This is a genomic window from Sporolactobacillus sp. BBK16-2, assembly GCF_059878335.1.
This window is the reverse complement of sequence record NZ_CM187611.1, coordinates 862,751-920,421: the sequence shown is the minus strand read 5'-3', so window position 1 is coordinate 920,421 and position 57,671 is coordinate 862,751. Positions and strand designations below refer to the sequence as shown.

At 44.9% G+C, this 57,671-nt stretch carries 51 protein-coding genes and 1 other annotated feature (2 of these 52 running past the window's edge); of the genes, 11 read left to right on the top strand and 40 right to left on the bottom strand.

Annotated elements, in window-relative coordinates; genetic code table 11:
• Positions 1-287, top strand: the final stretch of a protein-coding gene (locus AC6F33_RS04595) for an IS1182 family transposase (protein ID WP_500778137.1). 1,267 nt of this gene lie to the left of the window's left edge; 287 of the gene's 1,554 nt are visible here — the last part of the coding sequence; its start codon lies beyond the left edge, outside the window; it ends in the stop codon at positions 285-287.
• 137 nt (positions 288-424) lie between these two features.
• Here AC6F33_RS04595 and AC6F33_RS04590 read toward each other — a convergent pair whose 3' ends face one another.
• The 3 genes from AC6F33_RS04590 to AC6F33_RS04580 form a co-directional block, all read right to left on the bottom strand.
• On the bottom strand, positions 425-2,527 hold the full coding sequence (locus AC6F33_RS04590) for a methyl-accepting chemotaxis protein (RefSeq protein ID WP_500777826.1): 2,103 nt from the start codon (positions 2,525-2,527) through the stop codon (positions 425-427).
• 67 nt (positions 2,528-2,594) lie between these two features.
• On the bottom strand, positions 2,595-3,875 hold the full coding sequence (locus tag AC6F33_RS04585; RefSeq protein ID WP_480947635.1) for a methyl-accepting chemotaxis protein: 1,281 nt from the start codon (positions 3,873-3,875) through the stop codon (positions 2,595-2,597).
• Between the two features lie 115 nt (positions 3,876-3,990).
• Entirely contained in the window at positions 3,991-4,527 is a 537-nt protein-coding gene (locus tag AC6F33_RS04580) for a VanZ family protein (protein ID WP_480947636.1), read from the bottom strand.
• 283 nt (positions 4,528-4,810) lie between these two features.
• Here AC6F33_RS04580 and AC6F33_RS04575 point away from each other — a divergent pair, with 283 nt between their 5' ends.
• A complete protein-coding gene (locus AC6F33_RS04575; protein WP_500777825.1) occupies positions 4,811-4,963 on the top strand; it encodes a hypothetical protein in 153 nt (50 codons plus the stop codon).
• An 11-nt stretch (positions 4,964-4,974) separates the two neighbouring features.
• Here the strand turns inward: AC6F33_RS04575 and dsdA are convergent, their stop codons facing one another.
• From dsdA to AC6F33_RS04520, 11 genes are all read right to left on the bottom strand, one after another.
• Positions 4,975-6,312: a D-serine ammonia-lyase gene (gene dsdA / locus AC6F33_RS04570; RefSeq protein WP_500777824.1), complete on the bottom strand. Its 1,338-nt coding sequence runs from the start codon at positions 6,310-6,312 to the stop codon at positions 4,975-4,977.
• An 11-nt stretch (positions 6,313-6,323) separates the two neighbouring features.
• Positions 6,324-7,061, bottom strand: coding sequence for a hypothetical protein (locus tag AC6F33_RS04565; protein ID WP_255747530.1), 738 nt, complete (start codon positions 7,059-7,061; stop codon positions 6,324-6,326).
• Positions 7,054-8,469 carry an ATP-binding protein gene (locus AC6F33_RS04560; RefSeq protein ID WP_255747532.1) on the bottom strand — a complete coding sequence of 472 codons (1,416 nt, stop codon included), beginning with the start codon at positions 8,467-8,469 and terminating at the stop codon, positions 7,054-7,056. Before AC6F33_RS04560 ends, AC6F33_RS04565 begins: the two co-directional genes overlap by 8 nt.
• Positions 8,470-8,647: 178 nt before the next feature.
• A complete protein-coding gene (locus tag AC6F33_RS04555) occupies positions 8,648-9,295 on the bottom strand; it encodes a hypothetical protein (protein WP_255747534.1) in 648 nt (215 codons plus the stop codon).
• Positions 9,296-9,547: 252 nt separating this feature from the next.
• Entirely contained in the window at positions 9,548-10,783 is a 1,236-nt protein-coding gene (locus tag AC6F33_RS04550) for an MFS transporter (RefSeq protein ID WP_255747696.1), read from the bottom strand.
• Between the two features lie 559 nt (positions 10,784-11,342).
• Positions 11,343-12,527 carry a trans-sulfuration enzyme family protein gene (locus tag AC6F33_RS04545; RefSeq protein ID WP_500777823.1) on the bottom strand — a complete coding sequence of 395 codons (1,185 nt, stop codon included), beginning with the start codon at positions 12,525-12,527 and terminating at the stop codon, positions 11,343-11,345.
• Positions 12,528-12,735: 208 nt separating this feature from the next.
• The gene (locus AC6F33_RS04540; RefSeq protein ID WP_255747698.1) at positions 12,736-14,058 is read right to left on the bottom strand and encodes an Nramp family divalent metal transporter; all 1,323 of its coding nucleotides are present in this window, start codon (positions 14,056-14,058) and stop codon (positions 12,736-12,738) included.
• A 242-nt stretch (positions 14,059-14,300) separates the two neighbouring features.
• Complete coding sequence (locus AC6F33_RS04535) at positions 14,301-15,431, bottom strand: glycosyltransferase (protein ID WP_255747536.1); 1,131 nt, start codon at positions 15,429-15,431, stop codon at positions 14,301-14,303.
• A complete protein-coding gene (locus AC6F33_RS04530) occupies positions 15,412-16,599 on the bottom strand; it encodes a glycosyltransferase family 4 protein (RefSeq protein WP_255747537.1) in 1,188 nt (395 codons plus the stop codon). Before AC6F33_RS04530 ends, AC6F33_RS04535 begins: the two co-directional genes overlap by 20 nt.
• 258 nt (positions 16,600-16,857) lie before the next feature.
• Entirely contained in the window at positions 16,858-18,087 is a 1,230-nt protein-coding gene (locus tag AC6F33_RS04525) for a peptidase U32 family protein (protein ID WP_255747538.1), read from the bottom strand.
• A 44-nt stretch (positions 18,088-18,131) separates the two neighbouring features.
• The gene (locus AC6F33_RS04520; protein ID WP_255747699.1) at positions 18,132-19,034 is read right to left on the bottom strand and encodes a peptidase U32 family protein; all 903 of its coding nucleotides are present in this window, start codon (positions 19,032-19,034) and stop codon (positions 18,132-18,134) included.
• 249 nt (positions 19,035-19,283) lie between these two features.
• Here AC6F33_RS04520 and AC6F33_RS04515 point away from each other — a divergent pair, with 249 nt between their 5' ends.
• Complete coding sequence (locus AC6F33_RS04515) at positions 19,284-20,147, top strand: NAD(P)-dependent oxidoreductase (RefSeq protein WP_500777822.1); 864 nt, start codon at positions 19,284-19,286, stop codon at positions 20,145-20,147.
• 46 nt (positions 20,148-20,193) lie between these two features.
• Here AC6F33_RS04515 and AC6F33_RS04510 read toward each other — a convergent pair whose 3' ends face one another.
• The 3 genes from AC6F33_RS04510 to AC6F33_RS04500 all read right to left on the bottom strand — a co-directional run bounded on the left by AC6F33_RS04510 (position 20,194) and on the right by AC6F33_RS04500 (position 21,998).
• Positions 20,194-20,592 carry a hypothetical protein gene (locus AC6F33_RS04510; protein ID WP_500777821.1) on the bottom strand — a complete coding sequence of 133 codons (399 nt, stop codon included), beginning with the start codon at positions 20,590-20,592 and terminating at the stop codon, positions 20,194-20,196.
• Between the two features lie 9 nt (positions 20,593-20,601).
• The gene (gene manA, locus AC6F33_RS04505; RefSeq protein WP_500777820.1) at positions 20,602-21,558 is read right to left on the bottom strand and encodes a mannose-6-phosphate isomerase, class I; all 957 of its coding nucleotides are present in this window, start codon (positions 21,556-21,558) and stop codon (positions 20,602-20,604) included.
• 89 nt (positions 21,559-21,647) lie between these two features.
• On the bottom strand, positions 21,648-21,998 hold the full coding sequence (locus AC6F33_RS04500; RefSeq protein ID WP_500778136.1) for a YjdF family protein: 351 nt from the start codon (positions 21,996-21,998) through the stop codon (positions 21,648-21,650).
• 146 nt (positions 21,999-22,144) lie between these two features.
• On the opposite strand from AC6F33_RS04500, the gene AC6F33_RS04495 reads away from it, so the two are divergent.
• The 4 genes from AC6F33_RS04495 to AC6F33_RS04480 are packed head-to-tail and all read left to right on the top strand — an operon-like array spanning position 22,145 to position 23,505.
• Positions 22,145-22,735 (top strand): TetR/AcrR family transcriptional regulator, encoded by a 591-nt coding sequence (locus AC6F33_RS04495; RefSeq protein ID WP_255747547.1) that lies wholly within the window; start codon positions 22,145-22,147, stop codon positions 22,733-22,735.
• Positions 22,732-23,046, top strand: coding sequence for a carboxymuconolactone decarboxylase family protein (locus AC6F33_RS04490; RefSeq protein WP_255747548.1), 315 nt, complete (start codon positions 22,732-22,734; stop codon positions 23,044-23,046). The genes AC6F33_RS04495 and AC6F33_RS04490 overlap by 4 nt, the downstream gene beginning before the upstream one ends.
• A complete protein-coding gene (locus AC6F33_RS04485; protein WP_500777819.1) occupies positions 23,043-23,294 on the top strand; it encodes a zinc ribbon domain-containing protein in 252 nt (83 codons plus the stop codon). The genes AC6F33_RS04490 and AC6F33_RS04485 overlap by 4 nt, the downstream gene beginning before the upstream one ends.
• A complete protein-coding gene (locus tag AC6F33_RS04480; protein WP_500777818.1) occupies positions 23,287-23,505 on the top strand; it encodes a TfoX/Sxy family protein in 219 nt (72 codons plus the stop codon). Before AC6F33_RS04485 ends, AC6F33_RS04480 begins: the two co-directional genes overlap by 8 nt.
• A gap of 125 nt (positions 23,506-23,630) precedes the next feature.
• On the opposite strand, the gene AC6F33_RS04475 is transcribed toward AC6F33_RS04480, so the two are convergent.
• From AC6F33_RS04475 to AC6F33_RS04425, 11 genes are all read right to left on the bottom strand, one after another.
• Positions 23,631-25,088 carry an NCS1 family nucleobase:cation symporter-1 gene (locus AC6F33_RS04475; protein ID WP_480947656.1) on the bottom strand — a complete coding sequence of 486 codons (1,458 nt, stop codon included), beginning with the start codon at positions 25,086-25,088 and terminating at the stop codon, positions 23,631-23,633.
• 345 nt (positions 25,089-25,433) lie between these two features.
• Positions 25,434-26,786, bottom strand: a complete 1,353-nt coding sequence (locus AC6F33_RS04470) for an allantoinase (protein WP_500777817.1) — start codon at positions 26,784-26,786, stop codon at positions 25,434-25,436.
• A 42-nt stretch (positions 26,787-26,828) separates the two neighbouring features.
• Positions 26,829-28,073: a pyridoxal-phosphate-dependent aminotransferase family protein gene (locus AC6F33_RS04465; protein ID WP_177184672.1), complete on the bottom strand. Its 1,245-nt coding sequence runs from the start codon at positions 28,071-28,073 to the stop codon at positions 26,829-26,831.
• 29 nt (positions 28,074-28,102) lie between these two features.
• The gene (allC, locus tag AC6F33_RS04460; protein WP_093671279.1) at positions 28,103-29,344 is read right to left on the bottom strand and encodes an allantoate deiminase; all 1,242 of its coding nucleotides are present in this window, start codon (positions 29,342-29,344) and stop codon (positions 28,103-28,105) included.
• 132 nt (positions 29,345-29,476) lie between these two features.
• Entirely contained in the window at positions 29,477-31,132 is a 1,656-nt protein-coding gene (locus AC6F33_RS04455; RefSeq protein ID WP_245734107.1) for a PucR family transcriptional regulator, read from the bottom strand.
• Positions 31,133-31,285: 153 nt separating this feature from the next.
• Positions 31,286-32,638, bottom strand: coding sequence for an allantoinase AllB (gene allB / locus AC6F33_RS04450; protein WP_093671281.1), 1,353 nt, complete (start codon positions 32,636-32,638; stop codon positions 31,286-31,288).
• 16 nt (positions 32,639-32,654) lie between these two features.
• Positions 32,655-33,707, bottom strand: a complete 1,053-nt coding sequence (locus AC6F33_RS04445) for an ABC transporter substrate-binding protein (protein ID WP_093671283.1) — start codon at positions 33,705-33,707, stop codon at positions 32,655-32,657.
• A 32-nt stretch (positions 33,708-33,739) separates the two neighbouring features.
• On the bottom strand, positions 33,740-34,603 hold the full coding sequence (locus AC6F33_RS04440) for an ABC transporter permease (protein ID WP_093671285.1): 864 nt from the start codon (positions 34,601-34,603) through the stop codon (positions 33,740-33,742).
• Between the two features lie 46 nt (positions 34,604-34,649).
• Entirely contained in the window at positions 34,650-35,396 is a 747-nt protein-coding gene (locus AC6F33_RS04435) for an ABC transporter ATP-binding protein (protein ID WP_500777816.1), read from the bottom strand.
• Positions 35,397-35,983: 587 nt separating this feature from the next.
• Positions 35,984-37,153: an amidase gene (locus AC6F33_RS04430; protein WP_480947664.1), complete on the bottom strand. Its 1,170-nt coding sequence runs from the start codon at positions 37,151-37,153 to the stop codon at positions 35,984-35,986.
• 139 nt (positions 37,154-37,292) lie between these two features.
• Positions 37,293-38,732 (bottom strand): glycoside hydrolase family 32 protein, encoded by a 1,440-nt coding sequence (locus AC6F33_RS04425; protein WP_500777815.1) that lies wholly within the window; start codon positions 38,730-38,732, stop codon positions 37,293-37,295.
• Between the two features lie 303 nt (positions 38,733-39,035).
• Here AC6F33_RS04425 and AC6F33_RS04420 point away from each other — a divergent pair, with 303 nt between their 5' ends.
• Positions 39,036-40,031, top strand: coding sequence for an ATP-binding cassette domain-containing protein (locus tag AC6F33_RS04420; RefSeq protein WP_500777814.1), 996 nt, complete (start codon positions 39,036-39,038; stop codon positions 40,029-40,031).
• A complete protein-coding gene (locus AC6F33_RS04415) occupies positions 40,028-40,849 on the top strand; it encodes an ABC transporter permease (RefSeq protein ID WP_255747583.1) in 822 nt (273 codons plus the stop codon). The genes AC6F33_RS04420 and AC6F33_RS04415 overlap by 4 nt, the downstream gene beginning before the upstream one ends.
• Before the next feature lie 50 nt (positions 40,850-40,899).
• On the opposite strand, the gene AC6F33_RS04410 is transcribed toward AC6F33_RS04415, so the two are convergent.
• From AC6F33_RS04410 to AC6F33_RS04370, 9 genes are all read right to left on the bottom strand, one after another.
• Positions 40,900-42,186 carry an MDR family MFS transporter gene (locus AC6F33_RS04410; protein ID WP_480947667.1) on the bottom strand — a complete coding sequence of 429 codons (1,287 nt, stop codon included), beginning with the start codon at positions 42,184-42,186 and terminating at the stop codon, positions 40,900-40,902.
• A 336-nt stretch (positions 42,187-42,522) separates the two neighbouring features.
• Positions 42,523-43,509: a D-2-hydroxyacid dehydrogenase gene (locus tag AC6F33_RS04405; RefSeq protein ID WP_500777813.1), complete on the bottom strand. Its 987-nt coding sequence runs from the start codon at positions 43,507-43,509 to the stop codon at positions 42,523-42,525.
• A gap of 59 nt (positions 43,510-43,568) precedes the next feature.
• The gene (locus AC6F33_RS04400) at positions 43,569-44,759 is read right to left on the bottom strand and encodes an MFS transporter (RefSeq protein WP_255747588.1); all 1,191 of its coding nucleotides are present in this window, start codon (positions 44,757-44,759) and stop codon (positions 43,569-43,571) included.
• 160 nt (positions 44,760-44,919) lie between these two features.
• Complete coding sequence (dat, locus tag AC6F33_RS04395; protein ID WP_255747589.1) at positions 44,920-45,774, bottom strand: D-amino-acid transaminase; 855 nt, start codon at positions 45,772-45,774, stop codon at positions 44,920-44,922.
• 757 nt (positions 45,775-46,531) lie between these two features.
• Complete coding sequence (locus AC6F33_RS04390; RefSeq protein WP_255747590.1) at positions 46,532-47,593, bottom strand: iron-containing alcohol dehydrogenase family protein; 1,062 nt, start codon at positions 47,591-47,593, stop codon at positions 46,532-46,534.
• Entirely contained in the window at positions 47,580-48,251 is a 672-nt protein-coding gene (locus AC6F33_RS04385; protein WP_500777812.1) for an MtnX-like HAD-IB family phosphatase, read from the bottom strand. The genes AC6F33_RS04390 and AC6F33_RS04385 overlap by 14 nt, the downstream gene beginning before the upstream one ends.
• A 289-nt stretch (positions 48,252-48,540) precedes the next feature.
• The gene (locus AC6F33_RS04380) at positions 48,541-49,125 is read right to left on the bottom strand and encodes a competence protein ComK (RefSeq protein WP_255747592.1); all 585 of its coding nucleotides are present in this window, start codon (positions 49,123-49,125) and stop codon (positions 48,541-48,543) included.
• A gap of 484 nt (positions 49,126-49,609) precedes the next feature.
• On the bottom strand, positions 49,610-50,674 hold the full coding sequence (locus AC6F33_RS04375) for a PTS sugar transporter subunit IIC (protein ID WP_500777811.1): 1,065 nt from the start codon (positions 50,672-50,674) through the stop codon (positions 49,610-49,612).
• Between the two features lie 259 nt (positions 50,675-50,933).
• The gene (locus AC6F33_RS04370; protein ID WP_255747700.1) at positions 50,934-53,261 is read right to left on the bottom strand and encodes a YfhO family protein; all 2,328 of its coding nucleotides are present in this window, start codon (positions 53,259-53,261) and stop codon (positions 50,934-50,936) included.
• A 272-nt stretch (positions 53,262-53,533) separates the two neighbouring features.
• Here AC6F33_RS04370 and AC6F33_RS04365 point away from each other — a divergent pair, with 272 nt between their 5' ends.
• Both AC6F33_RS04365 and AC6F33_RS04360 read left to right on the top strand, forming a co-directional pair.
• Positions 53,534-54,229, top strand: coding sequence for a DNA alkylation repair protein (locus tag AC6F33_RS04365; RefSeq protein WP_500777810.1), 696 nt, complete (start codon positions 53,534-53,536; stop codon positions 54,227-54,229).
• A gap of 6 nt (positions 54,230-54,235) precedes the next feature.
• Positions 54,236-55,141 (top strand): aldo/keto reductase, encoded by a 906-nt coding sequence (locus tag AC6F33_RS04360; protein WP_500777809.1) that lies wholly within the window; start codon positions 54,236-54,238, stop codon positions 55,139-55,141.
• Positions 55,142-55,255: 114 nt separating this feature from the next.
• Here AC6F33_RS04360 and AC6F33_RS04355 read toward each other — a convergent pair whose 3' ends face one another.
• The 3 genes from AC6F33_RS04355 to pepV all read right to left on the bottom strand — a co-directional run.
• Positions 55,256-56,095: an SAM hydrolase/SAM-dependent halogenase family protein gene (locus AC6F33_RS04355; protein ID WP_480947671.1), complete on the bottom strand. Its 840-nt coding sequence runs from the start codon at positions 56,093-56,095 to the stop codon at positions 55,256-55,258.
• A 70-nt stretch (positions 56,096-56,165) separates the two neighbouring features.
• Positions 56,166-56,436, bottom strand: a binding site (T-box leader).
• Between the two features lie 50 nt (positions 56,437-56,486).
• Positions 56,487-57,173, bottom strand: coding sequence for a YczE/YyaS/YitT family protein (locus AC6F33_RS04350; RefSeq protein WP_255747598.1), 687 nt, complete (start codon positions 57,171-57,173; stop codon positions 56,487-56,489).
• Positions 57,174-57,502: 329 nt separating this feature from the next.
• Positions 57,503-57,671 carry the end of a dipeptidase PepV gene (gene pepV, locus AC6F33_RS04345; RefSeq protein ID WP_480947672.1) on the bottom strand. Its footprint extends 1,238 nt past the window's final position, so the window shows 169 of its 1,407 coding nt (coding positions 1,239-1,407); its start codon lies beyond the right edge, outside the window; the stop codon is at positions 57,503-57,505.

Here is a 57,671-nt window from a genome sequence, read left to right as displayed (position 1 = left end):
CATTCAAAAGTAAGTGCACAAAAGCCAAAGGAAATCGGCAAGTTCATTACAATCCTGTGTACGAGGAAACCAAGGCTAAAGCCCGTAGGGCTCTGAACTTAGAGGAAGGACGAGCACGTTATCGACGCCGAAAATTGGAAAACGAACCCGTCTTTGGCAATTTAAAACAAAATATGCATTTCCGCCGATTTCATCTCCGAGGGCTTAAAAAAGTTCACGTAGAATTCGGCTTATTGGCATTGGCCCATAACCTGATGAAGAAAGTTAAGATGGATTTCCAGCAATAAAAAAAGAGGAAAAGTAAGCCCTCCATAAATAAAAACAGAAAAGCGGAGAGAAAAATTGAATTTTTCTCTCCGCTCATTCACTTTTAGAGACTTTTGGGACAGCCTCTTTTTACGTTCTTTAAATTTATAAAGTAAGATCAAATTTTAAAGCGTTTGATTTCTTCCTGCATCATTTGAGCCTGTTGATCCAGATCTCCGGCCAACTTGTTCAGTTCTTCCATAGAAGCCGTTTGTTCCTGAACAGAAGCACTCATTTCTTCGGTGCTGGCAGCGGTCTCCTCACTTGTTGACGCAATGGTTTGTGAACCTTGAGTTATCTGTTCAATCTGTTCATGCGTCTTAATAATCGCATTGGCGATTGTCTGCATGCCCTTCACATTAAGTATGATTGTTTTTTCGATTTCTTTAAACGCGTCATTGGATTCGGCAACGGCAGCATGTTGTTCTTGAAGTGTTTCGTTCGTTTGCTCACAATAAGCGACTGCTTGCTGAATTTCATGATTCATTGATTGAACCGTATCGGTTACTTCTTTTAATGAATGATTCGTCTGCTGTGCAAGTTTGCGAATCTCTCCGGCAACAACCGCAAAGCCTTTTCCATGTTCACCCGCATGCGCAGCTTCAATGCTCGCATTCAAAGAGAGCAAATTTGTTCTTCGCGCAATACCGTCCAGCACATCAATAATTTGATGCACATTTTTCGCATGCTCTTCCATTTTCAATACGGTACTGATGATCTGATGCGTCGTATCCGCAGATGTCTTTGATTGGGCGGAAAGATGGTTCATCTTTTCAAGACCGCCATTCGCATATTCCTTCATTCGCTCGGCCCCATGAAGAACCTCTGTACTTCGGTCATCAATGCGATTAACCTCATCCAAAAGACTTTGCAGCGACGATTGGCTCTCGTCAATCGACTTAGACTGACTTGATGCTCCCGTAGCAATTTCCGTAACCGTTGCACTAATTTCATTCGCAGACGCTACATTCTCTTCAGCACTGGCTACCAATGTTTGCGAAGCCCCAATGATTTGATGCGACACCTCATACATCTTCTTAAAGGCTTCACGGTTCGTATTCGCAAGTGCATTAATACTTTTTGTCAGCTGGGATAATTCATCATCGCCTTGGACCGGTATCTTAACGGTAAGATCTCCATTTTCAATGCGGCCCGCAGCTTCTTGAAGCTTTCTCAATCGCGTAACAACACGACCAAGTGTGTAGAGCGTGATCAAAATAGAAACAATAATAATAATGACCAACGTTGCAACGGACGGCAGCGTAATAAGGTTTGCCCTGTTCGAAATCACGCTTTTGTCAATAATGCCTAATAGGGTCCATCCGGATGTCTTATTCGTGCGGAAACTTACCAATTTTTGCGAGCCGTCGATTTTCGCATAAAATTTGCCGCTCTTTCCCATCCTGCGCATTTTCTTAAAAAAATCTTGACCGGCAACACTTTTACCTAACTGATTTTTTTTAGGAGACGCTATGTAGGTGCCTTTGCTGTCAAGCAGTGCCACATAGCCGGAATCTCCAAGCTTTGCTTCGCTTACCTGCTTGATAATGGATTGGATAAATAAATCCATCTTAATGACACCTTTTACTTGTCCGTTATCAACAATTGCCTGCACGACGCTCACGACATTTTGCTTCGTTACGCTGTCCGTATAAGGGTCGGTCCACATTGACTGACCATTTCCCCCTACCCCGTCCTTGTACCACTGTTCTGCGGTAGGATCATAGCCTTTGTCAAAGAAATACATAGGCGAACGTACAATATCTCCTTTTGCCGATGCATAGGTAATTGCTTGATATTTAGTATTCGAACTGAGTACATTTTGGAAATCTTGTTGAATTTCTTCGTTATTTTTCTGAACATTATCAAGCATTTTGCTCATTGTAAACTGGCGTGTAACCGATTGCGCGTCATCAAAATAGGTATCAAAGGTTTGATCCGTGGCCTTCAATTGTGCCATGGCTGATTGCGTCATCTGATCGCGGATGAGCTTAGCTCCGTAGATGTAACTGAATAGCCCGCCGATCAAACCGACGATTACCATGATGCTGACGATTGGAATTAAAAGCTGTTTCTTCACACTCATTTTTTCTAAAGCGCGCCCATTCAGAAATTGCGGCAATTTAATGAGAAATGCCCCTGCAGCTTTAAGCCTTTCTCCCAGTGCCATTTTCTTTTCACTTGTCTTTTTTGCCTTATCCGTATCTTTTTCTTTGTTCATGTGTTCTCAGCCCCCCGAGTACCTTGCTCCCTTATATCTATTGATCAAATCAATGGAAAAATTTGAATTAAACTAGCTTGTACCCCTTAAGGGCCTTTTGAATGATCGCAGCATCTGCTTCCAGATCAGCCGCAAGTTTGGTCAGATGTTCCATTCCGGCGGTCTGTTCCTCGATCGATGCCGTCACTTCCTCTGTGCCGGCAGCTGTTTGTTCACTGATCTGAGTCATTCCATCAATATGTTCTTTAATTTTTTGCGTCTGCGTCGCCATGTCTTTGATCGAAGCGGAAATGTTGCTGATTCGCTCTTTATTCTCAGTCACGGCTTCAGCAATCCGCTTTGATGCCTTCTCAAAAGCACTGACAACGATAAATTGTTCTTCCAAAACTTTACTTGTTTTTCCGGCAAACTGAACCGTATTTTCCGTATCCAAACGAATGCCAGTCATCAACTCGGAAATTTCTTTCAAGGCATGATCGGTTTGTTCCGACAACTTACGCACTTCATCTGCGACAACAGCAAAGCCTTTGCCTTGTTCTCCGGCACGAGCGGCCTCGATCGCCGCATTTAAGGCAAGCAAATTGGTTTGGCCGGCAATTTCAGAGACGGATTCAATGATCTTGCCTACATTCTTTGAACGTGAATCTAAGGAAGCGATCGCGTCAATAATATCAGCAGTCGTACTGATTGTCCGTTCCGAATGATTTCTCAGCTTAATGACAGACTGCTGATTTCCTTCAGAAATTTTGGCCAGCTGCTCCGCGCCGTGCTCCATCATCTGTGTCTGCTCCGTAATGCTGCCCATTCTCTCTTTTAACTGATCCGTTGCCTCTTTATTTTTTCCCATTAATTCTGCTTCATCGGAGGCTCCGGCAGCAATTTCGGTCATCGTCGATCCGATCTCGTTTGATGAAGCCGTATGCTCTTCAACACTTGAAACCAGCGATTGCGAGGCATCGTTTACTTTTTCGGAGACTAGTGACATGCTCTCAATCACACTGTGATTCATTCGAATCATGTGGTTGATGCCTTCGGCGAGTCGTGCCAATTCATCATTTTCTTTATCGTTGATAATCACACTCATATCGCCTGTCTCAGCTTTGCCGACAGCAAGCCTCAAATCATGCACACGCTTGTTGTATCCCTTGAAGATAAAAAGTAAGGCAAAAAGACCCGCGATTAAGGTCACCCCGCTTGCAAAAATAGCGGGAACAAGCATTCCTTCGACACCGAGATAATAAAAAACCGCAGCGACAACCAATACGCCAATAAAAAAAGCAACAAAATAAAGGCTCTGAAGATTAAAGCGCCTTTTGTTTTGGCTTTTTTGTTTCTCTTTTAAAGCCATGACTGATCCATCCCTTCAAGCCCACTTCAATCACGTTCACAATCTCGCACAGCCCACCATCTATCACTAAGTATATCGGAGTGTTCAACTGAAAAGTTTATTCAATTTTCATCATTTATCCGTGTTGTTCAGCGCGAAATCGTGACGAATGATTGCTACCTGTATAAAAGAGATAGTAATAAAGATCAAGTATAAATACAATGACCATCGCCAAAATCATCCCGGTCAAATCAAACGTAAATGTGTCGATTAAGTGACCGGTTCGCCCCGGAACAAAAGTCTGATGCCACTCGTCGAACATCGCATAGCAAAGTGAGATCGCCGGACCGCACAAATAGCAGAGCAAACGAGGCATGACTGTCGTCATAAATAAGTTAATAATCATGAAGGTTAAAAGACAGTATTCCGTTACATGACTTGCCTTGCGAAAAACAAACTCAAACAATGCATAAGGTTCGTCGGACGTAATACGTTCCCCGCCATAATTAAAATCGACATGCGGAAACGTTTCCGCCGTCCACTGAAAATGCGCCTTTAAGAACGGCTGCATATTCTGGTCAGCGTAAGGAGTCGATGATCCTTTATAGATCATGCCAATAATAAATAAGATAAGAATAAGCCAAAAAACGAATGCTTTAGGATTTTTAAACATCTTGTAAACCCCCATCAAAAGAATCTCTATCCTAGATCTGTCCGAATATTCCATTGTAAAGATCACAAAACAATTTCTTAATTATTTTTTAATTATAGCGCAATGACTTAGACATTTTATAGGTGTATTTTCCCACCGTCAGCTGTTTAATCAAATTAATTAATTCGTCAGAATAATAAAAATTATGTCCGTACTGCTGAATCATCTTGCAAGAAACGCGGATAAATTATGACTAAATTGCGCAGAATAATCAGCGCTTCACACATTGAAGGGAGTTTTCTCTATGAATAAAGAGCAGGAATTCAATCGCCAATTTAAGGCGAGGGAAAATACAGGTGAACACCGCAATGGACGGCTCGCCCAGCAAAAAAATCACACCGATGGGAACCATGCACCGAATGAATTCACCAGCGAACACAAGAATGAGGACCGTTAATCACGAATCTCCTATCGAGAAGCCCGGGCATAATAGGCTTCTCGATTTTTTTGAGGAACCATTCCGCCTCCGGTTGCCCAAAAAAGGTGTGTTGCATTGGCCATTTTATCCGTCAAATGATGATTTTCTAAATACTTCTTTCCTGTCTTGCTTTCCAGCAACATATGAGGTCCGGCTAGGCCTGCGGCAGCCGACGGTTCGATCCAATGATTTTCCGTATCCTTAAGTGCTTTTAGATAGTAGAAAAGGCGATCGTCATCCACGGTAAGACAACCCGAAATTAAATGACCAGCTGCTTTGCCCGCGAACGCCGATGGACGCGGAACTGCCAATCCATCAGCTGCTGTGTGATTATCAAGTCCGAAATCGCGTACGGATACCTGGTCGTCTAATCCCGTCAAAAGGCCGAGTAAAAAGCATGGCGCATGGGTCGGTTCAACAAAAAAAGCATGAACGTGCATGCCGAATGCTTGTTTTAATCCAAAGGTTACACCGGCCGGTCCCCCACCGACACCGCATGGCAAATAGACAAACAGCGGATGATCGGCATCTACTGAGATACCTTCTTCCTGAAATTGTTTCTTCAGACGGTTACCCGCGGTAGCATAGCCAACAAACAGATCCTTTGAATTTTCATCATCAATGAAATGGCAGTGCGGGTCCAGATCCGCCTGCTTGCGCCCCTCTGTAATCGCCACACTGTAGTCCGCGGAATATTCTTTTACAAAAGCTCCTTTTTCGCGGAGCAGTGCTTTTTTCCATGCACTCGCATCCGCCGACATGTGTACGGTTGTCTGAAATCCAAGCGTCGCACCAACAATGCCAATGCTGAGACCCAGGTTACCTGTTGAACCAACAGCGATTGAATAGCGTGAGAAAAATTGCTTGAACGAATCATCTGCAAGCAACGCGTAATCATCGGACTCCCTGAGCAAATTGGAACTAATCGCCAATTGTTCCGCAGTCTTGAGTACTTCATAAATCCCGCCGCGTGCCTTAATTGATCCGGAGATCGGCAGTTCGCTGTCTGCCTTCATCATTAACCGGCCGGGAATTCGTGTGCCCGCTTCTTCTCCCAAATAAGCTTGTAATTCAGCTGTTGAATAAATCGGCGATTCAATTAAGCCGCCCGCTTGTCCGGTTTCAGGGAAAACCGACGCCAAGTAAGGAGCAAAGCGGCGCAGCCGCGCTTCGGCATCAGTCACATCACTAGAGGTAACCATCCTCGCATCACGTTCGCCATAATGTGGATTCAGCCATAGCACTTCATTTTTATCTCTTATCTTGATCACTGTCGGTTCTGCGTGCTCCCACTCCGCCAATGTTTTGCCGCCAATACATTTGTCCATCGGTCTCCTCCTTAACGTGCGTTTTCTTCAAGGGCTTTCTGCTGTTCCAAAGTATCCAGCATATCAAAAATTAAATGAAAGTTTGAATACCGTTGCACAGAATGTGCGCCCCTCTCAATAAAATCCCAGGTGCCATCAATTGATCCTTGAACAGCAAAAGGCTGATCATGGAAAAAATGATAAAAATGATCCGGCTGATCACGGCAGGCACGTTCAAATGCACGCGATTGATTAATTTTTTCCTCAATAGTCATATTACGATTATTATGCATGACATGATCCAAGTTGCAAGAGAAATAGAAGATAAAATAGTAGATTCCATTCATAATGACGTCTGCCGAACACATGGTCCGCAATTCAGATGCCTTTATTTTATTCCTTTTTTGTATGTACTGTTGAATACCGGGATTGGCAACAACAATTCCCGACTCACGGTAAACCGGATCACGCCCGACCGATGCGTTCACCTCAATGTTTCGATCGTCAACGAAAACCCCGTCCGTGTCCGTCAACTGTATCACCGCAAGAATCTCCTGCTTGCGGTATTTCGTTTCATTCATTATTTTTCGAACCTGATCCGTGACTCGGGTCTTTACATTTTTTCGCACGCCGGGTCTTGTGAACATATCGCCACGGGTAATATGAACATATACACTGTACTTGCTCGGCACATAGTTACGGATCGCTGCAATTGTCCGTTCGTCCGACACACCTTCCACAATAAACACAATGGCCTTTTTTTCAGCCATGACTCCATTCACCCGCCTCATCGAATGCTTCCATAATATCGTAGCGATCCGTCGGCTGATAAACTTCTTCTCCAGCATGACCAAGCTGAATCGCACGAATATAGACATCACGAATATTTGAGCTGTCCCGTATTCCTTTCAGTACAATATAGCGATTCTCGGGATTGGCAGATGTAAATGCCAAATTTTCTCTTTCAAGAACCTCGAGAAGGCGTAAGTTGTGCGAGGTGAACAGGAGTTGCCCCTTGCCGCCGTTATTCAAAATTTTCACAATCTCGCCAAGTAAAAATTCGTAGATACCGGCATCAAGTTCATCAATCACAATGCATGCATTTTCATCGTTATACATCACAATAAGCGAGCTCAGCACCGTCAGCAGTTTTTTGATGCCATCACTTTCACAAGCGATCGGAAGCGAGCGACCTTCACGCTTTGCTACCAACTCAACACGTACACCGTTTCTGCCGTCATGCAGCAGCTCGCCTCCCAGATTTTTTGCTTCCACAGTCAGACCGGGGACAACCTCTTTCAATACCTTGCTGATCGCTGTGAACATTGTTTGAAGTATTTCAAACGTTTCCATATCCATTCTTTTGGGTGCATCAATCGGAAAATTGATGACCCCATAGCCCTGCTCATTGGGATTCAAAGTCGTATTTCTGCAATGAATCGGTATCGACAGGTTGGCGAGCGACATTCCCGATTCGTGATTGCTCAGCACAAACAATCGTCCGGCAAAGATATTTTTGAGTACCTGAAGCAGCGTGAACGGTTCCTGATCAAGAGTCCTTTCAAGCAGATCAAAGCCTTCCTGACGAAAGAAAACAGAGGTACGCTGCTGATAAGCCAACTCAGAGTTGACCTTGAATGCGACCACTAAATTTTCTTTTCTCGATTTTATTTTCGACGCAACCGTATTCGGGGCAAGCTTCTCCTCCCCATCTTTTCGAGTAAAAGCGACCATCGTTTTATAGCGCGCGCCTTTGACCAATTCCTTATAGCGAATTTCTTCATGCGACAAATACACCGGATCAGGACCGCGATCATTTGCCAGATTTACCGCATCATCCGCATCCAGATCCTGCTTTGTCAGTGCCACATCATAGACAGCTTCGTAGCATTGACGCTCCACACAAATCAAAAAGGTGAAAACGAAGCGCACCGTGTCGCTCCGCTGATAGATCAGACGATCAACGCCCGGATCAAGCGGCTGCCCGCAGAGCAGTGCACGAAGCACCTCAAACGCAGACACAACCGCCGTTTTTCCCGAACCGTTTTGCCCATACAATCCGAGCACATCTGCACGCTTCATTGAACGATTCTTAGAACAAGGAAAATACAATTTGCCTTGAACAACGTTTTTGCAATTATGTACTTCCACACTTGAGACGCGTACTTTTAGATTCATGAATAGTACTCCTTCAAGGACATTTTCGTAACGATAACATAAAACAAATCCTCACAATAAGTATTCTGGGAAAAGGTGGATTGTATACATGAAACTGTCTCAGTTCATCTTTAATTGCCTGTTAAATAAAGAAACTTGCTCTTTCTTATTAAAAATATGGTTTTCAGATTCAATGATTTCATGGCACAATAACAGGTACATTTATTTCCTTGTTGCGAAATCGAACGGTGCCATCTTTTTGAATGTCATATTGAATTTTTGCGTCATCCAGGCCTCTAAATAAAGCATAACGCGCTTGCTCCGTTTTATCGCGAATCGTTGAAAGTGAGTAATTAATTGATTTGTTATTCAAGGTATGGGTTCGATTTTGAATTTGGAGTTGCTTAAAAAAATCCAACTGTGCATCAAGGACTTCTTTAAGTCGTTCTTTTGCTGCAGTGACTGAACGAGGAGCGGATAAACGATCCAATTGTTCTATAGAAGTTTCTGTTTGACTGATTGCCATCAGCATATAGTCATCGGTTAATTGGCGAGTATTGATTCGATTTACTGCTTCTGAGACACGATTGTTCCCAGCATTGACGAGTTCGCCCGATTGATGGACATAATCGGCAACACGATTGTAGCGATGAACTTGATAGTCGTTATAGATGTAACGAGCAATTGAAAGTGCTGATATGACAAGAATAATGACTCCAATCACACTGATTCCTTGTTTCACTTTCAGATGATGCCTGACCGGATGATAAATATCATCCTCATAGACGTTTCCTTCTCTTTTCAACTGGTTCATTTGTCTTTTAAATTTCCTCTGAACGGGGGTCATAAATGTAGCCTCCTCGGCGTGGCGATTATGATGAGAGATTATGTTGGAGTATATTTTGTATTCATTTGTTAGTATCATCGCATAATCACCGTTGCAAGTTCAATAGTTTTCAAGACAAATCACACAGTAAAATGGACCTAATATTTATTTTATTATATTTTTCGACTGGTGAAATAAAAACAGCACCCGCCTCGCGCTTTCACGCGAATTCGGATGCTGATTTCTATCTATTAATCTATGAATATGTTTCTCTTATTTTTCTTCCAACTCCGCCTCAATGTATGAGTTCTTCGATGACTCTTGCATGCGCCAATACACGATCAAGCTGACGAAGATGCAGATGGCAACGTAGAAGAAGAACATGGTTTCGATGCCGATGCTCTTGAACCATAGGGCGACAAATTCGGCGGTACCGCCAAAGATGGCAACCGTCAGGCCATAGGGAAGCCCGACGCCGAGTGCACGAATTTCGGTTGGAAACAGTTCGGCTTTAACGATCGCATTGATCGAGGTATAGCCGGTGACGATGACCAAGCCGAGCATCATCAACAGGAACGCGGCAATCACGTTGTGCGATGATTGCATGAGTAGGAACAGTGGAACGGTCAGCACAGTCCCTGAGATACCGAAGAAGAACAGCAGTGGACGGCGGCCGATATGATCGGACAACATACCGGCAAGCGGCTGCAGGATTAAGAAGATGAGCAGTGCGACAAAATTGATGATGCTGACAACTTCCTTATCCAATCCGACTGAGTTGATCATGAATTTCTGCAAATACGTTGTGTAGGTGTAAAAAGCGACTGTACCACCAAGTGTCAGTCCGACAACAGTCAGAACTGCACGCGGATATTTCATCAGTGCTTTGATTGTTCCGGCATTCTTTTTCGACTTGCCTGACATTTTCTTAAACTGATCGGATTCATCCATCGACAGTCGGAGCCACAGGACGGCAAGCGCACCAAGCGCTCCAATCACAAACGGAATGCGCCAGCCCCATAATTTGAGCTGATCCTCGTTCAGCAGTAATTGAAGCACAATTTGAACACCAAGCGCGACCAATTGACCGCCAACCAAGGTAACATATTGGAAACTGGAATAGAAACCACGGCGGCCTTTATTCGCCATTTCGGAAAGATAAGTCGCTGAGGTTCCATACTCACCGCCAAGCGACAGCCCTTGAAAAAGTCGAGCTAAGACAAGAATAATCGGTGCAAAAACACCAATTGTCTGGAAGTTCGGTGTGACAGCGATCACCAGCGATCCGCCGGCCATAATTGTAATTGACAGGGTGAGCGCGGCGCGGCGGCCATGACGGTCCGCATAACGGCCCATGATTAAGCTACCGATCGGCCGCATCAGAAAGCCGATGGCGAAAATAGCGGCTGTGTTCAGCAGCTGTGATGTTGTATCTCCTGAAGGGAAAAAGTCGGTCGAGAAATACACCGCAAAGGCAGCGTACACGTACCAATCGTACCATTCAATCATGTTACCTAATGATCCTTTTAAAATGTTTCCTGCAATACGGCGCGATTCTGCGCGTTCCACATGCTTTACTTCAGCCACATGAACATCTCCTTTAAACATGAACATTCAACCGATCTTTATCTATTAATCATGCATGATGAAGAAATAGATTTTCGCTGTCATAAAGTTAACTCTATTAACTACTTTACAGGACTCGTCCTGTTCAAGGGAAACCATACGCTCAAAAGATTCTAGACGCACAAATTCCACCCAAAACGATGTCCTCTTCTGCACAGCATTATCGGTTCAATAATCATTCTTTTTTGTTATCATTACAATAACATACAAATCATCATTATTCATCCATTTTGATTAAAATCTTCAATTTTTTTTCATATTCTTATCGTTCTATTGAAATTTTCTTCAACATTAAAGTTACTAATGAAGGCTTTTCTCCGCAGCCAGGATGAATCAGAGCGCCTCTAAGATCGCCTCGTTTTCCTGTATTCTTGAGGATTGACTTTTCCTAATTAAAAAAGGAATCTATTAATGGACTCCCCGCAAAATTAAACCTATTACATTACAACCCTACTTTTTCAAATGCCTGTGTTAAATCGGCAATAAGATCATTGGCACTCTCAAGTCCGACGCTGAACCGCAAAAATCCGTGTTCACGGAATTCTTCGGGATAAAAATGGATGCGCTCATCATCAGGACCAGTATACACGATCAAGCTTTCATCGTGTCCAATCGAGACTGCGGATATGATCAGTTTGAGTGAATTCACAAAATCATTGTGACGCGCAACATCGCCGTTAATACCGAAAGAGAGTACACCGGAGTATAATCCGTGCATCTGCTTCTTAGCAATTGCATGCTGCGGATGGCTGTTGAGTCCCGGATAAGCAACGAACGTCACCGCGGGATGGCTTTCCAAAAATTCAGCAATTTTAAGTGCAGTCTCACTATGCTGTTTCATACGCAACGGCAGTGTTACGACACCGCGTGTTATTAGCCATGCATTGAACGGGCTGATCGCTCCGCCGATATTGACCATTGCTTCACGTTTAATTTTATCAATCAATTCTTTTTTTCCAATCACCGCTCCGCCCATCGCATCACCGTGACCATTAATGTATTTGGTGAGGCTATGAATGACAAGATCCGCACCCAGTTCGAGCGGCCGCTGAATATACGGTGAGGCAAACGTACTGTCGACGGAAACCAACGCACCAGCTTCATGAGCGATTTTTGCGATTTCAGCGATATCACTGACACGAGTCGTCGGGTTTCCCGGCGTTTCCAAATGAATCAGTCTCGTGTTCGGACGAATTGCTTGCCGCACTGCTTCGGGATCCGAAGTATCTACAAGCGAGACTTCAATACCATATTTATCTGGAAAATATTCATGGAGCAGACGATAGACCGCTATGTACGAGACATCGGTGCAAATCACATGTGCGTCCTTGTCGATAAAGCTGAAAAAGACGCCTGCAAGTGCCGCAACTCCCGTCGCGAGTACCACACAATCCTCACCGCCTTCAAGTGAGGCAAGGCGTTCCTGCAAGTATATCTGATTTGCGGAAGTGGTTCGCGTGTAGATCAAATTGTTCGGGTCGCTCCAATTGAGTGTCGACGCATCATCCGGCAGCCGGTAACTGTTTGCCATTGTAATTGGTCTGCGAATAGCTCCCGTCTCGCTATCGATATCATTACCAACATGAATGCAGCGTGTGATAAAATCGGACTTGCTATAATCAGCCATACCTTATCCCCTTTTCTCTCCCCCGACCTTGCTTAGGAATCGCGGTCGCTTTGTTAATAATTCCATCGTATAAGTCGTCAGTAAAGAAGTCAATCATTAGTCACAGTATTCAACTATGATTAATGATTTTTCACACAAAAAATGCGAGCCTCCTTGCATAAGCAGACTCGCATCTTTACTTTTTCTTCTATAGTATAGTAATTTTTGATCAGCCGCTGAATGTGCCGTAAATCAGGAATATGTTTAAACAGGTTAGAATCACGGTAATCACCCATGCCAGATATTTAATCCAAGTAGGATTGGCAAACCTGCCCATCATTTTTTTACTGCTGGTAAAAATCGTTAAGGGAATAATAGCGAATGGAAGTTGAATACTGAGAAAAACTTGAGTATAAAGGAGCAGTTGCTCGACCGCTTCCTCTCGTCCTCCGTACAGAATGACACAGATGATCACCGGTACAACTGCGATCAGACGAGTGATGATTCGACGCAGCCACATTGGGACTTTCATGCGGATGAAGCCTTCCATGACAATCTGCCCGGATAGTGTTCCGGTTATTGTGGAATTCTGTCCGGAGGCGAGTAAGGCGATGGCAAAAAGTGTGCTGAGTACCGGACTTGCGATCACGCCGACAATCTGCGAATTGCCGAGCGCATTGTAGAGATCAGTAAAACGTCCGAGATTACTGGCATGCCCGTAAAACATTGAAGCTCCAAGGATAAGGAGCAGACTGTTAATGACAAATGCTACCGACAAACTGACATTGGAGTCAATCGTCGCGAATCGGATCGCTTGTTTCTTTCCTTTATCATTGCGTTCAAACTGGCGCGCTTGAACAATCGATGAATGCAGGTACAGGTTATGCGGCATAACCGTTGCTCCCACAATACCGAGTGCGAGTAAAAGGGCACCTTTATCTGACGCAATCGCCGGGCTAGGCACATAACCAGCAAAAATCTGCCCGGCGGACGGATTAGAAAGCATCACTTCATAAAGGAAAACAACAAGAATCGTAGCGATTAACGTAGCAACGATGGCTTCAATTTTTCTAAACCCGACTTTCGTCAAGGTAAGCAACAGGAGTACATCAAGCGTCGTAATGAGGACGCCGACAAGAAGCGGAAGTTTAAATAAAAGTTCAAGTGCGACGGCACCGCCGATGACTTCTGCTATATCGGTCGCCATAATGGCAAGCTCGGTCATGATCCACAACACGATGGAAACCGGCTTATTTGTAGCCTTTCGCGTGGCTTGAGCAAGATCCATACCTGTGACAATTCCTAATCGTGCCGACATACTTTGCAGCAGCATCGCAATTAAATTCGAGATCAAAATCACCGACAGGAGTGTATACGCATATTGCGAACCGCCTTGTATCGACGTGATCCAGTTGCCAGGATCCATGTAGCCGACGGCAACCAGAGCCCCCGGTCCACTATAAGCGGCCAGCATTTTCCAAAAGCCCGCTTTCTTAGGCAGCGCGACCGTGTTATTGATTTCTTCCAAGCTCGCTCCGTCTGAGTAATGCATCACATGTTTTTTCCTGCGCCGATGTAAATCGATTGCATCCTCCATTTTCTTCAGCTCCTTTGTTTCGTCTGCATCATTATTTTGCATTAAGGAAACATTTTTGTCAACATGAAATTTGGTCTTTTTTGTTTTTTTGCCCGTCCTTTTTTGAAATAATATTTATTTAGCAAAAAAAAGTAAAAAAATAATGCCCGTGACCCATTGGTCCGGCACATCACTTTTTAAATAAGATTGTAGATTTTTTACAGAGAATAGCCACGCTGCTCCTCTGCGCCTTTGCTTTCTTTTAAGGTTCGCCAATAAATCAGCTCGGTCATCAAATAAGCAATCGTTGACTCGGCACCTTGGTTTCGGTTGATGCCCTTTTCCTCCAAGCCGTCGCGGCCGCCGCCTTCTGCAGCATCTGCAACCGGCACATGCAGGTCATTTGCGCCATGGAACCAGTTGCGGCAATTTTCTAGGACTCTGAGATACTTCTCCGGAGTACTGAGAGCAGAGACGGCTTGTTCTGCGGCAAGCGCCAATTTCATCACTTCAAGCGGCTGCTGATCCCACTGGCTGGCGCATTCTCGCGTGCACCACCCATGATTGCCAATTGGATGAACCAAACCGTCCTCACGCGTCATTTTGTTTATAAGAAAATCAAGCGATTCTTCCGCAATGAGCAACGTGTCACTGTTTCCACTGACGCTGAACGAATGGAAAAGTGCCCAGGGCAACACTCCGTTTCCGTAGGTCATTACCGGTTCAAACCAGCGCCAGCTCGTATCTGAGTTACGCTCAAACAGAGCAAGCAGCTTTGCTTCCAGGTTCTCAATACATTCCGGTGTTTCTTCGCGAACAAAATTTTGAAATTCAGGCGTCCAGCTCAGTTCACCGCAGCGCATGTTGAGCAAGCTTGCTGCCGAAAGTGCATAGGCCGTTCCGCGCGGAAAGTTTAACTTTTTGACCAATGGAAAGGCCTTTTGAAACAGTGCAGCTGCTGCCCAGCGACTGTCCGGATTCGGAAGATCCAAGCAGGCAACCGCGCAAGCCCAAAGCGATCGTCCGAGGCAGTCTTCCGAGGGCTGTTCTTCTTCCAATGTTCGATCATAGGCGTAATTATTATGAAAATGACCATCCGCTTGCTGCGCGTATTCAAGAAAGGACAGGTAAACCGAAGACAACCGACGCAGCTGCAGGCTTTCCATGCCTTTCAATGGATCTCCCGCAATAAGCTTCTGCCATTCCGAGACGAGCCACAGTGCGCGGGCATTATCGTCTGTTGAGTAGCCCTCGCTGCGACGCGGAATGTTTCCGAGCGCATGCTCGACCAGACCTGTATCATCGGTCATCCGTTCCAGATGCGTCATTTTAATCTTGAGTCTTGGCAATCGATTCCACCCCGATTGACGGTTGGTTCAATACTGCTTCCGAAAATACTTTATTGTATTTTTTCCCGACTTGCGGCCAACTCATCGGCAATCCGATATGTGCCATTTTCCGTTGATAAGCGGCAAGCAGCGTCTCATTTGAAAGTAGCGCATTCATCTTTTCGACCCATCCGGCCTGATCATCATACGCAACAAATAATTCTTCACAGCCCTTGAGCAGATCCTGCGCGTATTGATACGGTGTTGACAATACCGGCCTGCCTAAGCCGATCGCATAGGCCAAAGTACCGCTCGTGATCTGATCAAGTCCCGGGTAAGGAGTAATGTATAAGTCGCATGAGGTGATATAGCGGACAAGATCCTGCTCCGTCATGAATTCGTCAATCATTTGTACATGATTTTCCAGATGATGCTGACGGATTAAGGTCTTCAATTCCTCACGATAAGATTCTCCTTCCAGCTTTTTCACGTTCGGATGTGTCTGCCCGATAATGACGTAAAGCGCATTCGGCACTTTTTTAACGACTTTGGGAAGTGCGCGAATGACCGCTTCAATGCCCTTATTTCTACTCAGAAATCCGAAGGTCATGATTACCTTGCGATCCTGCCAGCCGATCTTATTCCGAAAGTCTGCGCGCTTTTTCATATCCGCAATCGGTGTGCCGTGGGAAATAAATTCAATTTTATCTTTATTAATGTGAAAGCTGTCTTTTAAATAGGAAATGGCTTTATGGTTCATTACGACGATTTTGTCACTGCGTTCAGCAAGCTCGCGCTGGATTGATGCATAAGGCTCCTCGGGCTTCTTGAAGACCGTGTGAAATGTTGTAACGAGCGGCTTCTTCAGCGCACGAACAAAATCAAGGATATAATCGCCAGCATTGCCTCCGAAGATACCGAACTCATGTTGAAGTGAGACGACGGACACCGAACTCTTATTGATTTCCTTAGCTACCCTAAGATAATCCGATCTGTTTTCTCTTTCAATGGACCATTTGAAGAATGAATCATTGGGATACGATGTGTCCTTATCCTTAATAACGACAACCGGGTCGGCCAAGGACTTGCGCTTCGCCTTCTGCACATTCTGTCTCAAATGATACGTGTATGTGGCAATACCGCACTTCTGGGGAAGATACGTACTTACATAAGCTACCTGTTCACTCATATCGAAAACCGCGCTCCTTTTAAATTGAACTTCATTGGTGATACAGGAAAGGTAGATTAGCACTCACATTGAATGACTGCTAACAATAGTGTAGTCTTTTTTTTCGGAAAATTCAAGGTGTGCATGTCCGACATCACTCATCCCATAGGCGGCCACATGGACGCTAAGGTAGGCGGATCAATTGAAATTATTATTTTTTAAACGGATTTTAAATAAAAAATCCTTCACCTATTTGGCACAGGCAAAGGATTAATAAGTTTATGCATCTGATTTTTTTCGCATCAAAAAGTAAGGTTCGACCGGCGCGTCGACAGTCATCGTTACGGTCATCATCGGATTGGGAGCACGGTCAATCGGTTCGCCGTCCTCGTTCCACAGATCACGCACTGTCTGTTTGAAATGCGCAAATCCCGGTCCGTAAAATTCAACTTCCTCGCCGACACCGAAATTATTGCGCTGTTCCAGCGTCGCGATCTTTGTATCCGGATCGTAATCTAAAACTTGAGCTGCGAAAGTGTATTTCGGTATTTTACGCGCTTTGCCGAAGAGCTGTTCCTTTTCGGTCGGCACACCATAATAAAAACCGGTCGACAGATCGCGCTGAGCGACCTTCCAAATCTCATCATCCCATGCCGGATCAAAGACAAAATGTACCGGATCGCTGCAGTAAGCGTCGACCGCATTGCGATACACATTGGAAACCGTTGATACATAATGGATCGATTTCATTCGGCCTTCAATTTTCAAGCTGTTAACACCTGCATCAATCATATCAGGCAGATGATGAAGCATTGACAAATCGACCGCACTCATCGAAAACGGCTCATCATCGCGCAGATGACTGTTCGGCTCACCGTTGTCCATGTCGAACAGATCGTATTTCCAACGGCAGGACTGAGCGCAGCCGCCGCGATTCGCGTCACGATTCACCATGTGATTGGAGAGCGTGCAGCGTCCTGAATAGGCAATGCACATCGCGCCATGAATGAAGGCTTCAATCTCGATATCTGTATGGCGGCGCATTTCGCGGATTTCCTCAATACCTACTTCTCTTGCAAGCACCACGCGCTCGAGTCCGATGCTTTTCCAGAACTCAAGTGTCTTGTAATTCGTCGCCGAGGCTTGCGTCGACAAATGGATTGGCAGTCCCGGTGCGGCGTTAAAGCAGACGACAATCAACGCCGGATCCGAAATGATCACCGCATCCACGCCAATGGATTGCAGCGTCTTAAAGAATTCGTCTGCTCCATTACCGTCACCTTCATGCGTCACCATGTTTGCCGCAACAAAAACCTTCGCCCCGTGTTCGTGAGCGAAAGCGACACCTTCAGACATCTCTTCATAGGAAAAGTTGCCTGCACGCGAGCGCAGCCCAAATGCCTGACCGCCAATGTAGACTGCATCCGCGCCGTAACGGATCGCCATTTTCAGCTTTTCTAAATTGCCTGCCGGAGCAAGCACTTCAGGTTTCTTCTCAATCTTTTTCATCTTTGTTCTCCTTCTTGCATGCAATAGTCTAAGAGGCTGTTCTATTAATGAACGTCTTCAGGATTTTTCAAGTAAAAACCGGTACCGAGCGGCCGATGTGCCGGCTGCAGCTTGACTAAACGGTTGCAAAAGCTCTCCGGTACAAAAGCGCCGGATTCAAGTGCTCGTCTTGCCTCAGCAAAAAGCGACACAATTTGAACAAAGCGTTCACCATGGAGCAGCACGCCGTCAAGCTTCCATGTATTCAAGCCGTTCTCGCGCATTAATTTCAGCTGCCCCATCAATGATAGATCATCCGTTGAAAAAATATGAGTCCCGTCCGTATCTTCAAAAATAGGATATTGACTGTCCGGATTTTTCGGATCGCGCAGGTACAGTGTCTGATCGTTCTTCTCAACTCCACCGGTGTACTTAAAATAATTTTTCAGGAGCGGGCGTCCGGATTGATGAATACATGTTGGTCCGTAAACCTGGACCTCGATGGGCTGATCCAATTTTTGCTGCATCTCAATTAATTCTTTTAAAGTTAATTCGCGGGCGGCAACTGCGCCTGAGGCACCTTGACTGATCCAAAAAGCAACCTGTTCCGCCGAAGTAACCAATGTGCCGGCATCATAAATAAAATTCAACGGGAGTCCCAATTCCCTCAAGACAAAAATTGCACCAGGATCTCCAATTGAAACAGTATCCACACCAAATTTTCCAAGTTGAGACAAGTACGGAGCCAATGCACTGATCTGTTCGTTATGCATCAGTGCGTTGCAGGCAACCGTTATTTTTTTCCCGCGGCGATGCACCAAGTCGGAAATCCGACCAATACTTTCTAAACTGAGCGGCTTTGGCAGGCGCAGACCGAATGGATGACCGCCGACATAGAGCCTGTCCGCCCCGGCGTCGATTAGTGCTTCAGCCTGCTCCAATGATTCTGCAGTAGCAATAATTTCAATCAAATGAAAACCTCCGTATACAAACATTTATGCTTTTCATTATATCATGATCGTTTTTAGGTCAACCAGCTTTCTAAGCAAGTCAATGTGTATTCACGGATTTTTGTGCTATTCTGACAGTAGGGACTCAATCGAATGAGCCTATTGACGAAAACTTGGCTGAAGCAGGTACGAAATCTTCGTACTTCCTTATTTTGATGAAAAGCGGTGTTGAGAAACAAAACAGCCGCAAGCAAGGAGAGATGATAGATGATTGGATTTATTGGAATCGGTATTATGGGCAGCCGCATGGCTAGACGTCTGCTTGACGCAGGACATGAACTGATCGTTTACAACCGCACCAAGTCGAAAACCGAACCACTGATTAAAAAAGGTGCGCTGCTGGCAGGTTCACCAAAGGAGGTCGGTTCACAAGCTGACATCGTATTTACCATGCTCGCCAACCCTCAGGCGGTAGATGCAGTCGCTTACGGCGACAATGGACTGCTTGCCGGTATGAAACAAGACGCACTTTGGGTAGACAGCAGTACGATCAGCCCGACTCAATCGGTAAAATTAGCTGATGCCGCAAAACGTGAAGGCATTCACTTTTTGGATGCACCGGTCGCAGGTTCAACGGGTCCTGCTGAAAAAGGCGAATTGATCTTCTTCGTCGGCGGTGAATCTCGAGACCTAGAAAAGGTACGTCCATTGCTCAACATCATGGGAAAAGAAATTCATCATAAAGGAGCAAATGGAACCGGTACGGCGATGAAATTGGTCAATAACCTGATGCTCGGACAGACTGTCGCTGCTTTTTCCGAAGCGGTTGCTTTCGGTGAAAGTCTTGGCCTGGACAAAGCTGGTGTGATCAAATCACTGTTTGCAGGTCCAACTGCCGCGCCGATTCTTCATTTCAAGGAGAGCAAAATGATGAACGAAGACTTCGAGAACGCGGACTTCAAAGTAAACAGCATCTATAAAGATATGGAGCTCGCTTCCGAGGAAGCGTACAAGCATGGCTTTGCCCTTCCGCTATCGAACACTCTAAAGGCAATGTACGGATTATGCCAGCAGCAAGGTAAAGGCGAGTACGATTTTGCGACCATTTATGATTTTCTGAAGAAAAAATAACTGCTGAGTATAAATGGGAGCGTGGGGACAACCCCTCGCTCCCATTTTATATATGTCGTTTTCGCCATTTTTTAGCGGCAACGCGTTTCTTCTGGTCAATATGCCTGATCTGGTCAGTGGCACGTCTTATTTTTTCGGTCAATGTGAGCATCGGTTCCGAATCAATCAAGACGTTCACATCATGTATTTTGGCAATTGCGGCCGCCTGCAGAGCGATACCAACTGCTGCATTCTGAAGTAGCAGAATTAAGTTGCAACGAGCAATCCCCCGTTTAACGATCGAAAGCTCATTTTTTCTCAATTCATCGCCATTGTTTTCAAGTAAGAAAACAGTCGCGATTCCTTGTATTTTACGACTGATAATCAACTGTTTCTTATGCTTAGTAAATCCAGTGTGATCGGATTGCTTCGCACCGATCACCATGATCGCCGGCTTTTTTCTCATGCCGCTCATTTATACTGGATTCGACACAATCAGGTCTGCATGACCGATGATCTGCAGCGTTTCAACAGATGCAGGTACTACAAGATGGTCGCCTTTTTTCAAATCATAGCTCGAATCGTCAATTTGAAGCCTTCCTTCACCGTCAAGCACACTCATCAGCAGGAACGGCCAGTTCTTCTTGATCGGTTCCGTGCAGCCGCGCACTTCCCAGTGAGAGACGGTAAACAGGCTCTCACGCAGTAATTCGGTGAATTTTGCTTCCGTTTCCTGACGCACATGATAGGTCAGCTCGGGATCGACATGCGGACAATTTGCGACATCAATGGACTGCTGAATATGCAGTTCACGTGGTTTTCCGTCCGCTCCGGGCCGGTCATAGTCATAGACACGATAGGTTGTATCTGAACTTTGCTGAGTCTCAAGTATCAGGCAACCGCCGCAGATCGCGTGAATGGTCCCGCTCGGCACATAGAAAAAGTCTCCTGGTTTAACCTTTACACGACGCAGCAGGCTGTCCCATTTCTTCTCGGCAACGGCCTTGCGGAAGTCCTCTCGTGTTTGGGCAGTATGTCCGTATACAATTTCTGAATCTGCATCACAGTCAATAATGTACCAGCACTCCGTCTTGCCGAATGGCACATGCTCCTTAGCCTGTGCATAGGCATCGTCCGGATGAACCTGCACGGAAAGATCCGTACGTGCGTCAAGAATTTTGGTCAGCAGGGGAAAGTCATCTCCGGCATAGTTGTCGAACAATTCCCTGTGCTGTGCCCATGCGTCGGCAAGCGTTTTACCTGCAAGAGTCCCGTTTTTGATTACAGCCGGGCCATTCGGGTGCGCTGAAATCCCCCAGCATTCACCAGTTGTTTCGCTCGGTATGTTATACCCGAACAAGTCGCGCAGCCGCGTGCCGCCCCAGATCTTATCGTGAAGCGCCGGCTCTAGAAAAAGCGGTGTTTTATCCATAATAGAAATCGTCCCCCGTTCTGTTCAATCCGCTTCTATTATACCATGCTTTTTGTTGCAAAATGGTGGCGCTTTATTTTAGCGGAAAATTAGATTTTTCCGCGATGTCTCAGCTTGGCTTTCTTTTTTCTCAATTGATACTCCTGCTGCTTTAAAATCTTTTTTTCTTCCTTACTGCGCAAGCGGTGTATTTTCTTTTTTTGTTCGAATGCTTCTTTCAAAGCTTTTTGCGCTTTTGTACCAATCCCTGAATTACGGGATTCTTTTTTGGCCATGCGCCTTAATCGCTTCGCATTGATGCATTTACGGGGATGAATAGCTTCCTTCTCTCGAGCAACAGGCAGACTTCGATCAATGAGTTGATCCAAGCCACAACAAACAAAAGATAAAACATCAGGATTGCTAGGCTCCGGTCCGAACACATGCCGCGCAACAATCAATACCAACCGGATCGTGTTTTTTCATTTCAAAGATGATTGAAGCATTTCAAAAGAATGCTGTCAACGCCGTTTGCTGACACATGACTTGCGAAATTAAAGACACGGAATTATAATGACTATACAGTCAGTGAGTGAGGAGTCATTTAATGAATAAGCGAGAGCAACAAAGACAGCAGACACGCGCAGCAATTCTTACGGCCGCCGAACATGTTTATGCAATCAATGGCTTTATACGTCCATCAACACAGATGATTGCCAAAGAAGCCGGTGTCGCTCATGGCACTGTCTTTCTTCATTTCCAATCACAGGAAAAATTAATCCTGGCAGTGATTGACAATTTAGGAACGGCACTAACGGCACAAATCCATGAATCATCGGAACCGGGACATTGTCTCAGTGACGTTTTGCAAACACATCTAACCGCGATTGAAGCAAGTGAATCACTTTACACCCATTTGATCATGGACTTGCAGCAATTGCCGGAAGAAGCACAACAAACAGTGATTGGTATTCAATCAGTGATTGCCCATCATTTGGATCAAGTCATGACTCAATTGAAGAATGAGAAAAAAATAAAGGATCTCCCCTTTTCGTTCCTATTCAACACATGGATCGGACTCATTCATTACTATCTGATGAACCGTAGGCTGTTTGCACCGCAAGGATCAGTCCTTGCTCTTTATAAAAACCAATTAATAGCAAATTTTTTAAAACTACTGGAGGTGGATTGTAAATGAATATGATGAATTTTTTTATGAAGGAAGCCCCTGAAGCCGCGCAAGCGTTTAATGGGCTCATCAGAACGCTATCAACATCAACAGGACTTGATCCAAAGACGAAACAGCTTATCTATATCTCCATGAAAGCATCGCAAGGAGATGCTGCCGCTGTTACCGCCCATACCCATATGGTGAAAAATCTTGGTGCTTCACGTGATGAACTAAAAGAAGCAATTTTAATGACGCTGACTGTATCTGGAATTAAAGGTGTTGCAACATGCCTGAAACCGGCACTTGATGTGTTTGATTCGGAGGTCGATGAAAAATGAAGCAATGTATTGCATGTGGTATGCCTATGAAAAATGTTGACGATTATCCACTTGGCGACACAACGAAAGACTATTGCAAATTTTGCGCACGGCCAGATGGGAGCATGCAAAGCTATGATGAAAAACTGGCATCTATGACCCAGTTCATCATAAGAACCCAAGGGCTCAATGCCAATGTCGCTCAAGAATCCGCAGCGTTCATGATGCGTAAGCTTCCTGCATGGAAAAAGAGCGATTCTCATGACTGAGCTACCCAGCCTCCCCAACCTCGGACCAGTACTTGTTAAGGAATTACATCGAATCCATATTCGCACTGCGGAAGAATTACGCGCTATGGGAAGTGAACAAGCCTTTCTAGCTATGAAGGTAAATGATCCATCCGCTTGTCTATGCAAGTTCTATGCACTTGAAGGCGCTGTTCGAGGAATACGCTGGCATGCGTTGTCCCCTGAAAGATAAAAAGAGTTGAAAAATTTTCTTGAAAATCATAAATAATACGGACGAATGTTCGAAAAAAAACATGAGTAAGCAGCAGCTCACTCATGTTTTCGTCCTATCTATTTATCTATAAAGTTAGGAAACCTTTACTCCGCTCCGGAAAATTCAGTGCTTGCGGCTACCTGTTCGCTCCGCATTATAGCACCATAAACGATTCCTGTGATCAGCACACCGATCGGCCATGAGAATGCGGCAACTGCTGAGAATACAGGGATGAGTGCCAGAGGAACCGTGATAATGATTCCTACAATAAATGCGATGAACGCTTTTACATGGTACCCGTTCTTATACCAGTATTCACCCTTTTTCTCTTCATACAATGCTTGCACATTGATCTTACCGCGCTTAATTAAATAGTAATCAACAATGATAATTGCGAAGATCGGTCCGAGAAAAGCGCCAAGTCCGCCGAGAAAATAGTTGACGGCAACCGGATTGCTGTACACTTGCCACGGCATGACAACGATTGAGAGAATCGAAGTAATCATCGCTCCGCGGCGAAAATTGATATGTTTCGGTGCAAGATTGGCAAAGTCATAAGCAGGAGATACAAGATTAGCAACGATATTCACACCCATTGTGGCAATGATAAAGACGATTGCGCCGATAACGAGGAAAAACGGATTGCTCACACGCTGAATGAGGAGAACCGGATCCGTTATCGCTTTCCCAAATACAGTAATGGTCCCGGCTGTCACAACAACAGAAGCCAGTGAAAAAGCGGTAAAGTTAACGGGCAGCCCCCAGAAATTCCCCCGTTTCGTTGTCTTCACTGAAGGTGAAAAGCGAGTAAAGTCACTGACATTCAGAATGATTGTTGAAAAATAGGCAATGACAAGTGAAATCGCACTGAAAAATTGAATCACTGCCTGTCCTGAAGAAATCTTTACAGGGCTGACACCGATGTTTATTTTTCCGCCTGCCTTGATCGCGATCCAGACGATTAAGATCAGCATCATCAGATAAACAACAGGACCGCAGAAGTTATCAAATTTACGAATAAATTCCATTCCATAATTAAATACAACGAACTGCAACAACCAAAGAAAGAGAAAACCGATCCATCCGGGAAGTGAAAGTCCAAGGAATGTGTAGCCCATCATTGATTTCATGTCCGGAAAGATAAGCAATAGAATCGCGACAACGGCAACTGATGAAAGGTACGTCTGAATTCCATACCAAAAAATAGCGATGAATCCGCGAATCAATGCAGGCACATTCCCGCCGAATACGCCAAATGAAATGCGCGACAGAACCGGATAAGGCACACCAAGCTTGGTTCCTGCAACACCGGTCATATTGGCAAGATACATGACAGCAAAAGCGCCAATGATTTCTGCAACAAGGACTTCCCAACCGGTCAATCCAAGAAAAAATAAGCCGGCTGCAAAAGTATAGGTACCGATACTGTGCACATCGGACATCCACATCGACAGTAAGCTGTAGGTCGTCCAGCGTCTTTCTTTGGCGGGAGCCAAATCTTCGTTATACAAGTGTGAACTCGGTTCCGTGATCGTCCCTTTAAAAATTTCATTTGAACCCATACTCATACCCTCCATCATCCAGAATATTTTGATATTAATAAGCAAATCAATTACCCAACTTCAGCCAATCTGTTTTTGGACATCCTAATCCCTTTTGATGAATCGTGCAGAAAATAATGTTTCTTCAACTCACAAAGTACGTTAAATAATATTACATAGATTATATTAAAGAGCATTTCTATGTTTGTCATTAGCTATAATATATAAAAAAGTAATTCTTTTTTGTACTAAGTTAACTATTCTCCTAGATGTATATATAAAATATGTCATATTTTATGACACAAATAAACCGTGTACACTTTATACACGGTCAATCCATTACTATAGATAGAGGCTATATTACAATTACTTTCCTGGACGGATCCATTTTCCCGCCGCTGCGCCGTTGATGCCATCCGCATTAGAGTAGACAACTGTCCCTCGATTAATCGTTGTCTGAATGCTCGAAGGGAAAACATGGCCCTCGTACAGGCTGAATTTATTCTTTTGATAAAGCTTATCTGTTGTTACCTGTTCAGGCTTATCAAGTGCTACAACCGCAAGGTCCGCATCAGCGCCTTTGCGGATTTCTCCCTTTTGCGCTGTGAGCCGAAAACGCTCCGCTGGTTGCTTCGCCGTCCAGTCTGCTACTTTAGTGAGCGGAAGATCATGAGTCAAGGCAATCTCAATCGCGCTTAATAACGAAAACTGACCGCCGCTAATGCCGCCCCAGGCGGTAAATATGCTGTCTGTCTGCTTGTCTTTCCATTCACATGGCGAATGATCAGAGGAGACCAGGTCAATCTGTCCTTGAATCAGAAGATTGACCAAACCACTCCGTTCAGCTTCCGAACGAAGCGGAGGTGCACATTTCCCCACAACACCGATCTTGCGAAAATCCTCATGACTATAAAGCAAATAGTGCGGGCAGGTTTCAAGCGTAACGTCCTGCCCTCTCTTTTTGGCGGCTTGAATTAATGCAACGGCCTCAACCGTACTGATATGAACAAAATGTAGTGGACAGCCGGTCACCTCAGCGAATGTCAAGGCTCGTGAAACAGCCTCAGTTTCCGCCTGGACAGGGCGAGATTCTGCATAGTCATCATACCCCGTTAACCCTTTAGCTTCTTTTTCCTTTTGAAGAAAAGTGACGAGCGGGGCGCTTTCCGAGTGAAGGGCGAGCACGGATCCGGTTTTTGCAATGCGCTTCATCCCTTCAAGGAGTGATTCATCATCAACAGAATGAAAATAGGGATTTCCTGAAGGAGATAAAAATGCTTTAAACCCGATCGCGCCAGCATCGGCCAGATCAGCCAAGTCATTCAGATTCTCCGGAACAAGCCCGCCCCAAAGGCCAAAGTCAATGTGTGACTTTGCTTCACCAACCGCCACTTTATCAACAAATGCTTCTTTAGTAACTGTTGAAGGAATACCATTAAGCGGCATATCAAAAAAGGTGGTGCAACCGCCGGCGGCAAGCATTGCCGAACCGGTTTCAAAGCCTTCCCAATTCTCTCGGCCCGGCTCATCAAAGTGAACATGAACATCAATCATTCCAGGAAAAACGGTCATCCCTTCAGCATTGACGACTTGTTTTGCTTCTCCATCCAATACCTGACCCAGTGCTGTGATTTTTCCGTTGTTAATACCGATATCGAGTCTTTTCACTTCATTCGACAGCACAACATCACCATTTTTGATCAGCAAATCATAAGGCACAGCCTTCATCTCCCTTAAAATGAAAACAATCCGAATTGTTATTTAATCCGCTGCCTCATCATAAACATCCATCGCCGCCTGCAGCCCTTCTCCGCGATTGACGGAGACACCGCAACGAATCAACGAAGCTTCCAATCCGGCAAGAACCGTGAGCACATTATCCTTGCGGCAGCCGTAGCCCATTGTACCGATTCGCCAAATCTTCCCTTGAAGAGAGCCGAATGAGCCGGCAATTTCAATACCAAATTGAGTCAACAATACATTTCGTACCTCATCTGCATTCGCGCCTTCAGGAACCGACACGCAGGTGACTGTCGGCATTTTGCAATCCGGATCTCCGAACAAGTCAAGTCCCATGGCTTCAATGCCTGCCGCCAACGCTTTTTCATTTAATTTGTGCCGTGCAAAACGCTTCGCCAGCCCTTCATCCAAAACAATCCGCAGCCCCTCATGCAGCGCGTATTCCATTGATGTCGCCTCAGTATGATGATTCAGCCTGCGTTCGCTCCAATAGTCCTGAAGCTGACTCAAGTCAAAATAATTGCTTCGGATCGGGCTGACGGCAGCTGCCTGTTGATCTGACTCGGTCGCAATTCCACGCTCAACCTTCTTCCTGCTCAAAATCACGTGTTCCACTCGTTCGTTGTATGTGATCGGCGTTATTCCAGATGGTACGGAAAGACATTTTTGCGCGCCGCCGATCACCGCGTCAAGGCACCATTCATCAGCGCGGACATCGGCACCGCCGAACGTCGCCACACTATCGACGACGAGCAGCGCATTCAATTCTCGGCATGCATGGCCGATTTCAGACAGAGGCTGCATCCGTCCGGTCGACGTTTCCCCGTGAACCAGTGCTACGACTTTAGGTTGAACCTTCTTGATTTCCGCAATGACGTCCTGCGGATCAAAAACCGTTCCCCACGGGCAGGTCATCGTATGAATTTCCGCGCCGTAACGCTCACCGATTTCAACAAACAAATCGCCAAAACGACCATAGATCGGGACAAGCATCCGATCCCCCGGTTCTATGAGACTAGCAATGACCGCCTCAAGTCCGGCCCGCGAGGTTCCATCAATCGGATAAGCCCACTGGTTTTTTGTTTGAAAAGCCTCGCGCAGCATAGCCATTACTTCGTTCATGACCTGCGTAAACGCCGGATCGAACTGCCCGAGAATCGGCATCGACATCGCGCGCAGCACGCGCGGATCAACCTCAACCGGTCCCGGAGTCATAATTTTACGCGGAGGTACTTTTAGCATGCGTTGTTCCATCGTTGTTTCCATAGTTCCACTCTTTTCCGCAAGTAAATGATTTAATAAGCCATTTCACGCAAAATTTTCATCAGCATACGTACACCGGTTTCCAAATCTTCCAGCTTCGTAAATTCCTTAGGCGAATGACTGATGCCATTGTGACTGGGTACAAACATCATCGCCGTTGGACAGTAGGTGCCGAAGATCTGCGAATCATGGCCCGCACCGCTCACCATTGTTTTAAATGGAATGCCTGCCTTCCGCGCAAGCGACACATGGCGCTGTGTCATGGCCGGATCCATCTTCACCGGTGCATCATCAAGCCATGTTTTACTATCCAGATCAACAGACTCTTTTTCCGCAATCAACCGGAATTTCTCAAGCTCTTTCGTGCAGAAATCATGGAGAACATCATATTCATGATGACGGACATCGAGTGCAAACGTGCAACCGCCTGGAATAACGTTCCCGACATTAGGCTGGATGCTTATCTGGCCCACCGTAGCCACAAGTCCGTTGTTCTGCTCTTTCGCGTGACTAATGACATCGGAAATCATTTGCGATGCGGCGTACAGAGCATCCCGGCGACCGGTCATAGGCGTCGTTCCCGCATGATTGCTCTCTCCGGAAAGGTGAATAATCATGCGTTTCATTCCAACAATGTGACTGACCGGCGCCCACGCCAAATGCTCACGCTCCAGGATCTGTCCCTGCTCGATATGCGTTTCCAAAAAACAGGCGATATCCTCGCGTCTTGCCGCCGGATATTTGCCTTGACCGAATCCCATTAGGCGCATGGCAGCCTCAAGCGTCACGCCCTGTCCATCCGTCACTGTAGTGGCGTCGCTCAATTGATAGCGTCCGGTGATCGATCCGGATCCCCAAAAGGCTAAGTGAAATCGACTGCCTTCTTCTTCGCAAAGCGCGACAGTTTCGATTGTTTTTTTGGGCGCGCCATATTCTTGCTTCAGTCTGCTGACCGCAATCATCGCCGCAAGTACGCCAAAGGCTCCGTCATATTTTCCTCCGTCAACAACTGTATCAATATGCGATCCTGTAAGAATCACACGATCACGTTCTTCTGTTCCTTCCACTCTTCCAAAAACATTACCGACATCATCAAAGCGAGCGGATAACCCCATTTCTTCCATTTTCTGCTTTACAGCGGTTTGCGCTTTCAGCCATGAATCGCTATAAAGCAAGCGTGTCACACCGCCATTGTCGGTTCGTCCAATCTGCCCTAACCAATTGATTCGTTCAGCGATCTCTTCCGTTAACGGCGCTGAGGTTCGAAAAGCCATCTGACGAGCCCTCTTTCTATGTGAAGTTACGTAACATGTATCGAACAGCTTCATTTTAGCAAATTTTTAAAATGCGACCATTGACACAATCTCTATTTTTTTCATCAAAGTTCAGTTAAACTGCACAATTACTCATTGCGAGTAATCCATTTCATTTGATTCATCAAGGAGCGATTTTAAGCGAAATGCAAAACGAATCAAGAAACCCGTCTCAGGATCCTTCAAATCCGTACCGAGAAGCTGTTCGCATTTATCAATCCGGTAGATAACGGTATTCCGATGAATAAATAATTTCTTAGCCGTCTCGGATATCTGACAATTCGACTCAAAAAAGACAATGAGCGTATGGAATAGTTCCTTATCCTCTTCCCTCTCTGGAAACGCCAACCCTTGAAATGTTTCACGATACAGCTTGTTCAAATCATCCAATGGCACCATGCGCAACAAGTCGGAAAAACCTTTGGAATGATAGATTTGAATAAATTTACGACGTCCGGAACGCAAGCCCGATTGCAACGCATCGACCGCTGACTGATACGCCCGCGACAAGTCGGAGAGATCCACACAAAGATTACTAAATCCGAAAGAAATAGTTTCAGAAAAAAATTGTTCCACTCGTTTCTGAACTCTGCTCAGGTAAGGCAAGAGCCGCCGCGGACCATCGACCCATCCTTCCCCTACGACAAACAAGCAAATACAGAAACTATCTTTCACAAAAAAGTAGCCGTTAAAAGGCAAATTTTCCATTTCTCCTTCGATAAACTCGCTGACCTCATTCGTTTTCATTCTGAACTTTGTAAAACTCGTCCGGCTGTCGTCAAGATCAAGCTTCCCAACAACGACAATCATCTTCTGCTCATTGGACATGCCAAACTCGCGCGCACGATTAATGATTCCATCCTTGGATGTAAACTCTCCTGTGACAAGCTTCGATAAGTAGGCGTCGCGAATTTTCCGTTCGCTCTGCTTTAATGCCTCATCCTTCATGAGTTCGAAGGCAAGAACATTGGCCGCCTGCTCAATAGTCAGTACCATGATTCGTTCTTCTTGTGGGACGAATCCTTCTATAATTAAAAAATGACGCTTCGTTTTATACGTATAGAGAGGGAACAAGGTAAACGCTTGGTGCGATTTTGTGACGCAAAATGCATTATAAGGTTCCTTCATTTGTGCAAAGGATGAACCGACCTGCCTGAGTATGTGAAAACGATCCGCTCCATCTTTTTCACTCGCATCACTTGAAACCGCAATTGGTTTAAAAAACGTATCCAGAAGAGCAGCAGGACAACCGATAATTTTCGACAAATCCTGTAAAAGTCGCGCAACGCCCTCTCCGCTCATAATGTGATTAGAAAATTGCTGATGCGTATCAATGGCAAGCTGCAGTTCTTCCGTGCGCGCGTGAAGAATCGAGGTCAGTGTTTGATTAACGATATCAACCAGAGGGATGCGATTTGGAATATAGATCAAGGGGAAGTTAATCCGATCGGCAAGTTCGATTACTTCATTCGGTATCCCATTCATGAATCGATCCGTTTTAATACCGAGTGCTGCGCAGCCCTTCATTGCCATTTTTTCGACAAGCTCAAGAAAGAAGTCACTCCGATTTTGCAAATGGTATCCAGAAGTAACGAGCCAGTCATTTGGCTTCAAATAATCAATAATATCCGGTGCGTCCATCATATTGATGTTGCGAATTTCCCTTTCTCCGCCTTTTTCTCCTGCAATCCATTTAAATCCTTTGAAAACGGGTTCGAAAAAAATATCGCGCACTTTCAAAATGAACACTCCAATCCACATCCTTGTTACTCATCATTGAACCATTTTTCGAATGTTTTGTCGATTGCATGTCAAAAAAGGGTTATCAAAACAATTTGATTAGCAGAAAAAACGCGCCTTATTTACACGATCAAAGACGCGTTTAGTTTCTATGAATGCTCATCAACGTTCTCTTCTAAGCAGCTTGCCTTCTCCAGACTTCCCAACCACCGTTCTGTTTTCTGTAATCACTTGACCACGCAAAATTGTACAGATGGGCAGCCCCACTCCTTTATAGCCAATAAAGGCGGATTGCTTATTTAAATAGGCTAACTGATCTTCTTTGATCTCCCACTCTATTTTGGGATCAACAAGAACAAAGTCAGCATCATATCCTGGGGTTAGTTCGCCCTTTCGCTTACTAATGCCAAAGACTTCTGCAGGATTTCGAGACATCATTCTTGAGAGGATGGTTGGGGACCATCCTCTTTTCTTTATTTCGTGAAACATAACCTGCAAACTTGTCTGGACGCCACTAATCCCGCCCCATGCTTTAAAGGAACCTTCAGTTTCCGACTTCTCCTTCGGCGCACAGGGAGAATGGTCACTCGCGATTAAATCTAACGTACCGTCCTTCACATAATCCCAAAGACTCTCACTTGCCTCTTTACTTCTTAACGGAGGTGCGCATTTAAAATACATCCCTTTTTCAAGAAACTGTTTCGTATTGAAAACCAAGTAGTGCGGACACGTTTCAGCAGTAATCGGAACGCCTTCATACTTTGCGCGCTTGATGGCTTCAGCTACCAACGGATGTGACACATGGCAAATGTGCACGCGTGTGCCGATTTCACGTGACAGTTCGATGATTGATTGTACAGCAATTAATTCAGCAACCACAGGTCGAGCCTGTAAGTAGTCTTCTCGCGATGTTTTCCCTTTCCTAACAGCAGTTGTTTCATTATAAGAAATGATGCCAAAGTCTTCACAATGAAAACCGGCAAGTCCATTAAATTCTTTGATGATTTCTAGTCCTTTTCGGACTCTGCCATAATCAAGCGACGTATAATCGTTTGATACAGGAGCGAGGAATGATTTAAACGATGTCACTCCGCACTCATTTAATTCTCTGAGCTTGTCAAGATTGTCATTAATCATTCCGCCCCAGAATGCATAATCGATATATGCCTTTTTCTTTAACAACTGATGTTTTCGTTCAAAAATGGTTTGATCCGTTAATGCCGGTTCATTTTGAAGCGGCATATCGACAACCGTTGTTATTCCACCAAGCGCAGCAGCCTGCGTCGCATGAGAAAAATCTTCACGCCATTCAAAGCCAGGATCATTAAAATGCACATGTGCGTCAATCAGTCCTGGGAAAAGAAAGGCATGATCAGCATCAATGACTGAATGTGCAAGTTCGGTCGTATCCGCTGGCAGCAGCGCTCCGATCTTTTCCCCGCTCACCGCAACACTGCCTGAAAACATACGCTCCGCTGTAACAATGTTTGCGTTTTTTATGATTAAATCAAACAAAGAGGGTCACTCCCGTTTATTCATTTACTTCAATTAATTTGTTGCCCACTTTTTTTAGCAAACTGGTTGAGGAATAACTGTTTAATGCCGGTACTTCTTTAATGTTTTTATTTGCCTTCATAAAATTCCCCATAACACTCGCACTGTCTGTAAAATCTTTGTTCCAAGCCATCGAATAATTATTTTTTGCCATGATTCTTTTTGCATCGCTCGTTGAAATTTTAATCTTTTTCGCAACTATTTCTGCAGCTTCATCCGGATGTTCATTAATAAATGCTGTAGCTTTATTTAACGCACGCAAAAATTTCACTGCTTGATCCGGATGCTCTTTATAAAACGTATCAGACACAGCCACGGTCATATAAAAGTTGAGCCAATTAACATCGCCTTGTTTATCTGGCAAATATGACTTCTTACCCGTAAACAGTATCTTTCCGCCGGCAGCAACAGCTTTTCCTACCCAAGGCTCCCATACGGCTATAGCGTCCACATTACCTTTTTCAAGAGCAGTCAACTGATCGGCGGCTTGTAGATTGACAAATTTGATTTTGTTGTAATCGACACCGAGTTCCTTGCACATACTCTGGATCGCGATGATGACTCCGGATCCGGTTGTGGCCCCAATTTTCAAATTTTCGAGATCTTTAGCAGACTTTATTTTCAAACCTTTGCGTGCGACAACACTTTGTGTGTTCCCAGCATTAGCGAGCGGAGCAATTAATTTTGCGTTGACACCATTCGCCGCTACCGAAATATTATTGTAAATGGAGCCGAAAATCACTTGGGCGCTGCCGCTTGAAATAAGCGAAGCGTTCTGATCCGGACCAGCCATAAGATGGTTTTTAACCGCTAAGCCCTCTTCTTTAAAATAGCCTTTTTCTTGAGCGATGATTTGTTGTCCGGAAACTTGCGGATCAAGTTCGCCATACGCTTGAATGACATTTGATTTATTACTTGATGAATTTTCCGATTTAGTTGACGATGAAGAGCATCCCGCCGTAAACACAGAGATTACGAGCAGCAATACAGCTACCAAGACGAATGATTTACGCTTCATAAATGATTTCATTGTTTGTGATTTCCTCTTTTCATGTTTTTATTTTAACGTTCAACCGCGCTTTGAATTCCATCCTTTCTCCACCGAAATAGAACAGATTCCAAAAAGAGCAACATATAATTAAAGAGCGTATAGAGCAAGCCGATCAGCATACACGACATAAACATGTCATCTAACTTAAACCAGTTTCTTGCATTCACAATAATAAAACCAAGTCCTTCACTTGATCCCATCATCTCAGCAACAATTAACGCACCAAAAGCAAGAGCAAGACTGATTCGCATTCCGACAAAAACATTGGGAAGTGCTGCCCTTAAAATAACGCGGGTAAAGATTTGATAACGTGTTGCTCCTAACGTCATTGCGCTTCGGATCCATGTAGGATTGACATTTTTGATACCATCCATCGTATAAGTTGATACGGGTAAAAAAGTCGCATAGGCAATCAACATAACCTTCGACAGTTCACTAATTCCAAACCAAATCATAAAGATTGGAAGAAAAGCGAACACGGGAATAGGACCCAGCATGTTGAGCACAGGACTAATCAAATCGTTTGATAATCTTGATTGACTCATCACAATGCCAAGAAGAACACCGAAGAGCGAGCCAAGCGCAAATCCGGCCAACACTCGAGTGACGCTGGCTCCGATCGCTTGAATCAGCATCCCGTCGAGCAGATAGCCCCATGTTGTATGTAGAACAATCATTGGCGACGGAAAAAATTGAGGATTGAACCAAATAAAATATGCATTCATAGCACTGAAAAATTGCCAGAGCAAAAAGAATACGATTAATGAAAGCGCCTGAACATATTTTGAATGATTCTTTCGACTTGCACGTTTACCAGACGGCATTGGTTTATTGACGACAGCTTGGATTGGGCTTTGCGTCAGTTCATCAATCATTGTGTCACCCCTAGTAGTTCTTATGATTCACACGATAATCAGCATATCAATCCATGACAAGTTCATTTTGTTCAAACAATACTTTTTCGAATTTCTTTGTATAGTCAATGAACTGAGATGCATGAACGGAGCGCGGACGCTCCATTTCAATTTTTTCATCCATACAAATACTGCCTTCTTTTAATACAATGACTCGATCTGCCAAGTAGACAGCCTCAGCAATGCTATGGGTAATAAATATGACTGTTTTTTTCGTCTCTTTCCAAATTCGCAGTATTTCAATTCTCATCTTTTCTCGAGTCATCGCATCAAGTGCGCCAAGGGGCTCATCCATCAAAAGCAGCTGCGGATTCGTAGCGAGCGCTCTTGCAATACCGACTCTCTGAGCCATGCCGCCGGATAGGCTGGAAGGATACGTTTTTTCATAGCCTTCAAGACCTACCATTCTAATCAAGCGTTTTGCGATACGATAGGCATCCTTATTTTTTAACGCTTTAGGGCCAAATGCGACATTATCTAAGATGTTATACCACGGAAACAGACCATGATCTTGAAACACAACGCCTCTTTGTGCCGAAGGTTTTGAAACAAGCTGTCCGTTGACGCTTATTTCACCCTTATCCGGTTTAATAAATCCCGCCAGCAAGTTTAACAAGGTCGATTTGCCACAACCGCTGTGACCGAGTACACAAACAAATTCATTTTCATTGATCTCAAAGCTCACATCATTTAGAACATATTTTCCAGAGTTACCATAGGATTTAAAAAGATTCCTCACATTAACAAATGGCACTTTTCTACCTCCTTCGCTTTAATTTTTTCATGTTCAATTGTTCGCCATGATCAATTATCTAATAAATCATAAATTAATAATAATTCTAACAGTACATGCATGTCATTATTCATAACATACAAAATGTGAATATAATATTGTGTAACTTAAACATACATATACCGTTAAATAAGATAACAGTTGGTGACATAAGAAAAACCGGACAAAAAAACGCCCGGTCCTTACTTCCGCAGGATGCGGTGGCTTTCGCGTTGCATACAGGACGTATGCGTGATTAGCGAAAGTTCCTTTGTCATGTGTGATTGGTTTGTGTCTTTACGGTGCTGAATCATCGCTTCGGTTGCTCGCATCAACTGAGCGCGACCGCGGGCGCACCGCGAGCCTCCTCAGACAAGCAGAAATCTGCGGGGTCTCGCTGGCACCTGATCCCGCAGGCGTCTCGCACCTCCGCTTTGATTCTCGGCCAAGACACTGGTTTATTCGTTTAAATACGGGGCAACATCTTATACTTATCTTGTAAAAAAGCCCCTGAGCCAGCAGTCTGTTTGTTCACTGCATACTCATAGGGCTTTTGATTAATTTTATAATTAGAAATAATTTTTGATATATTGGAGCAGCTTTCGGTCAGTTCCATACCCAGAAACAAAAGACAAACCGATCGGATGGCCATGGTCATTGAGCGGAACGGTCACTTGCGGCAAACCCGATACGCCGGCGATACAGGTTAGTTTCATCGTTCGGGCACGTATTTTTTCGCTCTCTTCAAAGCTGGCATCGCGTTTCGGGGCCGGTCCGTATGTGGTTGGAATGATCAGAATACCATTTGCGCCGAGAAATGCGCGGATTTTTTCTGTAAACTGCTGTTTTAATTGTGAGGCATGGTGATAAGCTGCGTCCTTTTTCATTTTTGAAGCCGCTATAAAGCGTCCGCCAACATCTTTCGCAAAGTGCGGATGATACCGTTCAATCCACTCTCCATGCGACTGCCAAGCTTCATAGCCTTGTAAGATCCGAAAGGTTTCCGCAAGCTCAGCAGGCGTTGCTTCTGGAAGAGAAGCGGTTTCTAATTGCCCAGACGAAAAGTGTTCATTGATAAACGCATGCAACACTTCTTGGGCGGACTCGGAATCAACTTGATCCCAAGCTTCGCTTAAAAGGTAGAAGCGTTGAAAGGAAGCTGTGGAGTCTGATTCAGGAAGCAAACATTGGCCCACCCGTTCGAGAACATCTGCATCCCGAGCCATCCAGCCTACCGTGTCAAAACTTGGTGCAAGCGGAACAACACCTTCCAAGGATACCAGATTATGCGACGGACGCATGCCAAACAAGCCGCAATATGCGGATGGTATACGCACCGAACCGCCTGTATCGGTACCAAGCGCAAAATCGACAGCTCCGGATGATACGGCAACTGCCGATCCGCTTGATGATCCGCCTGAGAAGGCATCGGGTACACGCGGATTCATTGTCGGCGGATAATGGATATTGTCTCCCTTGAGACTGTACATCAGTTCATCCGTTACCGTCATGCCACGCAGCAGAGCACCTTGCTCCAATAGTTTTCGGATGACAGGTGCATGCGCCTTGGCAGCTTGATGCGTTGTTGCCCAAAGCGGATTGCCCGCACTGTTCACATGTCCTTTAACAGCAAATATATCCTTTGCCGCGAACATCAGCTCATTGAGCTGCCCGCTGCCTGTAGACGGAACATTCATCCCATCTTTTGTAAAAGCACCGAATGTCTCGTGCATGTCCATAATCAAGCCCCCTCAATTAAAGCAAAAAAATACAATTATGATCAGAATAATAGAAAACAGCCGGCTTGTCATGATCTAACATGACCAAACACAGCTGATTTTGATGGACACAACGCACATTTGCAGTGTCTATTAATCTTTATTCTTCATTCCAAATATCTTTGAGTGACCATGAATGCATGTTTTGCACGGTTAATCGCCCACCACTGGCAAATAACTGCACGCCTTGATTTTGTTCTGTTGGATAGATTCTGCTGGTCATGACTTTCTCTCCGTCATTCACAAACACTTCTACTGAAGAACGATCCAAATAGATTCTGAGTTTGAGAGAATCACGCTTAGGGAGTTTGGTACGCCGCGTGCCGCCTGATCCGGTACCGCTTTTTGATCGGTCAAATGTCAGGACACAATTTGCGGCATCATACTCAAGCACCGTCTCCTCTGTTTTTCCGCAGCGTAATTTAATGCCAAAACAATCTGCATCGGACTCGTGAAGATCAACGAGTAGTTCAAGTTCAAGCAAGTCATCGTCCAGCTGATTTAATGTGTGACTTCCGGAAACCTGTAGATTTTCCGCGTTCATTCGTTCATTTTTTCTCAGGTGAACGAGCTCAGCGACTGGAGTCATGCGAATGTTCCCATCTGCGCCAAGACGCAGCTCGCGCGGCAAGGTCAGCGCACCGGCCCAGCCTTCCGCTTGTTCGGGCATAGGCGATTCCCACATGTCCATCCAACCGATCACAATTCGCCGTCCGGAATGATCTTGAAAGGACTGAGCCGCGTAAAAGTCATGGCCGTTGTCCAATTCTTTGAAATGTCCGTAGTTGAATTGCAAATGCTCATAATCAAAATTTCCAACGAAATAGCCGGTTTGATACAGGTTTTGGTACAAATCATTTTCAGATTCAATGCCTTGCGGCGAAATCATGAGGATATGCTTGCCGTCAATTTCAAAGAAATCTGGACATTCCCACATATAGCCCAAATTTTTGCCACTCTGCGCCAGGACACCAAGATAGGTCCAATTTTTCAGATCGCTCGAGCGATACAAGACCACTTTTCCAACACGGTCCTTGCATGTTCCGGCAATTAAATAGAAATGATCACCTCTTCGCCACACCTTTGGGTCGCGAAAATCACCGGATCCTTCTTTAGGATGTGTTGCGATGATCGGGTTTTCCGTAGACTTTTCAAAATTGATACCATCTTTGCTCACGGCAAGGCATTGAACCTGATCGGAACTCTTTTTTGCATCGTCTGCATAGCGATGTCCCGTGTAAATTAAGCACAGCTTACCATCTTTTTCAATAGCGCTCCCAGAGAAACAGCCGTCACGATCAAAGGAATCGCCGGGAGTGAGCGCAATCGGGTAATGCTTCCAATGAACAAGATCACGACTTGCGACATGGCCCCAATGCATCGGCCCCCATTCAACACCATTTGGGTAATGCTGAAAAAATACATGATACATGCCCTGATATTGTACAAGCCCATTGGGATCGTTTATCCATCCGGATGGTGCCATAATATGATAGCCGAGCCGCCATCTCTTTTTTTCTTTCGCCTGTTTGAAAACCATAGGTACACTCCATTCGTTTCAATAAATAAATGCTTATATTTTTATAAATGTCATTCGGTTGACAATATAACGATACCGTTACTCATTTAAGTATGCATGCATGGATCAGAGATCGCCAGCCCATTTTGCATTTACCAATAATTTTCCATTACAAAATATAGATGAGCGTTTTTTTACAAGGGTTCAGATTCGCTTTTATCCGCAAAATTTCATACAATTGACACATATTACGTTTTTTATGAACTTGGCGATACTAATGAGTAGCACTTTTCACGAGTTATCGCCAACAATCGGAGGAAAAAGATGAACAACGACTTGGACACTCACAATCAGCCGCTTGCCATTAAAGCAATCGGCTTAGTCAAACGTTTTGGGAAACACCGTGCTGTCGACGGCATCGATTTAGCCATCCCGCAAGGCATAGTTTACGGTTTTCTTGGCCCAAACGGTGCCGGAAAAACAACAACCATGAAAATGCTTGCCACCTTACTGAAACCCGATGAAGGCAGTGCTCAGGTCATGGGCCATGATCTGTTAAAAGAACCGGACGCCGTGCGTACGCACGTTAGCCTCACCGGTCAGTTCGCTTCAGTTGATGAAGACCTGAACGGAATTGAAAATTTAATTCTCATTGCACGACTGATGGGCTACTCTTCACGAATTGCGAAAAAAAGGGCGTCCGAACTTCTAGATGCGTTCGGTTTACAAGACGCCGCAAAACGACAGGTTAAAAAATATTCAGGTGGTATGAGGCGGCGCCTGGACATTGCGGCCAGCATGATCATACGTCCGGATCTGCTTTTCTTGGACGAACCGACAACCGGGCTTGATCCGCGCAGCCGCAACCAAATTTGGGATATTGTGCGCGCACTCGTCACCACCGGTACAACCGTGCTGTTGACCACGCAATATCTGGATGAAGCCGATCAACTCGCCGACCGAATCGCCGTTATTGACCATGGAAAAATTATCGCAGAGGGGACAAGCGGTGAACTCAAAGCATCGGTCGGATCTGGTGTGCTTCATGTACGGCTTCTCGACCCTTCGACACGTGCTCAGGCGCAGCAGCTACTCTCAGATGCACTCGGCACTCCCGTCCGTCTTTCCTCAGATCCTGCTGCACTTGCCGCGCAACTTGCAGGGACAAAGGCTGCATCAAAAGCACTTGCCGCGCTCGATGCGAATCAAATTGAGGTCAGTGAATTTTCACTTGGCCAGCCGAGCCTTGATGAAGTATTCCTAACGCTGACTGGTAAACCGGCAGAAAATGAAGAGCAGAAAGAGGGTGCGAAGTCATGAGCGAAGAGCAGAGCATGGCTAAAATGCGTGCCGCACTTGTTGAACAAGAACGTCCGCCGCGTCCAAACGGAATCGCGACATCGCTCACCTTCGCATGGCGCGCACTTTTGAAAATAAAATATGTACCGGAGCAGCTGCTCGATGTCACTTTTTTCCCGGTGATGTTCACGTTAATGTTTACCTATTTATTCGGTGGCGCGCTCGCCGGATCAACAAGTCAATACTTGCAGTTTTTAATTCCCGGTATTCTGGTACAGACGGTCGTTTTCACCACAGTATATACCGGCGTTTCTCTGAATGATGATATCTCTAAGGGAACATTCGACCGTTTTCGATCGTTGCCCATCTGGAGCCCATCGCCCTTAGTCGGTGCGCTCATCGCTGATACGGTGCGTTACACGATCGCTTCAATAATTGTGATCGTCTTAGGTTTGATTCTTGGATTCCGACCGGCAGGAACTATTCTTGAAATTATCGCAGGGATCATTCTTGTGCTGATCTTTGCGTTCAGTCTCTCCTGGATCTTTACCGTAATCGGGCTCATTCTGCAAACGTCGAAAGCAGTGATGGGCATCAGCATGACGCTGTTATTTCCGGTCACGTTTGCCAGCAATATTTTCGTTGATCCGGCGACAATGCCCGGCTGGCTGCGCGCAACAGTCAACGCCAATCCAGTTTCGATGCTGACCACCGCTGTCCGTGGGTTAATGGGCGGTCGCGTTGCATTTACTGAAATCATCTGGGTACTCATTGCCTCGGCAGTATTGATTCTCATCTTTTCACCAATCACGATGTATCTTTATCGAAATAAGCGATAATGAAACAGCAAAAAGGATGCGAGCCGGAAATCGGCTTCGCATCCTTTTTATTACAGATTGCTTGAATGACCCGACACGCTCAGCTTGCTTCGATCATACAGTGAGAACATTAAACCGTACATGATCATACCGAGAAAAGCAATCGTCCCGAGAATGACAAAAGTCCATGGGTAACCGAACCAAACAGTCATCGGTATGGCAATCGGAGCGAGTGTTCGTCCGAGTGAATAGCGCAAACCTGATGCTGCAAAATACTGAGCACGCAAATGTTTTGGAGCCAGCTTGGCAATGAAGCTGTCCTGCACACCAACCGTCATCAGTTCTGCCCAAGAAAAGAGTACAATGCAGAAGAGCAGCAGCCAGATGTTTTGCGTCGACCCCATCAGAATCATGGCAATTCCATAGCAAAGAGAAGACCCCATAAACACATTGCCCTCACGAAATTTCGTCATCCATTTGGTCACGATAACGGTCAGAAGCGCCACGCAAAGACCGTTCATTGATACCATAACACTGTACAGGTTTCTTCCGCTGATCGCTACTTGCCAATTTCCAAACGATAACAACGTTTGGAGCGGCACCTTATCGGTGGTGTACACTGCGATCAGCATATCAAGCTGCAAGAATGTCTGAGCGACCAGCACACCTGCCAATATGTAAAGTAGAAAAATGTGATCTGTGAAAATCACCCGATAATCGCCAAACTGATCAATCAAATGTTTCATCCAGTTTGGTTTTACCTTCTCTTGAATCTGTTCGGCTTGCGGCGCTGTCTCATGAATCCAGTGCTGCAGTGCCCAAATCAAGCCGGCGCTCACAGCGGTACAAATAAGTAAAAGCAGAAAACGATCACTGAAAAAGAAAACGGCACCTAAAAGCGGACCAACGACAACCGTGACATTAATCGACGTGTAAAATAATGCGAACACGCCTGCCCGGTGCTGCGCAGGAACGATATCGGCAATCATCGCGCTGCTCGCCGGCCCATACAGCTGGCCAAACAAACCAAGTAATGAAAAGCTGATAAACGTTACCCATGGCGATACAAACCAAGGTGAATTTGCATAAGCGAAAAATGCGAAGCACACCGTCTGGCCGATTGCGGAAAAAACCATCATCCGTTTCCGACCAAAGTGATCGGCACAATAGCCGCCGAAAAGTCCAAGAACAACACCTATAACTTGTGAAAGAATCAGCAGCAGTCCGGCCATTTCTTGGCCGAAATGCTCAGAAAAATAAATCGCCATAAACGGAAAATACATCCAGAAAAGAATATTGAATAGTCCTTCTCCGATGAATCGAACTTTTAAATTTATATCCCAGTCACGCCACTTCATTAAAATTACCACCTTTTTGCCAAACTAAAAAGAGTCCGAGCGCAGCAACGAAATGCTGAGCATCGGACTCTTTCAATCAAGTCATATAACGAGCACAGCTACGCTTTTAGGCAAATCACCATTCGGTTTTGAGACAAAACAAACATGGGCACCAATGCATTTATGTGTTTGTCTGCGGAAAAACGATACCGATTTTGCGTAACCATTGTTCAACCCTCATTTTCTTTTTAAGTGATTCAGATTTTCAAAATCTGATCAAAGAGCAGTCTTTGAATTATACTTCATTTGAATTCGAATGACAATCGGCGATCCGCTGACATCCGACAACTTAATCGTTTAGTAGCCGAGCATTTTGTTCACTGCATTAATTAAAGGACGTCCTTCACTGTATCGGTGCAGATTTTCAACAAAAAGATCCATGTACCTTTGCTCGTAATTGGAAGAATAGTAAGCCCGGTGCGGCGTGATGATCACATTATCCATGTTCCAGAATTGGTGTTTCTGCGGCAGCGGCTCAATTTCAAATACATCGAGCGCTGCACCAGCGATTGGACCGTTCGTTAAACAAACCGCAAGATCAGACTCAACAATCAGATTCCCACGACCGATGTTTACCAGATAACTTCCACTTTTCATGAGACTGAGCCGCTTTTTATCAAAGCTATGTATGGTTTCGCTTGTTGCAGGAAGTGCTAGGACAACGAAATCCGATTGAGCAAGCACTGCATCCATTTGATCCATGCCGACCACTTGATCGGCAGGATCGTGATCGCCATGCCTCTTTTGCGGATTTCTTCGGCAGCCGATCACTTTCATATCAAATGCCTTGCATCGGCGGGCTATTTCATAACCAATGTCCCCATAACCAATAATGCCTACTGTTGTTCCCGCCAAATCTCCGACGTTTGCTTCATCCCAAGTCCCGGCCATTTGTTTGCGAACAAAATGGGGCACCTTTTTCGCTAGAGCGGTGATCATTGCCAGCACATGTTCGGCAATCGGCACAGATGTACAGCCACGTGTATTGGTAATCATCAGTTCATGATCAACCACGTCCTTGCGCAGCATCATGTCGACACCAACACTGGCGGACTGAACCCATTTCAAGTTTTTCGCTTTTGGCAAAATTTTTAAATCATCACGATAACCGGCAGTCAACATCACATCACATTCAGCAAGTGCACTAAGCGGCTCAGGTTCCGGTGCTCCCGGCGTCCACGGATCGTAAACAATCTTTTGGCTAAGCTTCGAAAGCTCCTGCAATGCGTCATTGGATAACACATTTCGTATATAGATAATCGGCTCTATTGGATCGAACTGCATGAAAAAACCTCCTTCTGAAATGAATTCATCGATGTATGGATTTTTTGTTTTTGAATTATTTACTTCGCACTCAATTGCTTTTGACTGCCTCTATTGGGATGAGCGGTCAAAGTACCCTGCCTTGTAATCAACACCATAATGATACAAAGGACAATAAGCACCGATCCCCAAAAAGGAGCGGAGTCATGAAAGAAGAACAGCCAACCGGCAAGCAGCGGACCAATAGCCCTGCCCAGGCTGTCCGTGGATTGCTGCAAGCCCATCACCATTCCCTGTCCTATTGAATCCTGCTTAGACAGTAAAGATACAAGCGTGGGCTGTACCAGTGCGTTACCGATTCCGACCAGCGCGCAACCAAGAAAGATCATCCATACCGATCGAGATAGAGCAATGCATACATAACCGGACGCATTAATCATTGCGCCGATTTTTGCCGCATGCATCTCGCCAAGTCTGTTATAAATCGTACCCATGATAAATACCTGCAAGATCACTGCGGCCAAGGATTCCGTGCTGAATGAAAGACCGGTCTGGCTGGCGCTTGCGCTGAACCGTTCAATCATAAAATAGCCGAGCATTGAAAAGAATCCTGAAGCGGCGACAGCCATACCAAAGGTCATTAGAAACAGTTCCCAGCATCCTGGTTGAATCAGGATGCCAAGCGACTTAGCAAAAGACAGATTATCCTTCCGAATGGTTTTTCTTTTCGGTTCCTTAATAAAAAGGATTGCAAACGGGATAGTTATGAAACTAAGCATTCCCGCTATGAGAAAGGGCATGTTGATGCCAAACGGTGACAGCAAGCTCCCGACAACCGGACCACAAAGAAATCCAAGCGTATTGGCTCCTGCCATTTTGGCAATGACCGGTCCTCGTTGACGTTTATCGTACACATCGCTGATCATTGCATAGACGGCGGGCATCGCACCCGTTGAAACGATCGCACCGATAATTCGGATGAAAAGCAGCTCGGTATAGGTCGTGGCGAAAATCATCAAAAGAAACGCAACACCAAAACCGAAAAGGCCGAAGACAAGGACCGGTTTGCGCCCGAATTGATCAATCAATCGTCCCCAAAAAGGGACAATCACAAACTGAGCCACTGCCCATCCGGTGATCAGCGAGCCCATTTGAAACGAATTAAGGCCAAGGTGGGCAGCCAAATAAGGCAATGCCGGGAACACAATACCATAGCCCGTCATCGAAAGGAACATAATAAATGCGAGTAAATAAAACGAATGCTTTGCCATTGATGGTCATCCCTGCTTCAACTATGGTGTGCTTGCATGAAAAAACAGCTATTCGCTTCCGTTCGGGAACAGCTGCTTTGACTCCAACATTCTAAGCTTACAATTTTTTATTGAACATGCCGATCAATTCAGGCAACAGCCCTCGCATATTTTTCAATGATCAGGCATTCGCGATGAATTGTTCCACATCATGATTAAATGCGTCAAGCAAACGCAGAGTCATTAATCCCGGCTTTCCATCGCCAACGGGCTGGCCATCAATCTGGGTGACCGGTGTAACACGCACACCGGTGCTGGTAATAAATGCTTCATCCGCATTCCGTAATTCTTCTGTTGTAAACGTGCGTTCTTCAACCGGGATGCCAAGCCGTTCTGCAAGCTCCAGCACAAAAATACGCGTAATTCCGTTTAAGATGAAATGATCGGCAGGATGTGTAATCAGTACACCATCTTTGACCATGAATGCATTGCACGTTGTACCCTCCGTAACCACACCGTCACGATGAAGAATAGCATCATCAGATCCTTGTTCAAATGCTTCTTGATTGGCGAGCACGTTGCCGAGCAGGTTCAGCGTTTTAATGTCGCAGCGCAACCAGCGAATATCATCGAGAAGACTGACTTTAATGCCGTCTGCATGCAAATCCTCATCCTTTGATGTCGCTTCAATGCTCCCGGTCAGCACGCAATCAATCTTCTGCTCCGGAAAACGATGTTTCCGCGCAATCGCGCCTCTTGTAATTTGAAAATATACATAGCCGTAATCCATTTGATTTTCCCGAATCAACTTGTCCAGATTTTCGGCCAGATGGTCCGTATCATAAGGGAGTGAAAGTCTCAGCTCGCGTGCACTTCGATTCAATCGTTTCATATGCAGGTCAAGCAGGAACATTTTTCCATTATAAACACGAAGCGCCTCATAAATGCCATCGCCAAATTGGTAGCCGCGATCCTCCATATCTACCTTGCCTTGTTCTCTTGAAAGAAACGAATCATTATACAGAATTGTACTCATATTCCCTGCCCCTTCCTTATCTAGCTCCTTGCCAAGCTGCGTGTCGGATCAAAAAACTTTAATTCTTTCCAAATTAATTATAACTTGCGTAAAGCCGACACCACAACCACCAATATCGTGTCTATTTGATGTAAGAAAAACTTGGCAAAAAATGTCTGCTTCTTACTTTCACACGATGTGATGGCTTTCGCGTTGCAAACAGAACATATCGTAGTTAGCGAAAGCTCCTTTATCTCACTTCTGTTTCACTAAGCATTCTGATCCTTATAAGCAACAAATAAAATAAGCGGAATTTTTCCGCTTATATGCACCATGAAGCTTATTTCGCCGGTAAATAGGGGTAATTTTTCCGCTTATGCAAAGCAAATCCCTCTATTTTCATGTTTTTCGATTCGATAAGCGGAATTTTTCCGTCTATTTAAGCGATTTTTTCGCTCATTTTCTAAATAAGGGTAATTTCTCCGTCTATTTATCAGATAAGGCGCTTAACCTGATCACCCAACCGATACGTATGGATTGGGATTCAGCATCTTATGACCTTATCGTCGTGCCAGCGAGGCAAAACGATACATTTTATTTACCTGTAAAGAAAAACTTGGCGCAGCCAGGTCCTTAGACATCAGCTGAATCTCCTTTTGATCGAAATCTCTTTTCAATCTTATACGGGGGATATCGCTTATCTTTTTCTCTTTTATATAAAGAAAAGCAGAGACAGCCAATCGTCTCCGCTTCGTCAGCTTCATGCTCTTCAGTTTAGTTATGCTAGTATTTCTTTTAAAATCGGATCTTCATGCAAAATACGGTGTGCCCGCTCTCGATATTCAGCTACATGTAAGAACGTATAGCGCATCGGTTTCATTTCAGGAGCCCGGTCGATCGCCATATCAAAGTCAGCCATCGTCATGCCGACTGTTTTAGCGAATGTGAAGAAACCGGTATCTTGAAGCACCTTCGTGACGCGTTCATAGCGATGATTTTGAACCTTGCTCATCAAGTAGGTGGCAACTCCGACTTGAATGCCATGCAGCTGGGGTTTCTTCGAATAGGTGTCTAGCGCATGAGAGATCAGATGCTCGCTGCCGCTGGTCGGCGCACTGCTTCCGGCAATTTCCATTGAAATTCCGGCCATGGTCAATGAATCAACAAGCTCTTTGAGAAAAAGGTCGTCGCAAATTGTACCGAAATCGGTACGAACAAAACTGTTGACTGCCTTCTTCGAGAGCATCAACGCACAGTCATCCACACGTGTGTGTCCGTTCTTTTCTTCAAAAATCCAATCCTCAGCTGCCGTGATTTTCGAGACAAGGTCGCCTACTCCTGAATAAATAAAGCATTCCGGCGCATTTTTAACGACATCAATATCGATCAAAATTCCATAAGGCATTTTCGCATGTACAGATATGCGACGTCCGTGAATCGTTAAAGAAGTGTTCGAACTGGAGAAGCCATCATTGGACGTTGACGTCGGCACACTGATGAACGGCCATTTTCTTAGCAGTGCTGTGTATTTTGCCGCATCCAATGCTTTTCCTCCGCCAATACCGATGACCGCTTCAGTTTGAGCCGGCAGTTGGAATGCATGGTCGACAACGCTGTCTATATCAATATCGCTGACTTCTTTTGTTTCAAGAACATCGATCCCGGCTGCTTTCATTGATCCGAATACTTTCTCACCAAGCATATCGGTTAAGCCCATGCCAAAGAAAATAACGACCTTCTTAAATTGATGACGGCTGAGCAGTCGTCCGATCTCCGCCATATTTCCTTTCCGAACATCGAGCAAAGAAGGAACAACAATCTGATGATTATCGGCTCCCATTGATTATGGCCTCCTCATGAATATCGAGAAATTTCTCTATATCTTTAAAATTATTGATTGCTACATACTCTTTATTTTCCTGATCAAGCAACGGTTGAAGCTTCCCTTTAGCAAAAATTGTATCTGCCAGCATTGCTGCTTTCAAATCCGGAAGACTGTCTCCGGCAAAAAAGACCGTGTCATAATCCTTCATTAGATCGCGTGCCAATTTTTGCTTGTCAATCCCGTAGAGTTCTGAAAAATAGGCTCCGTTTGGGTCGGGACGTAATTGAATGCCTCTGTTCTCATAGACACCGGGATTGGAATATATTTTCACTCCTGTTATACCCTGTTTTTCAAAAATACGTTTAATGTAATAATCTGTACCAGCACTAATGACAACAAAATCACCGCCGAGCTTCTTGACCTTTTCAATAACCTTTTTCGCATCAGAATCAAAAGGAACGGCATCAATATCTTCGTCAATTTGGGCTTGATCACGATCTACAGAACGAAACAAACGGCTTAAATACTCGAGATCAGTCATGATTTTCTTATCCCAGTCATCGTAGAGTTTCTCGCGTTGATCTGCAAAATGGCGGTCAATGATCACGTGAAAAAAATCTTTATCGGATAAAGTTCCGTCAAAGTCGGAAAGAAAGAGGAAAGGTTTTGTCATATAATAAAACTCCTTTTTTCATTCTGTTATATTACAGAAATAGTATAACAGAAAAACAATCGTTTTGAATTTTATGGAAGCGCCGTCAATGTGTCGAAGTGATGACGTTCGGAAAATTATTTCTTCCTAGTATGCCTTATCAATTAACTTTTCATGTTGCAATTGGACATCGTCAACGATCGCAAAGAAAACTTGCCTATCTTTCCTATTTGTGTTTAAAAAAATACCCCAATGATTTTTAAGGATCATTAGGGTAAACTATTTTGTGAACTATTGTAATTTATTATGATTAGTCTTGGATAAATTCATCCTCAGACGGATTGGAATTTATATAGTAAGTACCGTTTTCCTTAATTCCGATTTTTTTCAGAGCTCTTTTCTTGTCTGCCTCATCAACCATGTTGTATGCCGAAATCCGTTCTCGCAACTGATGTCTGTACTGCATCGCACGCATGACGCGCCCGCTGAATGGTCCTGGGCTCATTGGCAATTCAACGATCTGTCCATTGGTCAAAGAAACAGCAACCTTACTCTTTTTATCCACTTCGCTCCATTGACGAACATGGATAAACGCAAGCCATGCACAACGATCCGAGCGTTCGGTCATTGAGGAAATGAAGACAATGCCCAATTCCCCGCATACACAAATAGGCGGCATACTTTTATAACCCATATCTACGGCTATTTTTTTTCGGCCTTTATAGGTTGACCCATAATAGCCGCATGACCGCTCGACAATAGCTTTCGGCAGTTCCATCACATAGTGTTCACAGGCTTCCTCAATAACCAACGTACCCATACTTCCATCGGAGAAACAATAAGGTAGCAATGCCATTGTTTCCGGACGGATGATGTAATGATTCAAAAGTTCCATTCACGCGCCTCTTTTCTTTGTTTGTTTTCCTTACATTGATTAATACTGCTCACAGACAAAAACGACTTTGCACGAATTTGGAATGAACCGCTCGCGTGGAAGAAATTCGGCGGTTCTCAATATGGAGAAAAACACTAGAGAATATTGCGTCTCTATGTTTGTACTTTTATTATAAAGTATATGTCCTTTAGCACAATACTTTATTCACACTATTTTCTGACATATTAATCTATTTTCACAATTTGTTCATAAATAGGCGCGAATATGTCCACTTTTGAACGTTTTCTCAGCATTAAGGGCTATGTGAGGGGCGACCATCCGTACACTAACAACCTGTTCGGACGAGAATACTGATCAAAATTCTCATTGGCATGAACACTCATCCAATAAGACTATTTTCCTATTCATCTATCCATTGCCAACATAAAAGACTCCAATGTCCGAGGACACGGGAGCCTTTGTTTTTATTCTCAATAAATTTTTATTATGCCTTTTCTCTATAATCTTCTTTTGAGTACAAGTGCAGCTTGGTGCGGCACAGCCATTCGAAGAACCAGCCGCATGCGAATGGAATGATAATAAAGACCAGAATAATAACCAGAAGATTGACCGCAGTTGCTCCGCCCGGCATGAAACGGATGGCATTGATTGGTCCGACGAGTCCGGAGAATCCGAATCCGGCGCTGATCGGCGTACCCTTAATTTGCAAAACAACCGCCAAAACACCAAGAACGGCTGCATTTAAAATGACCGGTAATAGAATAATTGGTTTGCGAACAATTGCTGCAATCATAATTTTCGGGGTTCCAAGCAGTGCCGAAAGTGATAGCCCGATTGGATTGACGCGCAGGCCGCCTATGAACATGCCGATTGCTGCGGCAACAACACCGAGATTACCTGCACCGGATGCAATACCGCTCATGCTGATGGCAGTCGCAATCGCAACGGTTGAGATCGGCGAAACGATAATGATTGAAAAACTGACAGCGACGAGAATTCCCATCAGAATCGGTGCAAGTACAAAATAACTGTCGACCAGCTGACCGACTGCCATGGTAATTTTACGAACATAGGGCAGAATCCAAAATCCGATACCTCCGGAAACCACACAAACAATCATCGGCAAGAAAAGCGGCGCAAAAGCCTTTAACTTGTCACCGACAATCAGGACAACGCCAACGGCAATGCTTGCGGTCAGCAGCGTATTGATCAAATCGCCCATACCGGTCACAAGGACACCGTTCGGCGTAAAATTCAATGCACCGGAACCAATATAAGTCGCTGATGCCACGGAAACCATTTGAATCGGATTGAATTTGAATCGAAACGCGATCGCTGTTCCAATCAGCAGTGGAACCGCAAACATGATGATTGTGACTATTTGTAAAATAAAACCGAAGATCGGCGCGTGTGGTGCGAGCGCTTTACATAGTTCACTTAGCAACGCGGACGGAACTAAGCCGGCGACAATCCCAATAGCGAGACCGGTCAGCAGATTATTCGTGTAGGACTTAACCGTCAGCCCTTCATTCTTCATCTCATTTGTCAACTTGAGTAACCTCCATCCTTCTGTTCGAGCATTCTTTATTTATATTGCCCATTCCCACAGTAATGAACCTGTGCATGCTATTCTACCAAGTAATCTCACATTTGTCGATACAACGCGTTGTATCATTAAAGTTTTATTGATGTCCAATCACGTTGATTGACATGAGAGCTGCAGCAAAAGGTCACATACTCAATAATTAGGTATTTAAGGTGCAAAAAAATGCCGAAATCACGAGTAACTCATGTTTCGGCATTCTGTCTTATTCATTTATATTTCGTGAAGGATGTACACGTCTACGGTAAAATAAGCGTTCTGATGACAGATAGACTGCAAACACAGCTGCCGAGAACAGAGCAATCACCGCACCGGATGCAAGCCCCGGTGTCCGATAATTGAATCGGATGTGGTTCTCACCATCGTTGACCGGAACAATCATCATTCCGTCTGCATCAATGATCGGTACAGAGATACCATTGACCTTGGCAGACCAGCCTTTGTCATAGGGAACGCTGAAAAAAGCAAATTTGTCCGTATTTGCCTTAATCTCTGCTGAAAAACCTCGGTGATCGCGACGGAACGAAGTCGACGATTCCTTCGCACGTGTCTGAAGATCCTGCCGATACTCTGCTTTTGTAGTCGTAAACATCTCGGACTCAGGCAGAGGCACAAGATAATTTTTCACCTTGGATACGTCACTGTCCTTAATAACCACTGCCCGGAGCATGACCTGCGGCTTATAATCATCCGTAATATGTTGAAACTGACTTTGCGTAATATAGTAGTCATAGGTAAAACCGATCGGTAAAACATCCTTGTTTTCATAGACATAGACCATCCCGGTACCGTTATAAAATTTCGTGTAGAGCGGGTAGCCTTCCATTTTTACCGTATTCACGAAAAAACGCTCAGAAAGTAATGGTTTGAGTGCATACGCATCCGTTGGAATGATCGTCTTCACCCCTCTGGGCGATCCGATTGACTTGTAAAATTCGAAAATAGATCCGTTCACCATACTGGTAAATGAATTAACCGTCGGCAAACCGGCAACCATTGCCAAATTCCATCCGTCATCACTGATACCGATGCGGTAGTCCTCCGTTTTCGGCAATCGCTGTTTCAATTCCCTACCTGTTTTGACCACAGTATCTTGAATGGCCTTTCCATCCTGATAATCATAAATACTGTGCGTCGCAAAAATATTGAAAAGTCCTAAACCGGAGCAAAAAATCACGGTCAAGGTCAGAGCGGATGCATGCCAGTGTTTGGCGCTGCGAAACCGCCAAACGAGATAATAGGTAGCCGCCAGGCCTGCCGCCGCTGCAGCCAAGTAAAAAAGGAATTGGTCATAGTGATAGACGGCGCTCCGCTGCGTCTCGCTCCAGGGATAGAAAAGAAGAAAAGCAGCCAGAGCCGCCAATGCGGATGCGCAAATCAGTAAACTTTTTTTCAATGGTATGGTCTCTCTCTGCTCGAGAGCCACCGCTGACATCAGGGCCATGACGAGCACAGGCATATAAAACCAGCGCGCGTAATACGACGCATTCAGAACATAGAACACGCTGTTTAGGAGCGGCACCCCCGCCATGATCAGGCAGCCGATCATCAGCCGCCGCATCCAATTTCTGCGACCGAGCATCAAAGCAAGCATCAGAACCGGACCGAACAAGGGCAAATAAGCGCTGCTCGATGAGAAATCCGACGGAAAGATTGCCGACTGATGCGGCATCAGATCCGCAGGCATGAGAAACGCTTTAATAAGCTCAAGATAACGGCTGCCCGTATAAACAAGTGCGTTTGGTCCGTACAAGAATGATTCCAGACGCGGATTCTGAAGGGTAAACAGGATGGCTGGAACAAATAATAGGCTCGCCATCCCGATTCCAAGCACGCCTTCCCAGACAATTCTCGGCAGGCGACGCAGATACAACTTCCAATCCTCCGACAAATAACGCAGCACATAGTAGAGAATCAAAAAGAACACTTCGCCAATGAAGAAAAAGAAGTTCAAGGCAGCGTTCAAGGCGACAGCCGCAGCGAACCAGCCCTTTTTCCGATCCAGCATCAGCCGGTCAAATCCGGCAAGGAGCAGCGGGAAAAAGGCGACCACATCATGGAAATGATTAAACATCAGATTGACCGCTGAAAATCCGGAAAAGGCGTATAGCAGCGCGCCAATCATAGCATATCTGCTGTCCGACACATAGCGGCGCATATAACCGTACGCCGTCATCCCGGCCACGCAATACTTTAATAAAAACATCGGACCGATGACATACGGAAAAAGTGAAGCCGGAAACAGCAAGCTCAGCCAGAAAAAAGGACTTCCCAACGTGTAAAAGCTGTAGGAAGCGATAAAATTGCTGCCGAGATCTGTTGACCAGTTCCAAAACCAGTCTCCGCTCTTGATCGCATGGTTGCTCAACATATTAAATGGAATCTGTTGATAGTTAAAGTCTCCGACTAATGTGAATAAGCCTTTATTGGCAATAATCGATGGGAGAAACATAATTCCGGAAGTGACGAGACAAAGTAGAAAGACCTTCATATAATCAGATTGAACAATTTTTTTCATAAACGCAGAACGCATCACGACACAGTAACTCCTTGTCTTTCATTCTCGCAAATTCGATTCATAACTTTTATTTTACAACAGTGGAATGAGTTATAAAGTTAAAATAGTTGGAAGATTCATTGAAAACGTGTTAAGTTTAACATCATATCATTCGTAAGTATCGTAAAATTGTGGGATGATTAGATGATCAATTCATGGGAGAGAGCAGGAATTTATTTTCGAATGATGCACTCATTTCGTTATACAAAGACTAAATCACCGATTTACATTAAGAGAGGTCATCGTACATGAACTTCGATATCCGACCGCTCATTACAGCGTTAGAAATCCATCAAAACAAAGAAAACGCCCAGCCAATGAAACACTACATGCGCGATCAATTCCCGTTCTTCGGCATTAAAGCTCCCGATCGGCGCGCCATCGTCCGCAATTTTATTAGAAATTATGGATTACCTGAATCGGACCAGCTTCCCTTTGCAATCAAACAGTTATGGAATCTTCCCATGCGGGAATGCCAGACAGCTGCGCTTGATTTGCTCGGATATGCTAAAAAGCAGCTGAAGGCTGATCATATGCCGTTATTGGAATGGCTGATCGTCACGAAATCATGGTGGGATACGGTTGACTATATTGCGCCTCAATGCTGCGGAACACTTTTTAAACACGATCCGTATTTGATTGAACTTTATGCGGACAAATGGATTGTTAGCCAAAATATATGGCTTCGGCGGGCGGCACTATTACATCAGTTGAAGTACAAGCAGATGACTAATGAAGCGCGCTTATTTCGATACATCCTGCTGAACGCGGACTCCGATCAATTTTTCATTCAAAAGGCAATCGGCTGGGTCCTTCGGGAATATTCAAAAACCGATCCGCATGCCGTGCAGCTTTTCATTCAGCAACATGAACTTAAACCTTTGAGCACTCGAGAAGGATTGAAATGGCTGAATCGCCATTATCTCAAAAGTAAAGGAGAATAATCATTCATGGAATGGAACGATGATGAACTGAACAGCGCAATGCGAGAAGTGAATAGACGGTCAATTAAGCTGCCTGACGGGGCTGAAATTCCGGTGATCGGCCAAGGTACTTGGCATATGGGGGAAGATCCGTTTAATCGCGCCTCGGAACAGGAAGCGCTCCGCCTCGGCGTTCGTTTGGGCTTAAATCTTATTGATACGGCGGAGATGTATGGCGAAGGGCGATCCGAATCGCTCATTGGTGAATCAATCACTGACATTCGTGACGATCTCTTTCTTGTAAGTAAGGCCTATCCCAATCATGCGACACGGAAAAAGCTTGCAGCAGCATGCGATCAAAGCTTGAAACGGCTCGGCACCGATCATCTTGATCTTTATTTGCTGCATTGGCGCGGGGCGACACCTCTCGAAGAAACAGTCCGAGGAATGGAAGAATTGAAACGTGCCGGTAAAATTTTACGCTGGGGCGTCTCTAACTTCGATACGAAGGATATGCAGGATCTATGGTCCGTTCCGGAAGGGAATAATTGTGCTGTAAATCAAATTCTCTATCATCTCGGCTCGCGCGGAATTGAGTATGAACTCCTCCCTTGGATGCGTGAGCACCATGTTACGGTCATGGCTTATTGCCCTTTGGCTGAAGGCGGGTCTCTTAAATCTCAACTGCTTAAAGACCCTGCCGTCGTTAAAGCTGCTACCAATCACCAGGCAACGCCGCTCCAAATTCTACTTGCTTGGGCAATCCGTAATGCTGAAACCGATGGAATTGTTGCTATTCCTAAAGCCGGTCGTCCGGAACATGTACTGCTGAATGCGCAGGCTGCAGCAATCCGACTGTCCAAAGAAGAACAGCATTCACTTGAGCTCGCGTTTCCGCATCCGTCCCGCAAACTGCCGCTGGATATCGTTTAAGGTACACCATAAAAATCAACGAACTGAGCCTCAAAAATTGGATTTCATCATCAATTTTTGGGGCTCAGTTCACAACTTAACGGAATTTTTATTTTTATCGAATTTTATGCTTGTTTACGCCTTTTCGATGGATATATGCCAATTTGTTCCTGTACCGATGCTGTACGCCTTCGCAAATGATCCTTGGTTAATGGCAATACCGATATTTTCAAGCGAATTGATGTAGAGTAATGGTTCGCCGATTGCCACCTCAGCAAAGGAACGCGCAAACACCATTGTATTTTTATAAACCGTACGCGTATCGTTCTTGATTTTGATCACCAATCGATCGCCGCGTGCCACGTCTAATTCATGAAAAAGATTGTGATCGATATTTGTCCAAAGATTGCCGAATCGAACGTCAAGAACATCAATCGTTCCAACTACCTGGCTGCCTTCACGATACGAGGGAATAATCGGCAATTCAACAAGTGAATCAACCGGAACGGGCACTCCAAACTGTTCATAATCAATAATCCCGGAAGCCAGCTTTGCACCATTGAATGCATAGATATCCCTTCCAAAGAACGTAAATGATTCGCCCGCTGAAGGTAATTTATTTGCTTTTTCATCGAAGGTACGCACACTCTCGATACCCTCGATTCGTTTAATATGCGTGAGCGTACCATTGTCCGGAGTGATGATGAATTGGTTGCGTCGTGTTCGAGCGATCACACTGCGGCGTGCGGCGCCGACTCCGGGATCAACAACGGATACAAACACCGTTCCCTCTGGCCAGTAATCAATGGTTTGACGCAATCGGTAGGAGGCTTCCCAAATATTATACTGTGGGATGTCATGTGTCAGATCATATATTTTTAATGTCGGATCGACTGAATTCGCTACACCGTACATTGCACACACTGCGCCGTCCACAAGTCCGAAATCCGTTTGAAACACAAGAGCTTTACCCATTCCAATCACCTTTCCTTTTCCTTATTCTTAACTTTTTTCTCAACCAAAAACCCCCATCCTTAATCGATTGACTAAGGACGGGGGTTATTCCGCGGTACCACCTTGTTTTTACCGGACACTCACGTGACCGATCTCAGCGAGTACATCTGCACGAATGGTGCGTATACTCCGGTTTTTGCAACAAGAACCTTAACTCGTCATGACTTAACTTCGGAAAAAGCCGTCGTTCGTTCATGCAGCTCAGAGGCCATGTTCGAGATTTGTTTTTACTCCTTTTCACCAAACGGAGCTCTCTGTGGAAAAACGGTACACTCTCTACTTCTTCTCTTCATCGCTTTTTTATTTTTGTACATTTATTATTAGTCGTCTTAAAACGATTGTCAAGCAATTGTTATGCTTTTGAGTGCTTTACCCTATGAAACACTTGCGGCAAATGAACATGCATGTGCTGCATTGCTTCACGATTCAAGTGCAGATGAATGCAGCGATCAAAAAACAGGATAAAATAACCCATGCACAGGAAACTGACCGCCGTTCCAAAATTAATGCCAAGTAATTGATGGCGGAACAGCCCGATAGACAACCCTAATGCGAGAGGAATGCCAAGTGAAATACGCTGTGCAAGCACTACATTACCCTTCAAATAGTTCTCACGCAAGATTTTAAGCAAATCATCAAAGGGGTGAAGCACCAGGTTGACTTTAAAATAGATGGACAGCGCTGCTGCAATACAAAGAACACCGAAGACACAAACACTAATGCGAAGCACCCAGCCGTTCAGCGTCACCGATTGCATAACAAAGAGCCATGCATCAATTAAATAACCGAAGGACAGCATATAGAGAAAATTAAACACATCCTTGATTCCATTCCAATGCCGTCTGAGAAGATCATCTGCGATCAGAACGATAATGCCCATAATGATCAGGACATTTCCCACCGTCAAGCCTGTAGCATTCGAAATATTGATGCTCGCCGCCGTCCATGGTGCCGAACCGAACGCTGCCTTCACCGTCAGTGCATTCCCGAACGCATTCAAGAATACGGAAAGAAACAGCCAAAACACACCTTTTGCCATTGCTTTTCATTCCTCCATCAAGCTGTCATGTCATTGTCACCGCCGAGGGTCAGGTCATCTCTTCCTTTTCACCGTCTGTCAAACTTCCATCCTAGTTATACAACCAAATGCATGAACACGCATTATTTTTGCTTATCACGGTTCGGAAGCTTGAAAAATAAACTTTAATTTCTTACTCACACATTCTATCAAGTTCTGTCTAAAAATGTAACCACTAATTTACCTGGAAGTGCAATAAATAAATAACGAGGAAAAAAGCATTCACTTTTCCTCGTTATAACTATTGCTATTCTATGCAATTAGGTTTTGATAATCGCTTAGGCATCCATTTATTTTTCAAGATTTCCCAGTTCAGCCATTGCGTCCGCATAAATTTCCGACGCAAGCAGCAGATCGTCCACCTTGACATGTTCATCCACTTGGTGACCGGTGTACGGATAGTTCGGCATGCAGGCACCGAACGCAACTCCGGCATCAAGATATTGAGCATAGGTGCCG

Coding starts and splice junctions, on each gene's coding strand:
- AC6F33_RS04405 (WP_500777813.1), bottom strand. CDS start 43,509: ATGCAGTTCGATCCAATAGAGCCGATTATCTATATACGAAATGTGTTA.
- AC6F33_RS04515 (WP_500777822.1), top strand. CDS start 19,284: ATGATTGGATTTATTGGAATCGGTATTATGGGCAGCCGCATGGCTAGA.
- AC6F33_RS04555 (WP_255747534.1), bottom strand. CDS start 9,295: ATGACCCCCGTTCAGAGGAAATTTAAAAGACAAATGAACCAGTTGAAA.
- AC6F33_RS04490 (WP_255747548.1), top strand. CDS start 22,732: ATGAATATGATGAATTTTTTTATGAAGGAAGCCCCTGAAGCCGCGCAA.
- AC6F33_RS04370 (WP_255747700.1), bottom strand. CDS start 53,261: ATGCGTTCTGCGTTTATGAAAAAAATTGTTCAATCTGATTATATGAAG.
- AC6F33_RS04445 (WP_093671283.1), bottom strand. CDS start 33,707: ATGAAATCATTTATGAAGCGTAAATCATTCGTCTTGGTAGCTGTATTG.
- AC6F33_RS04465 (WP_177184672.1), bottom strand. CDS start 28,073: ATGGAAACAACGATGGAACAACGCATGCTAAAAGTACCTCCGCGTAAA.
- manA (WP_500777820.1), bottom strand. CDS start 21,558: ATGGATAAAACACCGCTTTTTCTAGAGCCGGCGCTTCACGATAAGATC.
- AC6F33_RS04525 (WP_255747538.1), bottom strand. CDS start 18,087: ATGAAAAAGATTGAGAAGAAACCTGAAGTGCTTGCTCCGGCAGGCAAT.
- AC6F33_RS04430 (WP_480947664.1), bottom strand. CDS start 37,153: ATGGACATGCACGAGACATTCGGTGCTTTTACAAAAGATGGGATGAAT.
- AC6F33_RS04590 (WP_500777826.1), bottom strand. CDS start 2,527: ATGAACAAAGAAAAAGATACGGATAAGGCAAAAAAGACAAGTGAAAAG.
- AC6F33_RS04350 (WP_255747598.1), bottom strand. CDS start 57,173: ATGGCAAAAGGTGTGTTTTGGCTGTTTCTTTCCGTATTCTTGAATGCG.
- AC6F33_RS04365 (WP_500777810.1), top strand. CDS start 53,534: ATGAACTTCGATATCCGACCGCTCATTACAGCGTTAGAAATCCATCAA.
- dsdA (WP_500777824.1), bottom strand. CDS start 6,312: ATGGACAAATGTATTGGCGGCAAAACATTGGCGGAGTGGGAGCACGCA.
- AC6F33_RS04485 (WP_500777819.1), top strand. CDS start 23,043: ATGAAGCAATGTATTGCATGTGGTATGCCTATGAAAAATGTTGACGAT.
- AC6F33_RS04415 (WP_255747583.1), top strand. CDS start 40,028: ATGAGCGAAGAGCAGAGCATGGCTAAAATGCGTGCCGCACTTGTTGAA.
- AC6F33_RS04410 (WP_480947667.1), bottom strand. CDS start 42,186: ATGAAGTGGCGTGACTGGGATATAAATTTAAAAGTTCGATTCATCGGA.
- AC6F33_RS04575 (WP_500777825.1), top strand. CDS start 4,811: ATGAATAAAGAGCAGGAATTCAATCGCCAATTTAAGGCGAGGGAAAAT.
- AC6F33_RS04360 (WP_500777809.1), top strand. CDS start 54,236: ATGGAATGGAACGATGATGAACTGAACAGCGCAATGCGAGAAGTGAAT.
- AC6F33_RS04565 (WP_255747530.1), bottom strand. CDS start 7,061: ATGGCTGAAAAAAAGGCCATTGTGTTTATTGTGGAAGGTGTGTCGGAC.
- AC6F33_RS04530 (WP_255747537.1), bottom strand. CDS start 16,599: ATGAGTGAACAGGTAGCTTATGTAAGTACGTATCTTCCCCAGAAGTGC.
- AC6F33_RS04585 (WP_480947635.1), bottom strand. CDS start 3,875: ATGGCTTTAAAAGAGAAACAAAAAAGCCAAAACAAAAGGCGCTTTAAT.
- dat (WP_255747589.1), bottom strand. CDS start 45,774: ATGAGTACAATTCTGTATAATGATTCGTTTCTTTCAAGAGAACAAGGC.
- AC6F33_RS04380 (WP_255747592.1), bottom strand. CDS start 49,125: ATGGAACTTTTGAATCATTACATCATCCGTCCGGAAACAATGGCATTG.
- AC6F33_RS04390 (WP_255747590.1), bottom strand. CDS start 47,593: ATGGGAGCCGATAATCATCAGATTGTTGTTCCTTCTTTGCTCGATGTT.
- AC6F33_RS04385 (WP_500777812.1), bottom strand. CDS start 48,251: ATGACAAAACCTTTCCTCTTTCTTTCCGACTTTGACGGAACTTTATCC.
- AC6F33_RS04425 (WP_500777815.1), bottom strand. CDS start 38,732: ATGGTTTTCAAACAGGCGAAAGAAAAAAAGAGATGGCGGCTCGGCTAT.
- AC6F33_RS04510 (WP_500777821.1), bottom strand. CDS start 20,592: ATGAGAAAAAAGCCGGCGATCATGGTGATCGGTGCGAAGCAATCCGAT.
- AC6F33_RS04400 (WP_255747588.1), bottom strand. CDS start 44,759: ATGGCAAAGCATTCGTTTTATTTACTCGCATTTATTATGTTCCTTTCG.
- AC6F33_RS04440 (WP_093671285.1), bottom strand. CDS start 34,603: ATGATTGATGAACTGACGCAAAGCCCAATCCAAGCTGTCGTCAATAAA.
- AC6F33_RS04480 (WP_500777818.1), top strand. CDS start 23,287: ATGACTGAGCTACCCAGCCTCCCCAACCTCGGACCAGTACTTGTTAAG.
- AC6F33_RS04580 (WP_480947636.1), bottom strand. CDS start 4,527: ATGTTTAAAAATCCTAAAGCATTCGTTTTTTGGCTTATTCTTATCTTA.
- AC6F33_RS04560 (WP_255747532.1), bottom strand. CDS start 8,469: ATGAATCTAAAAGTACGCGTCTCAAGTGTGGAAGTACATAATTGCAAA.
- AC6F33_RS04540 (WP_255747698.1), bottom strand. CDS start 14,058: ATGCATTACTCAGACGGAGCGAGCTTGGAAGAAATCAATAACACGGTC.
- AC6F33_RS04495 (WP_255747547.1), top strand. CDS start 22,145: ATGAATAAGCGAGAGCAACAAAGACAGCAGACACGCGCAGCAATTCTT.
- AC6F33_RS04545 (WP_500777823.1), bottom strand. CDS start 12,527: ATGGCTGATTATAGCAAGTCCGATTTTATCACACGCTGCATTCATGTT.
- allC (WP_093671279.1), bottom strand. CDS start 29,344: ATGGCTTTTCGAACCTCAGCGCCGTTAACGGAAGAGATCGCTGAACGA.
- AC6F33_RS04355 (WP_480947671.1), bottom strand. CDS start 56,095: ATGGGTAAAGCTCTTGTGTTTCAAACGGATTTCGGACTTGTGGACGGC.
- AC6F33_RS04420 (WP_500777814.1), top strand. CDS start 39,036: ATGAACAACGACTTGGACACTCACAATCAGCCGCTTGCCATTAAAGCA.
- AC6F33_RS04550 (WP_255747696.1), bottom strand. CDS start 10,783: ATGATTGAATGGTACGATTGGTACGTGTACGCTGCCTTTGCGGTGTAT.
- AC6F33_RS04475 (WP_480947656.1), bottom strand. CDS start 25,088: ATGGGTTCAAATGAAATTTTTAAAGGGACGATCACGGAACCGAGTTCA.